The sequence below is a fragment of the Mycoplasma sp. 394 genome, from assembly GCF_054353895.1.
On sequence record NZ_JBTHHL010000001.1, the window covers coordinates 1 to 57,671 of the forward strand.

31 protein-coding genes (1 of these 31 running past the window's edge) are annotated in these 57,671 nt (G+C 27.5%); 8 read left to right on the plus strand and 23 right to left on the minus strand.

Translation table 4 applies throughout. The features are described from left to right. Window positions 1-95 precede the first annotated feature (95 nt). The 9 genes from ACXYRQ_RS00005 to ACXYRQ_RS00045 form a co-directional block, all read right to left on the minus strand. Window positions 96-2,729 carry a type I restriction-modification system subunit M gene (locus tag ACXYRQ_RS00005; RefSeq protein WP_458614305.1) on the minus strand — a complete coding sequence of 878 codons (2,634 nt, stop codon included), beginning with the start codon at window positions 2,727-2,729 and terminating at the stop codon, window positions 96-98. A gap of 220 nt (window positions 2,730-2,949) precedes the next feature. After that, a complete protein-coding gene (locus tag ACXYRQ_RS00010; RefSeq protein ID WP_435130333.1) occupies window positions 2,950-3,108 on the minus strand; it encodes a hypothetical protein in 159 nt (52 codons plus the stop codon). Window positions 3,109-3,251: 143 nt separating this feature from the next. Then, entirely contained in the window at window positions 3,252-3,941 is a 690-nt protein-coding gene (locus ACXYRQ_RS00015) for a hypothetical protein (protein ID WP_458614306.1), read from the minus strand. Window positions 3,942-4,031: 90 nt separating this feature from the next. Beyond that, entirely contained in the window at window positions 4,032-9,323 is a 5,292-nt protein-coding gene (locus tag ACXYRQ_RS00020; protein WP_458614408.1) for an MGA_1079 family surface serine endopeptidase, read from the minus strand. A 174-nt stretch (window positions 9,324-9,497) separates the two neighbouring features. After that, complete coding sequence (locus tag ACXYRQ_RS00025) at window positions 9,498-10,433, minus strand: MAG1430 family protein (protein ID WP_458614308.1); 936 nt, start codon at window positions 10,431-10,433, stop codon at window positions 9,498-9,500. Beyond that, window positions 10,433-11,008, minus strand: a complete 576-nt coding sequence (gene yihA, locus ACXYRQ_RS00030; RefSeq protein WP_458597283.1) for a ribosome biogenesis GTP-binding protein YihA/YsxC — start codon at window positions 11,006-11,008, stop codon at window positions 10,433-10,435. The genes ACXYRQ_RS00025 and yihA overlap by 1 nt, the downstream gene beginning before the upstream one ends. Continuing rightward, window positions 11,001-11,432, minus strand: a complete 432-nt coding sequence (gene coaD, locus ACXYRQ_RS00035) for a pantetheine-phosphate adenylyltransferase (RefSeq protein WP_458597284.1) — start codon at window positions 11,430-11,432, stop codon at window positions 11,001-11,003. The genes yihA and coaD overlap by 8 nt, the downstream gene beginning before the upstream one ends. Continuing rightward, a complete protein-coding gene (locus ACXYRQ_RS00040) occupies window positions 11,407-12,594 on the minus strand; it encodes an acetate/propionate family kinase (protein ID WP_458614309.1) in 1,188 nt (395 codons plus the stop codon). The genes coaD and ACXYRQ_RS00040 overlap by 26 nt, the downstream gene beginning before the upstream one ends. 61 nt (window positions 12,595-12,655) lie before the next feature. Continuing rightward, complete coding sequence (locus ACXYRQ_RS00045) at window positions 12,656-13,174, minus strand: dUTP diphosphatase (protein WP_435130350.1); 519 nt, start codon at window positions 13,172-13,174, stop codon at window positions 12,656-12,658. Window positions 13,175-13,331: 157 nt separating this feature from the next. Here ACXYRQ_RS00045 and ACXYRQ_RS00050 point away from each other — a divergent pair, with 157 nt between their 5' ends. Then, window positions 13,332-14,162 carry a hypothetical protein gene (locus ACXYRQ_RS00050; protein WP_458614310.1) on the plus strand — a complete coding sequence of 277 codons (831 nt, stop codon included), beginning with the start codon at window positions 13,332-13,334 and terminating at the stop codon, window positions 14,160-14,162. Window positions 14,163-14,224: 62 nt separating this feature from the next. Next, complete coding sequence (locus tag ACXYRQ_RS00055; RefSeq protein ID WP_458614409.1) at window positions 14,225-15,265, plus strand: hypothetical protein; 1,041 nt, start codon at window positions 14,225-14,227, stop codon at window positions 15,263-15,265. A gap of 52 nt (window positions 15,266-15,317) precedes the next feature. Here ACXYRQ_RS00055 and ACXYRQ_RS00060 read toward each other — a convergent pair whose 3' ends face one another. From ACXYRQ_RS00060 to ACXYRQ_RS00120, 13 genes are all read right to left on the minus strand, one after another. Beyond that, a complete protein-coding gene (locus ACXYRQ_RS00060) occupies window positions 15,318-19,739 on the minus strand; it encodes a DNA-directed RNA polymerase subunit beta' (protein ID WP_458597288.1) in 4,422 nt (1,473 codons plus the stop codon). Further along, on the minus strand, window positions 19,729-23,376 hold the full coding sequence (gene rpoB, locus ACXYRQ_RS00065) for a DNA-directed RNA polymerase subunit beta (RefSeq protein WP_458614410.1): 3,648 nt from the start codon (window positions 23,374-23,376) through the stop codon (window positions 19,729-19,731). The genes ACXYRQ_RS00060 and rpoB overlap by 11 nt, the downstream gene beginning before the upstream one ends. Before the next feature lie 289 nt (window positions 23,377-23,665). Further along, a complete protein-coding gene (locus ACXYRQ_RS00070; RefSeq protein WP_458614411.1) occupies window positions 23,666-25,351 on the minus strand; it encodes an ABC transporter permease family protein in 1,686 nt (561 codons plus the stop codon). Continuing rightward, window positions 25,344-26,057: an ATP-binding cassette domain-containing protein gene (locus tag ACXYRQ_RS00075; protein ID WP_458597291.1), complete on the minus strand. Its 714-nt coding sequence runs from the start codon at window positions 26,055-26,057 to the stop codon at window positions 25,344-25,346. The genes ACXYRQ_RS00070 and ACXYRQ_RS00075 overlap by 8 nt, the downstream gene beginning before the upstream one ends. 1 nt (window position 26,058) lies before the next feature. After that, window positions 26,059-27,261: an ABC transporter thiamine pyrophosphate-binding lipoprotein p37/Cypl gene (cypl, locus tag ACXYRQ_RS00080; RefSeq protein WP_458614316.1), complete on the minus strand. Its 1,203-nt coding sequence runs from the start codon at window positions 27,259-27,261 to the stop codon at window positions 26,059-26,061. Between the two features lie 142 nt (window positions 27,262-27,403). After that, the gene (locus ACXYRQ_RS00085) at window positions 27,404-29,809 is read right to left on the minus strand and encodes an MAG1360 family OppF-related protein (protein ID WP_458614412.1); all 2,406 of its coding nucleotides are present in this window, start codon (window positions 29,807-29,809) and stop codon (window positions 27,404-27,406) included. Between the two features lie 8 nt (window positions 29,810-29,817). Continuing rightward, a complete protein-coding gene (locus tag ACXYRQ_RS00090; RefSeq protein ID WP_458607290.1) occupies window positions 29,818-30,831 on the minus strand; it encodes an ECF transporter S component in 1,014 nt (337 codons plus the stop codon). Between the two features lie 145 nt (window positions 30,832-30,976). Next, on the minus strand, window positions 30,977-33,469 hold the full coding sequence (locus ACXYRQ_RS00095; protein ID WP_458614413.1) for an MSC_0775 family lipoprotein: 2,493 nt from the start codon (window positions 33,467-33,469) through the stop codon (window positions 30,977-30,979). 17 nt (window positions 33,470-33,486) lie between these two features. Continuing rightward, window positions 33,487-34,389, minus strand: a complete 903-nt coding sequence (locus tag ACXYRQ_RS00100) for an MAG4940 family membrane protein (RefSeq protein WP_458614414.1) — start codon at window positions 34,387-34,389, stop codon at window positions 33,487-33,489. Window positions 34,390-34,645: 256 nt separating this feature from the next. Further along, window positions 34,646-35,578 carry a hypothetical protein gene (locus tag ACXYRQ_RS00105; RefSeq protein WP_458614415.1) on the minus strand — a complete coding sequence of 311 codons (933 nt, stop codon included), beginning with the start codon at window positions 35,576-35,578 and terminating at the stop codon, window positions 34,646-34,648. A gap of 9 nt (window positions 35,579-35,587) precedes the next feature. Further along, window positions 35,588-40,255 (minus strand): hypothetical protein, encoded by a 4,668-nt coding sequence (locus ACXYRQ_RS00110; protein WP_458614416.1) that lies wholly within the window; start codon window positions 40,253-40,255, stop codon window positions 35,588-35,590. Between the two features lie 111 nt (window positions 40,256-40,366). Beyond that, window positions 40,367-44,788, minus strand: coding sequence for a PolC-type DNA polymerase III (locus ACXYRQ_RS00115; protein WP_458614417.1), 4,422 nt, complete (start codon window positions 44,786-44,788; stop codon window positions 40,367-40,369). A 1-nt stretch (window position 44,789) separates the two neighbouring features. After that, the gene (locus tag ACXYRQ_RS00120) at window positions 44,790-45,797 is read right to left on the minus strand and encodes a phosphatidate cytidylyltransferase (RefSeq protein ID WP_458614418.1); all 1,008 of its coding nucleotides are present in this window, start codon (window positions 45,795-45,797) and stop codon (window positions 44,790-44,792) included. Between the two features lie 70 nt (window positions 45,798-45,867). Between ACXYRQ_RS00120 and ACXYRQ_RS00125 the strand changes: the two genes are divergently transcribed. From ACXYRQ_RS00125 to ACXYRQ_RS00150, 6 genes are all read left to right on the plus strand, one after another. Next, a complete protein-coding gene (locus tag ACXYRQ_RS00125; RefSeq protein WP_458614182.1) occupies window positions 45,868-46,611 on the plus strand; it encodes a phosphotransferase in 744 nt (247 codons plus the stop codon). Between the two features lie 19 nt (window positions 46,612-46,630). After that, window positions 46,631-46,984, plus strand: a complete 354-nt coding sequence (locus tag ACXYRQ_RS00130) for a hypothetical protein (protein ID WP_435130384.1) — start codon at window positions 46,631-46,633, stop codon at window positions 46,982-46,984. A 61-nt stretch (window positions 46,985-47,045) separates the two neighbouring features. Then, window positions 47,046-47,600: a hypothetical protein gene (locus tag ACXYRQ_RS00135; RefSeq protein ID WP_458607297.1), complete on the plus strand. Its 555-nt coding sequence runs from the start codon at window positions 47,046-47,048 to the stop codon at window positions 47,598-47,600. A gap of 45 nt (window positions 47,601-47,645) precedes the next feature. Next, a complete protein-coding gene (locus ACXYRQ_RS00140) occupies window positions 47,646-50,342 on the plus strand; it encodes a cation-translocating P-type ATPase (protein WP_458614419.1) in 2,697 nt (898 codons plus the stop codon). Window positions 50,343-50,385: 43 nt separating this feature from the next. Then, on the plus strand, window positions 50,386-52,014 hold the full coding sequence (locus ACXYRQ_RS00145; protein ID WP_458614420.1) for a hypothetical protein: 1,629 nt from the start codon (window positions 50,386-50,388) through the stop codon (window positions 52,012-52,014). A gap of 20 nt (window positions 52,015-52,034) precedes the next feature. Then, the gene (locus ACXYRQ_RS00150) at window positions 52,035-57,365 is read left to right on the plus strand and encodes a hypothetical protein (RefSeq protein WP_458614421.1); all 5,331 of its coding nucleotides are present in this window, start codon (window positions 52,035-52,037) and stop codon (window positions 57,363-57,365) included. Window position 57,366: 1 nt separating this feature from the next. Here ACXYRQ_RS00150 and ACXYRQ_RS00155 read toward each other — a convergent pair whose 3' ends face one another. After that, window positions 57,367-57,671 carry the final stretch of a hypothetical protein gene (locus ACXYRQ_RS00155; RefSeq protein ID WP_458614422.1) on the minus strand. The gene runs 358 nt beyond the window's last position, so the window shows 305 of its 663 coding nt (coding positions 359-663); its start codon lies off the right edge, out of view; it ends in the stop codon at window positions 57,367-57,369.

Sequence of the window (57,671 nt, forward strand, 5' to 3'; positions counted from 1 at the left end):
TGAATATTTATACATCATATCTCCCAAAAGCTCTTGTTCTCAAGCGTGAGTAAATTCTTTGAATCGTAAAGAAGGAACAAGAATGTTCTTTGACATTATTTGTTCCCTAGAATTTTAATTAATTCTGAAATACCTTGCATATCTGATTCTTCACCTTTAAGATCAGAAAGAAGTTCAATAAGTTCATTTTCTTTTTGAGCAATTTGGTTATTAATATCACTTAAAGTATCAAAATATTTATCTGAAAGTGTTTCTAGTTTAGAAATTAAGTTATTGATAATTACATTATGTTTTTCAAAAATGATGTCTTCAAAATTATTATTTCATTGTATTTTAATAAGTTCTAAAAATTGTTCTTCACTAATATTTTGTAGGAAGTTAGCAACTGCAGAGAAAAGTTGTTGTTGTCGTTCTTTAAGTTGTTTATTTATTGAAACTTTTTGGTTATTTAAATCATCTGCTTTAAATAATTTATATTCAAATGATTCTTCATCTTGATTTTTATCTGCTTTTTTAAGGTATTTAGAAATTTCTGGGAATTTAAAATCACCAGTTTTACCAAATAATGAATCGTTTTTATCTTCTTCATCAATAGTTTCTAAAATTGAAGAAATTTGTGAATCTAAATTAGAAATTTCTTCATTTAGATCTTTTATTTTGTTATTTAAGTCGACAAAATAATTTTCACTAATAACATCGATATTAATCAAATGACTTTCTAATTTTGAAATCTTTTCATTCTTAGTTGTTTCAATCTCAGTAGTTTCTTCAATTAAGACTTTAAAATCAGCATCAACATATTCATTGATTATATCAATAGTAGGTTTGATATTTTTATGTACATAATCTAGTAAGATTTGGAATAATTCATATTTGTCTAATAATGGAATATCATTAAGTTTTTCAAATACATAATTTGAAATAGCATAATCTAAATCAATATCTTTGATTTTTTTGATGTTATCTACTGATGTAGCAAATGAATTTGTAAGATCTTTAAAATCAGTAACAATTTGCTTAAAGTGTGCTTGGTAATTTTTAACATCTAAATTATCTTTGGTGGCTTCAGAAATCTTTTCCTTAGGTATTAAGTTATAATATGCATCATTTACTTTGGTAGTTAATTGATTAAAGAGAGAATCAAAAGTATTTCAATAATCATTTAGTTGTTTTAATTCTGTTAATGGAATTCCACCAAACATTGAAGCATATAAATCGTAGGTATCTTCTTTTTCAAAGTTATCTATATATCTTGAGATATTTAAATTAAAGTCATTATCCTTGATTTCTTGTAAAGAAACAACCCTTGAAAAGTTAGCAATATCTGTTTTGGCTTTATATGCATCGGTAATCTTTTTAATATGTGAGCTTTCAAGTTTGTTATTTTTACCATCTTTGATAAATAATTTGGATGCATCGATGAATTGGATGTTTGAATCTGATTTGTTTTTCTTTAAAATCATTATGATGGTAGCAATACCGGTTCCAAAAAAGATGTTAGCAGGTAACCCTATAATAGTTTCAATTTTTTGATTTTCAATTAATTTTCTGCGGATTTCTTTTTCACTACCCCCTCTAAATAATACTCCATGAGGTAATACGATAGCCATAACCCCATTGGAAGCAAGGTGATAAAGTTCGTGTAATAAGAAGGCATAATCTGCTTTAGATTTAGGTGCTAAACCGTATTCATTATAACGAGGATCGTTTTCTTTTCCTTCTGGGCGCCAGTGTTGTGAGTAAGGCGGATTTGATACAACTGCATCTACAGAAATAATATTCCCACCATTTTCAATAATAGGTCAATCTTCTTCGAGTGTATCACCGTTACGAACATTAATATCAGCTGAATTAATGTTCTTCATTATTAAATTCATCCGAGTTAGGTTAAAAGTCGCTTTGGTAATTTCCTGAGCATAATATGTTACAGAATTTTCATCTTTACCATACTTTTTAAATGCTTCTCCGATGTTTAAAAGCAGCGAACCAGATCCAGATGTAGGATCATATATACTAATTCTGTCGCGATCTTTAAAGTTATATGAAATTATATCTGACATTAAAATTGAAACTTCATGTGGTGTATAAAACTCCCCCCCCTTCTTTCCGGCAGTTGAAGCGAATTTACCGATTAAAAACTCATATACATAACCTAAAACATCATAGTTTTGTTTTGTTACCGGGATTTCATTCATTTGTTCCATTAACTTTTTAGCATTTTTGGTTTGTTCTTGTTTGTTACTTCCAAGATTATTTAAATCCTCAGGTGTTGTAATGATAATATCTCTAAATAGATTTTGATATTTATAATCTTGATAAATATTTTTGTTAAATCTATTGAAAGCATCTTCCATATTATTGATGCTAAAGTCGATTTGTTGACCATATTTATTTGTGGTTCATACTTGATATAAGTCGTTATAAAAAATAAAGTAACCTAAATATCTTTTAATTTCATCAATTTGTGTTTCGATTTCATCAGTTTCCTTTTTAGGTAATCCTAATAAGTTATAATTTGACTGTAATTTTGAGATTTCTTCAATTGATAAACCCAAATCATTTAACATATAATCAATTTGTTTTTGTGAAAGGAAACTGTAAAATAAAAATGATAAGATAAAGTCCTTGTATTTATATGCTTCAAGGTTTTTTCTTAATTCATTTGCTGCATTTCATATTTTATTTGCTAGTTCTTGTTTGCTTAAAGTTTTAAAATATTTATTTGACATTTTGCTCCTTAATTTCTGATATTAATATAATTATATAGAATAATGACTAAAGACCTTATTATTTCTGGGTTTTTTTAATCATTTTATAGTTTATTTGACTTTGGGCAAATTATGCAGTTTAATCAGTTGATTTTTTTGCATGATTAGTTTTTGAATTAAAATGCTGTGAAACATTTTAGATTTTGTTTAAAAATAAACCTGTTCAATGCACAGAACAGGTTTACATTTTAGCGAGCATTTTCATTATTCTATCCACTTCTTCTCATTGTCCTATGTCTTTAAGTCATTGATCTGTTGGATAATCTCTTAAGTATTTTGCTCTTTTTTTAATATCTTCTATAGTAAGTTTACCTTTATTTATAATCATAAATCTCTCCATTTAAAATTTATATATATTTTACATTAATTTACATTAATTTTCAGAATTATTCTTAATTTTATTTATTTTGTAATAATCTCGGTATTATTTGAAATTACAATGTTCTTCTTTATTCAATTACGTATTTCTGTTTTTGTCCTTTCTTATCTTTCTTTTACTGGTAAATTTTCATATTTCAATCGTATTTCTTCAATGCACTTTTTCAAATAATCTGCATCAGTTAAATCTGTTATACTGTTATTTAGATTCTTATAATCATTTATAACATCTTTATAATTTCTGTTTTGAAGTTTATATACGAAGCAATAAACTACTCTTTCATTTTTTAATTTATAGATATTAATTTTCTTTGATGTGCTTAATTTGAAGTAAAAACCACAAAAACGGACTAAGTTTATCAAAAAGAAATATGCAATTCTTTTGTTACCGTTAATAAGTTTGTGACATTCTAATAATGAAATAAATAATTTAGAAAAAAAGTCAAATATATCATTTATACCATATTCACAATGACGTAGTAAGTAATAAATATGTGTATCATCTGCATTAATATATTTAAAATCTTCTACTTCTTCAGATCAATTATTTTGAAGAAGTTCGAAAGTATTGATAACCGTCTCGGTTATTAATTGATGAAGTAACTCAAAATCATTCGTATCAGAGAAGTCAATTTTATTATAAGATATTGAGCATTTATTTACTTTTGCTTTATATTTTTTTCTAAAATAATATTCATCATTTAATTTAAACACAGATGAACTTAGGTATTTATCTAAAAATTTATCAAAATTTTCTTCTTCTTTTTTAGTTATATAAATTTCTAATTCATTCATAACTTTATTATACATTTTTTAACTAACTGTTTTTTACTTATTTAGTTCTTTTTTTGGTATTCTTTGAGTTATAACAATTTATTATATCAATTATTTTATTTCCTTTAAAAATCAAGGTATTGCATACTTATCAGGATTAATAGAATTTAATCTAAATATCTGTGAAGCAAATGAATGTGTGTTAGGTAGAGCAAGTGGATTTTGCCTATTTCAGTTAATACCCATATAATTAAGATTATATGCATCCAAATATTGATGACGTGTAAAATCAAAACCACCTCCAGCATTTAACAATCCCATCATAATATCACCTGCTAAGTAGTTTCCAGCACCGGAGTGTCCTGATTCGGAAAGTAAAGGCAAGAAATTAGTTTGCATTGCTACATCGAATTGGTTAGTATCTGTTGAACGTGTGATGCGATGCATTAAATAACCAAATTCCTTTTGTCCAGGTCATCCCATCATCGCTGTATCAAATTGCATATCATATGGAGCAGTGGTATATTGTCATTTAAAATCAAATTTTGCACTCGGTATTTTGAATCATTTTTCAAAGAAAATCACTTTATCAATTTGTCCTAATCTGCGAGCTTGCTGAATAATAGGATTGATATCCAAAATCATAATTGATTCATCGAAGAAATCACCAGGTTTTTGTTTTCCATCATTTTGGATCTGATTTACACCTGATCAAATAAAATCTATTGGTTGACTACCTACTGAGTAATTTGGAGTATTTCTTGAGTATCGATACCCAACAGTAACATTTGAGTAGTTATCAAATTGTCCAGAACGGTATCCGTTTTGTCAACCTGGAACAGGTTGTCATATTGGAATAATCAAATATGGTGAGTTAATTCGTCTTGGTAAGTTTTCACCACTGAATTCAGCAAAATTATTTACTCTTTCAACATGTCAGTTGGTGGCAAAGTAAAATCTACCATCATTAGGATCATCGTTAACTTTTGCTAACATTGATGCACTTCCGATATGTTTAGCACCGTTTGCTGTATATAAAAATGATCTAAAAATTGTATTATTAATAAGAGGATCATTAATATATTTTTTGGTTCTAATGTAATCAAAATTCATTTTGTATCCATCGTGAAGCTTATATACTACATTGATGTTGGGATTGTATGTATCTGTATCAAATAGATATTGCGGTTTAGTATATATAACTAATGGGGTAGAGTATGAAGAAAGCTCGGTATTAGTATAATCAAATTCATTTGTTATTTGTCCAAAGTCTTCCGATGCTGAATCAGATGTATATTTGATTTTAACTCTTGCTCCATAGTTATTTATAATAAATGGTTGTTTCGGATTAAAATTACTGTTCTCATCAAATTTTATATCTCTGTTTTGATCGACTACAATATCTGTATTATTATCAGTTCAAATTTGATAAATAACACCTTGTTTTGCATCTCAATGCACTTGAACATTAATTTTTACTGTATATTCAGAATGATTAAAATCATATCTAAAATTTAATCGTTTTGCATCGATTAATTTATTTAAATCAAAATTTATATCAAAACCACTTATAGAAGTATTTTTGGCCAAAATACCACCATATATATGAGTTAAAACTTGATTATTTTTATTCTGAGGGTTCAATAAGGTTTTTTCTAGATATTTACGTTTTAAGATTCAGCCTGCAATTTTGGAGTTAGCATCATAGTTTCAAATCGCATCCTGTCAATATGGCTCAATTACTCTTGTTCTTTCTATTTGGTTTGGTTGATGATAAATTTCTTGTAATTTATCAGAACCAAAAGTTAATTTATCAAGCGATTCAACATCCGATGTATTTTTAAATCCTGTTATTTTATATCATACATTTGCTGTAACTAGTTGATTATCGATATTGGTATAACCTAGTTTTATATATGCAGTATCATTTTTATATCCTCCGATAGCAACAATTTTATATTGATTTTCTGGGAAAAGATAATTATTATATAAAAAGTTATGATCATCTATGTTTGATGTAACTTTTATATATTCATTTAGTTGATCAAGATGATTAGCAAAGTATTTTGCTGAATTTTTAGCTATTTCTTTCTGGTTTATTTGTAAGTTGCTATGTTGGATGTTGTTTAAAATAATATTTGGATAATGAACTTGTTTATAATCGTTAACAAGATTAATAAGATGATATTCTTTAAAATTAGAATATCTTTTATTTGAATCAAATTTATTGATGAATCCGAGCTTAAATTTCAAACCACGTTTTCCTTCTAATTTGAAATCGTAAAAGTAGATAAAGTAGTTTAATATTAATGTTTTTCGTTGCTCATTATCAAGTGGATTGACAGGATTATCAGTTGGATTTATATTAGTTTGATAAGGAACATAAAGTTGATCATCTAAGTTAGTTGCTTTGTTATCTACCCCATTTGAAATATTGATGAAATAATTAGCTTTTTTGAAAACATTTGCAGCAATAAAATCCTTAGCATCAAAAAGATTAAATTTCGGACCATTGGTATGTTTTCCATCATTTTTACGAATGCTAAAATTAGTTTCATTTAACTTATCAATTATTGCTTGATGGTTAGCATCAATTGAAGTGTATCCTGTAAAATCTGAATCTGTCATATTATTACCTGATTTGGGTAGAATATCTTCAAAATCAAGCAATTTGAAATAAGGAAATTCCCTTTCTCAATTTTTTAGTTGTTCGTTTGATACATTTGCTTCGACACCATCGATACTATAAGAAAATTGTAATAATGCTTCACCTTTTCGTAGGTTTTTAACCTTTGAACTTTTTACTATCATTTGGTATCTACCGAATTTTGGTAAATCATATGATTCGTCAAATGCTTTTTTAGCTTCTGATGCTAAATACTGAGAGTGTCCTCAATTTCTTCCGTCTTTTATTTTAAGCAAGTTATAAAAAGTTACATTTCCATCTTTTTTGTTTAATAAATCCAGCATAGCCTGTAAATTTATTGCATCAGAATTACTTGGATTTTGAGAAAAAAGAATTGTAGAATCAGTTGATAATTCTGAAGTTTTGATAATTTGTCTATCAAAAAGTACATCAAATTTAAAATATAACTTAGAATTTTCGTATTTTATAAATTGACTAATATCAAATTTAAAGAATTTGCCAACACCACTTGTTTTCGGTTTAAAATACTTTTTTTTATCTTGCAATGATAAGTTTTGTCATTGTTGAAGTGTAAGTTTTTTAAGATTGAAATAATCAACTTGGTAGAATTGATCTAAATTATTTAAAGTAATTTCATTAATAATCGGGTTCACATCTTTGCTAAATGTTATTTCTTTATCAATGGTTGTAAAGAAACTTGGATCATTTTTTAAGAATGCTTTTAAATGAATAATCAAAGTATTCTTGTCATTGTTTTTAAGTTCAAAACTTACTGGTTGATAATCTAAAAACTCTGTGTTAAAGTTATTCAAATAAAATTTTGCATTATTTTTATTTATGGATGCTGAATATAGGTAATTATTTAATTCATATCTTTTTGCATCATCAGAAAGTTCTATATGATCGTTTCCTTGTGCTTGTGTATTTAATTTAGAATCAAAGTCATTTTGATTAAAAACACCTGCTGTCCTTAAAGTTTGATCAATTAGTTGTTTAAATTTATTGAGGGTATTAATAGATTCTTGTATATTTGTATAGTCAAAATCCTGAAATTTATCTGTTATAAAATTATAAATTTTATTAGCATTTAAAGTAATATCTGAGTGTAAAAAATCCCATAAAGCATTGGTATCTATTTGTTTTTTATCTCGTTTATTCTTATATGCTTGATATGCATCTTTTGCACTATTAAATGATGTTATAAAATTTCATAAATTATTTTTATAATTATCATAAGAAGTTGCATCTGATAAAAAATATATTTTAGTAGCATTATAGTTATAAAAACTCTGTGGTGCTTGAATTTTTGATATTTGTGTTAGTAATGCCTTTTTATCATCTTCTATGTTTTTATCATTTTGTTTTATTTTATTCCGTACTTTTGTGAATTGATTCAGTGTTATCACTTGTGATAACTCATTTAATAATTCATCTCTTTGAAAATCATCAATATACTTATCATTTGTAATTTTTTCTTTTAATTCTTTTATTCTGTCTTTTAATTCACTTGGAATCAAATCTTTATCTGTTATATATTTTTTTAATTTATCAGTTTGAGCATCTAAATCATTGTCTAATTTTTCAAATTCATTGTATCCAGGTATAGACATTATGAACAAATCGATGTCATCGTTGATTTTTTGTAACAAAGTGTTTTGTGAATTTTTAAAATATTGATCTTGCATGGTTTTTATAAAATTAATTTTATCATTAAGGGTTTTTGCTTCAGTTAAAAATTCATTATTTGGATCATATCTAAATTTTATGTAGAATGTGTATCTATTGTTATAAAAGAATTCAAAAACACTAGAATTAATTACTTCATCTGAATCATTCAATGCATTAACCTTATGAAGGTAGGATTTATATGAATTTTCTTGTAAACTGAAAAACTCCACTTTTCCTGTTTGTAATTTACGGATACTTTTGATTTTTTCCAATAAATTATCAGTTGTTTTTAGATCAAAAAAGTTATCAAATTCACCTTGATTTAAATAATTATTTAGAGATGTTATTTCACTTTCAAGTTCGTTATCAAAAGGATATATAGCATTTGCAGCATTTTCATATGTTTGTGTAATTATTTGATTGTATAATTGAGTTATATATCGTAGATTATCATAAAAATTATGGTTTATTGAATTTAAATGTGGTACATAATTATTTTTGTTTAACAAAAATAATTTAAGTTTATCGAAAATTGGATTAACTTGATTCAACATTGATGAATTATTTTCAAAAATATCCTTAATATTACTTCTATATTCAGGACCTTTATCATCTAAAACTATATTTTGGATGTTATTAATTTTTTGTTTTAACTGATTCAAAAATAAATCAATATCACTAAAACCATTATTTAAAAATGATTTGGTTTCTGTCAATAGCGATGCTCATTCTTCGTAATTTTGTTTATTAGAATCGAATTCATTTAATTGTAAGACAAGGTTATTTAGTAATTTAGATTTTGACACAACTTCTTCATCACTAAGATCTTGATTGATTAGTCAATTCCTAACATTTGACATTAATTTATTATATGAATTGCTTTTAATGTTATTAAGATTTATGTTGATAAAATTTTGTATTTGTAAATCTTTGTTAGGTTGTTCAGGGGTTGTATCATCTGTTGTATTCGGGTCCTCAGGATCATTTGGGGTGTTAGTTTTTAAACTTTCTTTAAATTGTCCACAAGAAACAGTGGTTAATGTTACAGTTGAAAGTAACATGGTAGTGAATCATTTTTTGAATTTCATATACTCCTTTTTTAAATTTTCAAATGTGTGTATTAATATTTTATAAAATTTAATCTAAAATCTATGTAAAAAGTAGATTTTTTTAAGATTTTCATGATTACATAAGCATCAATATAATGTCTTGATATGAAAAATGAAAAAGTTTTTATAATGAAAAATAAACCTCATAAAGGTTTATTTTTCAAGGGAAATTTGAACATCAATTTCTTTAGAAATTTGATCATAAACTTGTGAATCATCTAATTTATTAACTTTTGCTCAATTGATAATAGGATGTGTTATAAATTTAATATTTAACTTATCCTTGTCAAAATCTAGAGTTGTCTTTTGATAATCAATTTCAAGTTTATTTTTATTTATATTAAGCAGCGAATTAATGAAATTAGTTTTCTTGGTTAAATCATCTTTGTCTGCTTCGTATTTTTGCTTTATATCTTCTGAAGTTTTAGCGTTTTTATAGATATCAGAATCTTTGTTAAGGGATGGAGTTAAATACATCAGTTGATCAATATCAGTAAGTTGTATTTGTTTAAAACCTTTAATTTGATAAAGTGTTCTATATGTTTTTGGATCTTTATTTTTAGCATTTGGGATAAAGGTAATTTGTAAATATAAAATTCCATCCTTGTCATTTGCAAAGGAATAAAAATTTAAGTTATAACCTTCACTTTCACTGTTTGATTCTCTTTTGCCATCACTGGTATTTTTGATGTCTAAAAAAACATTTAATGGAACATTTGAATGGTTTAATGCATAAAAATCTAATGTATTAAGTTGTTTTTGATCTAAAGTTGTTTTAGGTAGTAATTGATCTGATCAGTAATTGTTATCTATCACAGTTGTTCCTGTGCGATACAAAGGATTTGTAGCATATTTGCTTGCTAATTCAGATGACATTTTCTTTTCTAGTTCTTTACCTGGTTTAAATCCAAAATCTCAACTTGCATAATTTTTATATTTAACATTATTGCTAATTGTTGCATCTTTAATAACATCAGATGATGATGTATCCTTATTTTTATTTAAACTTGCAACTGTAATACCTGCTACAAAAGCAGTGGTTGAAGCAACACCTAAACAAGTAAGAAGTAGAATCATAACTTTTTTCATTAAACCTCCAATGTTTCATTAATACTTAATAATAAATTATCAATCCCATAATTATTTTCTGAAGAAACAATGTAATATTTATTAAAATTATATTGCTGCATTTCACTTTTGATGTTCTTTAATAACTTACTTTTTCCCTTTTGATTCAGCTTATCTGCTTTGGTATATACAGGTATAAAAGGTAAGTTAATTGAATATAAAAATTCTACCACATTTTTATCATTTTGTGTCATAGAGTGACGACTGTCGATTAATAAATATACACATCTTAAATTTTTACGATTAATTAAATAATCTTCAATCATTTGCATCATTTGCATTTGTTGAGTTTTTGAAACTTTTGCATAACCATAACCAGGTAAATCTACAAATACTGCACCTTTATTATTTTCAAAGAAGTTAAGTAGTTGTGTTCGACCTGGTGTTTTAGAAACCCTTGCTAATTTTTTATTATTAACTAGTGCATTAATTAAACTACTTTTACCAACATTAGAGCGTCCTCAGAATGCGATTTCATAATTTGAATGCTCATATCAGTTGCTTTTATTAGTAGCCGATTTGATAAATTTAAACATTTTTTGCTCTTTCTAATGCAGATGAGTATTGTAGGTAGTCTTCATCAGGGATAATTAATATGGTTTCTAATTGAGAATTAAGCAGTTTGTTTCCAGAAGCTAAATCAATTTCGTATGCATAATCAGTTTGATTACGTGCTGAGCGAACCAAGTATTTAACATTAAGTTTTTTTGCAAATTCAGCAGTAAGCATATTTTGATTTTCTAAAACCTTGACATTATCAAGAAATTTAGTTTTTTCTTTCAAAATAGCAGTATTAGTTTTAAAATCGTTACTAGGTTTATCTGGGTTTTGACTTACTACAACATAAATATGGTCAAATAGATCTGCTGCTTTACGAATTATATCCAAATGTCCCTTGTGTATAGGGTTAAAAGATCCAGCATACAATGCTGAATTAATTTTTATAGATTGCTTTGGCATTACGTGCAATCACCAATTCTTCGTTTGTTCTAATTACATAAACTTTAACTTCTGAATCAGGTGTAGAAATTAATTGATAATCACTGATTGGACCTTCATTTAATGTTTTATCTAACTTAATCTTCTTAAAGAAAAGTCTATCAACTATATCTTGTCGAGTTGCTGCTGAGTTTTCACCAACTCCTGCTGTAAATACTAGTGCATCAAGGTGATAACCAATCTTATTTGCATAAATAGCAGTGTAATCCGCAATTTTTTGAGCATATAAATCAAGAGCAAATCTTGCTTGTGGATTTGAATCTGCTGCATTACGAACATCGCGCATATCAGATGAAACACCTGATACACCTAATAAACCACTTTTTTTGTTCAATAAATCAGTGAATGCATTAATATCCATTTGAGTTTGCTTAAGGACAAATTGGTGAATAGATGGATCGATATCACCACTACGAGTTCCCATCATAATTCCTGCTAATGGAGTAAGTCCCATTGAAGTATCAATTGATTTCGAATCTTTAACTGCAGCTAAACTTGCTCCATTTCCAAGGTGTAAATTAACAAAAGAAACAGTGTTTTGTCCTAGAATTTCAGCAAGTTTTTCAGTAATAAATTGATGGGAAATACCATGCATACCATATTTTTTGATATTAAATTTGCTTGCTAAATCATGCGGTATAGCATATGTATAATTAACTTTTTCAATACTTTGGTGAAATGCTGTATCAAAATCTGCACTTAATTTAGCATCTGGAAAAACTTTCTTAAAACCTTGCATCGCTTGCACAGCACCTGGATTATGTAATGGTGCATAAATTGCACATTCTGAAATTAAATCAATTTCTTTTTGTGTAATTTTGGTTGTAGAAGCAAAATAATCTCCACCATGTACTACTCTAAATCCGATAAATTCAATTTCTGCTTTATCTTCAATTAATTTGATTTGTTGCATTAATTTATATACTTCTTCAACTGCAACTTCATGATTTGGCATCACAACATCTATTTCGTGTTTTTGTCCATTAAATTTGATGGTTATATTACCTTTAGGTAAGGTGATTCGTTCAGCAAGCCCACTCGCGATTAACTTTAAAGTATCCTTATCAAAAAGGCTTAGTTTAATTGAACTACTACCTGCATTAATAACTAAAATCTTTTTCATTATATCTCCTAATTATTTTATATTTTACCAAAAATATTGGTAATAATCATTATTATTTAAATTAATAATTGCTATATAAGCGTTTAAAATTCTTCTGATTTTTATAAAAATATGCCTGAATCATTTGTCCATATGTAAAACCAAGCATTACAAAACTCCCTAATGCAATTTCAAAAACCTTTGTGATTTGAGTCTTCAAACTCTGTATATCAGCATTATTGGCCATTTGCATAATTTTACCAATGCCTATAAAAAGTTGTTGAAACTGTTGATTGATATCATCTGAAATTTGTCTCGGTTTTATAAATGGATTTACATCATAAGCATAAGCAAGGTTGATTAAAAAGTGTAATAAGTCCGCAAATTCTTCAGTAACATTTCTTAAATTAACATTTTTGTTAATTTTCCAATATTTGAAACTTTGTACTTCGTTTACAAATTCACCTGCTTCAATCATTAAAGCTAAGGTTTTTTGGGTTAAAACATCTGATTTAGTGAGTTCAGGATGGTTAAGTTGCTGCTTTTGCTCTATTTTTTGATCCAGTTTCTTTTGTAATTGAAATAATAATGATAAATCCATGAATATATTTTAATACAATTTTTATTTTTGTTTATTAATCATTTTTTTGTTTCTCATATTATTTTCATAATTAAAATGATTTAATATTTGTTTTAAATTTATTTTCAAAATATTAAAAGATTTTTTATATAATAAATATATATAAAAAGGAGAGAAAATGATTGTTTATCCATTACAAGAAAAAATTAATAATGCAAAGATGCTAACATCTGATGAAGAAAATATTAAATTACGAATTACTGAAGCAATATTAAAAAATAAAGAAAAAGATTTTGCAAAGCAATATAATGATTCAGATGTAGAAGACATCTTAGAAGGTCTTTTTAAGATAGCTAAACAAAAACAGACAAACCCGTTAAAAACTGTACGTGAAATTATAGAATCTAAAAGATATACAAATAATGAAAGATCAATTGATTGAGTAAATTTACAAGGGTTTTATAATAGAACTTATAATATTTCGAATGAATATAAAAATAAATTTATTATTAATAGTTATATAAGCGAATATCAATGAAAGAGTCTATATTCATCATTTCGTTCATATGTTTATAATGTTATTTCATATAGAAATTTTATGCAAAATATTATAAGCAAGGTTGCTACATTTATTTCAGAAAATTTAAATAGAGCTTCCGATTCATTTGATGCATTTATAGAAGCTTCCGATAGTTTGCCATCGCAATTAGCTGCACCAGTAAAATTCGCTTATGCATTGTCACAGGTGATAAAAGAAATTTCACAAATAAAAATACCTAGCGAAAGTGTAAAAGCATATGCAGAAGTCATTGATCAAATGTTTCAAAAAAGAGTATCAATGAATTTAATTTCTGATGTATTAATGAAATTGTATAATAAATCATCTGAGGTTCACTGAATTTATAAAATTTCAATTTCTTATTGAATATATCATAATGAAGCATATAGATTATCTGTGTTAGCAAATAGATATTGAAGTGAAGCAGAAACTAAATGAATAAATTCATAGCATCCTCTAATAAAAATACAATACTTTATAAATTTAAGATAAGGTATGATGTACACTCTTATATGTTTTATTATATAATTTTGATAATCTTATCGCTTTTATATATAGCATCATTAGTTAATGTTGGATTATTTATATATTTAGATATTTTTTATGGTGCTGGCTGAGTTATGTTAGGAATTTCGATAATTTTTCTATATTTATTAGCAAGATTTTTATCTAAATTTTTATTTATTTATATGTATAGACATAATCTAAGGCTGTATGCTTCTTATGCATTGCAAGTGTATATGATTCTTAGATTAAAATTTGGGACTTTTAAAAAATTATTAATTGATGAAAAACAAAAAATAATTTTAAAAGTTGCAAGAATACTAAATAAATATGGTTTGGTTTCTGATGAAGTTTCGGGATTACAAATATTAAATATACAAATAAATAAAAATAATTTAATTTTTTATAAAACAGATTCAAAAGTCAATGATATTAACATAAATGATGTATTAAAACCAAAAATAATTTATCAACTAAATCAAAATGAAATTAAAATAACTATAAATAAAGAGATATTATTTAAAAACTATATTCAGAAGAAAAATGTTTATAGAATATCATGTGAATTTTATTTAATGGATAGCATCTTTAATATGATAAAAAATATTAATAATAAAGATTTTAATTATTATCTTAATATAATGCAACAGATTGATAAAACTTGATTTATAACAACTAATGCAAAGTTAGTTTCTATTTACTTAGATGTAATACTAAAAAATTTAATAGAAGGCAATTTTGAGCATATTACATATGATTATAAGCAATTGAATTTCTATAAAGAAGCATTCAAAGAAGTAAAAATAAATTTATCTGATGAAGAAGTTGTTACATGGGATTTATGAAGTATTCTTTATTATTTGCATAATGATATAAATGTAAAGGCTATGTTAAAGATTGTAAGAGAAAATAGTTATTCGGATATAAAGGATACACAAGAAATAAACCTAAATAATTTTTTCTTACAGATCAAAGATGAAGAAATATTAAAGAAGATAAAACAAATACAATTTAGTCGTAAAAAATATCTAACTAAAATAGACACATAACTTATTTATCAATAAAAAAGACACTATAACAAACATGTTATAGTGTTGAATTTTATTCAAATGTTTCGTATTCAAATTCTCCAAAATCATTGTCATGCACTGATTCGAATTGATCTTCATAAGATGATTCGGTTAATTCATCGAAGTCTACATGAATGTTATCTAAAGTATCGTTATCAATAGGAGCATTCGGATCATATTTTGATTTAAAATAGGTTCTAGGATTTCGGATATCATATTTTCCTTTTAGTTCAAAATTACTGTTTGTTCCAGCAGGAATTTTATGTCCTAAAATGATGTTTTCCTTTAAACCTTCAAGTTTATCAACACGGTTTCCAACAGCAGAGTTAACTAATATCTTAGCAGTTTCTTGGTAAGAAGCAGCTGACAACCACGAATCTGAAAGTAATGGTACTTGTTTTGCTCCACGGATTTTCACTTCACCATAAGCAGGTTTTAACCCTGCAGCAAGTAGTTTTCCGTTTTCTTTTTGATATACAAATGTATCAATTAATGCACCATTAAAGAATTTTGAATCCCCAGGATCAGTAATCATAATTTTTGATAATAATTGACGGATGATAATTTCAATATATTTATCAGCAATTGTAATTCCTTGAAGACGATAAAGTCTTTGAGTTTCTTTAAGTAAGTAGTTTTGCACCGCACGAGGTCCAGCAACTTCTAAAAGATCTTTTAAGATAATAGGGCCTTCGAAAATCTTTTGTCCAGGAACAACATTATCACCTTTTTTAACACGCAATTTTTGAGAAAGTTTTCCGTTATATTGTGTTTCAATAATTTCACCATTATGTGCAGTTGAACGAACTGTTACAATATAAATATCTGTTTTTTGTCCTGTATCACGGTTTTTAGCTTGTTCGATTTTAACAACCTTACCAAAAACTTTTGAAATAATAGCAGGTTTTCCTCACGGAAAATCATAAGCATCGATAAGCTCGATGAGACGACCAAATCCTCCGGTAATATCTTCAACCCCAGCAACCCCACCAGTATGGAATGTACGCATTGTAAGTTGTGTCCCGGGTTCCCCGATTGATTGAGCTGCAACAACCCCGACCGCTTCACCAGTACTTACGACACGATTGGTTGCTAAGTCTTTTCCATAACAGTGTTTACATACTCCATTACGTGTATGACATGATAATACAGAACGGATATCTACTTTCTCTAATTTTAATTCCTTGGTAATTTTATCTGCGATATCAGGAGTTATTAAGATGTTTGCCTCAACTGCAATATTTCCGTTTTTATCAAGAATCGCAGAGTTGGTATATCTACCTTCAATCCGATCCCATAATGATTCAATAACTGTATCAGTTTTGGTATCTTTAATAGCCTTAACCTCAAAACCAAAATCAGATCCACAATCTTCTTCACGAACAACTATTCCTTGCCCGACATCTACTAATCTACGTGTTAAATATCCAGACTTAGCAGTATTTAAAGCAGTATCGGTAAGTCCTTTACGCGCCCCGTGAGTTGATGAGTAAAATTCATATGCGCTAAGTCCATCAAGGAAAGAAGATTTAACAGGGATTTCAATTGTAGAACGAACCACACGATCATTTTCAGCATCAGCCTTTAAAATTTTGGTGTTGTTGCTCATTAAACCACGCATACCAGCAAGCTGAGTAAAGTTTGATGCATTACCACGGGCTCCTGATGTCATCATCATAAATAATGGGTTTTCAATATCTGATTGTGTAACTTTTTTAAGTTCTTTTTCAATTTCTTCTTTAACCTTTGATCAATGCTGAATTGTTAAATTGTAGCGTTCATCATCAGTTAAGTATCCATCTTCGTAGAATTGACGCAGTTTTGCAGTATGTTCATCTCCTTCTACTATTTTTTCCTTGGTTGATTCTAATGTCTTAACATCGTTCATCGAAATAGTTGTTCCAGAAATGGTAGAATATTGAAAACCTAAGTCCTTAATTTTATCTAAAATTGTAGCGACATAATTTGTATATTTGAATCAAACATTTTCTAAAACTTTTGTATATTCATCGATTGTTCAACTTACTAATGAGTTATCAATTCCTTTTAGATGATTGTTATAATTAATTTTTTCAAACTCTTCAACTAAAAATGTGTTAATTAATTTAGCATGTTCTAATGGAATATAATCACCATTATAATCACGCAATGCTTCACAATCATTTAATCTAAAAGTGTAGTTTGAATAAGTTGTAGCATCAATTATGTTAGCGACATCTTCTTTGGTTACTACATACACATATTTTTCGTAAATTTTACGAATTATCTTTGCAATATCTTTTTTAGCTAATCCACGGGTAACTTCAAGATGTTTAATTACATCCCGAAAGTTTTCACCATAATTTAGTGTATAACGATCTAAAGCATTTTCAGAAGTATGAATTACTTCTTTTTCGATTACAATTTCTTTACCATCAGAATCTTGTTTATATGTTTTTTCGCTGTATTTACCAAAAACAAATTCAAATTCATCTGGGAAAGCTTGATTTAAAATAAATTTACCAACTGATGAAATAATATAAGGTTTATTGGTCTGTTCTGATATGAATTTTTTATTTAATGCAGCAATAGGTAAAACAATTCGAGCATGTAAATCTAGATAATCTCTTTCATAAGCTAGCATCATTTCATCGAATGAACCATAATAATTTCCTTCACCTTTAACACCTGCTTTTTCAATAGTTAAATAGTAAAGTCCTAAAATCATATCTTGTGACGGGTTAATAATTGGTTCACCATCTTTAGGACCTAAAATATTTTTTGAAGCAAGCATTAATTCTTTTGCTTCAAGAACGGCTTGATCACTAACTGGGATGTGTACTGCCATTTGATCCCCGTCGAAGTCGGCATTAAATGCTGTTGTTACTAACGGATGCAATTTGATTGCTTTTCCACGAATTAATACAGGATAAAATGCTTGGATTGAAAGACGGTGTAAGGTAGGAGCACGGTTTAATAGTACCGGTCTATCTTCAATTGCGCGTTCTACATATGGTCAAATTCTTGGATCAAGACCTTCGATGAGTTTTTTAGCTGTTTTAACACTTGTAACCCCATCTTCATTAGAAATAAGTTCGCGAACAATTCAAGGTTCAAATAATTTAGCCGCCATATCACGAGGAATACCGACTTCATACATTTTAAGTTTAGGACCACCGACAATAACACTACGTCCTGAATAATCAACACGTTTTCCGAGTAAGTTTTGACGGAAGCGCCCTTTCTTACCTGTTAAAGCATCTGAAATAGATTTAAGTGGTTGTCCATCTTTTGAAGAAACCGGAGCTGGTTTTTTTCTACCATTGTCAATTAAAGCATCAACTGCTTCTTGAATCATCCGATATTCATTTTGCTTGATTAACATTGGAGCATCTTGTTCGATTCATTTCTTTAAACGGGTGTTACGAATAATGATGCGACGATAGAGTTCGTTAATATCACTTGTTGAGTGTCTTCCACCATCTAATTGTACCAATGGTCTAAGATCAGCAGGAATAACTGGTAAGTTATAAATTAACATATCGGTAGGTTTTTGTCCAGAGCGAATAAATGAAGTTATAATAGTAAGACGTTTGTATAATTTGGTTCGTTCTTGGATTTTTGAAGCAGAATTATTTACTCCGTTTTCTTCAATTTCTAAGTTTATTGCATCAATATCAGCTTGAACTGCTGCTCTTTCTGCTTCTAAATCAATATGTTTAAGTAGGTATTCAATAGCATTTGAACCTGTTCCAATTTTAGCATCGGTAAATTCTTCAATAACTTCATTGTAAGAATAAAAGTCAATTCCAAATGATTTTCCATCTTCAGATTGTGCATATTCAAGCAGTTCATCTAATGTTTGTTGAATTTCTTCGATAGCATCTGGATCATCGTATTCTAATGTTAACATTTCACGAAGAACTTCAAGATAAAATTCAGGTGCTTCGTTAATATTTACAATAGTATTCTTTTTAAGTGATTTTAAATTACCTGTTTCTAAAACAATATGAGATTTATAATAAATAAGTTTTTCTAAATCAGCCTTTGTTACCGGTTTATTACTATCGTGAACTCTAAGACCTAAAAGTTTTGAAATAATAGAGTGATCAATTTTGAAAAATCAAAAGTGTACAACAGGGTTTTCAAGTTTGATATGTCCCATTCTACTACGACGTGAAATTTTGGGTAAAATCACTGGTTTATATTTTTCACATTGTGGATTTTTAGTACAGATTTGATTTTCATCAGTTTTTTTGTATTTAGTACCACACACAGGACATTTATAATCAGTTACTGGACCAAAGATTAATTCATCAAAAAGTCCATCTTTTTCTGGTTTATATGTTTTATAGTTAATGGTTTCAGGTTTAGTTACCTCGCCATAAGATCATTTTTCAACATCTGCTTTTGTAGCAAGTGAAAGGGTAATTCTGTTGATGGGTGATTTTTTATCAAAAGTATTATTCATCATCACCTCCTGTTTCAAATTGAATCATATCAAATTCGGTTATTTGGTCGCTTTCATCGATTGTGTCAGAAAGTTCTAATTTCATTCCTAAACCTTTAAGTTCGTGACTTAAAACATTAAATGATTCAGGTGTTCCTGGAGTTGGTAGTTGTTTTCCGGAAACTAATGCAGAATAAAGGGCATTACGTCCTAAAATATCATCGGATTTATAAGTTAATATCTCTTGTAAAACATTGGTTGCACCATATGATTCAAGTGCTCATGTTTCCATTTCACCAAATCTTTGACCACCATTTTGTGATTTTCCTCCAAGAGGTTGTTGAGTAATTAGTGAATATGGACCGACAGAACGAGCATGCATTTTATCATCCACCATATGGTTAAGTTTAAGCATATACATTACACCCACAGAAATAGGTTTATCGAACCTACGTCCTGTAATGGGATCAATTACAATTTGTTTACCTGTTTTATCTAATCCTGCTTCTTCTAATGCGGCCTCAATATCTTGTTTTTTTACTCCATCAAAAGACGGGGAAACAAATTTGGTGTTCAATTTACGAGCAGCCATTCCAAGATGAAGTTCTAAGATTTGTCCAATGTTCATCCGTGATGGTACCCCTTGTGGATTAAGCATAATATCAAGTGGTGTTCCATCTTCTAAATATGGCATATCTTCTTCTGGTAAAACAATTGAAATAACACCTTTGTTTCCATGGCGACCTGCCATTTTATCACCAACTTTAATCTTACGTTTTTGTGCAATTGAAACTTTAACAATTTTCTCTACACCTTCTTCTAAAACATCATTATTTTCTTTTGAAAGAACTTCAACATGGATAACAGTTCCTCCATGACCATTTTTTACTTTCAAGGATGTATCTTTAATTCCGGTTGAACGACTTCCTAAAATAGCTTGAAGTAACTTTTCTTCTTGTGAAGGGTTTTCTTCACCTTTTGGAGATGTGCGACCCACTAAAACATCACCGGGTAACACTTCGGAACCTACTTTTACAATACCTGTTTCATCAAGATGACGAATCGAATGCTTAGAAACTTGTGGGATATTAGCTGTTAATATATCGTTTCCAGCACGAGAACTACGGAATTGGATAATTTGTTCTTCAACATGAATAGATGTATAAACATCATCTTTAACCAGTCTTTCGTTAATAATAACAGCATCTTCAAAGTTGTATCCGTTTCAAGTGGTAAAACCAACTAAAACATTCTTACCTAGTGCTAATTCACCGTCCTTAAAAGAAGAACCATCAGTTAATAAATCTCCAGCTTTAACTTGTTGTCCTTTACGAACTAGTGGTTTTTGCTGAATAACTGTTCCTTGGTTACTTCTTTCAAAATTACGCAGTGAATATTTATCAGTTACACCACTTTCGCTACGCTTTACAAAGATTTTTGAACTATCAACATATGTAACAGTTCCTGAGTTTTTTGCAATAAGGTTATAAGAAGAGTATTTAGCAATATCTGCTTCAATTCCAGTTGCAATTAAAGGTGCTTCAGCTTCTATTAATGGAACTGCTTGACGTTGCATATTCGATCCCATCAGTGCACGGTTAGCATCATCATTTTCTAAGAATGGTATACCTGCAGCAGCAACGGAAACCATTTGTTTTGATGACACTTCCAAAAAATCAACATCTTTTGGGGTTCCAACAATATAGTTGTAATCACGTCTTATAGTTAGTGTAGGAGTAATAATTTTGTTGTTATCATCAATTTGTACTGATGATTGGGCAAATGAATATCCGATTTCTTGGGCAGCTGTTAAATAACGAACATCGTTATAATCAACAACGCCATTATTAACTTTATAATAAGGGGTTTTTAAGAATCCAAGTTCATCAACTTGTGCAAATGTTGCATAGTTTAAAATCAAACCGATATTAAGTCCTTCAGGTGTTTCGATCGGACAAATTCTTCCATAGTGAGTTGAATGAACATCCCGAACTTCAAATTGAGCTGTATCACGACTAAGACCACCAGGACCTAATGATGTAACACGGCGTTTGTTAGAAACTTCTGCTAATGGGTTAATTTGATCCATAAATTGTGAAAGTTTTGAAGAGTTAAAAAAGGTTTTCATCTGATTGGTTATGAGTTTATTATTAGTTACGTTTTTTGCAGTAACTTTTTCGGCTTCCTTTGAACCAATACGTTCGCGAGTAGTTTTTTCAAGTTTTGCTAAAGCAATCATCAATTGTGCTTCCAATAATTCACCAACAGAAACAATTCTTTTGTTAATCAATGAATCCGGGTCATCATCTTGACCTACTCCAACAGTAAGATTGAAATAGTAACTAATAGCAGCAACAATATCGGAAATTAATAAGTGTGTTTCGATTGATTTAGGATCATTACCAATTATAATAATAGGTTGCTCCGGCTTAGTTTCCATTCATTTTTTAGACGGATATACTTTGACTTTAATAATTTTAGTTCGTTTTCTTAATTCTGGATTATTGTATCCGTGATGGTTTTCGTAATGATGTGAATTTGTTTCACTAGCAGGACGATAAACTTTATGATAAACATGTTCTGGAACGATGTCTTCTAACTTCTCTGATGGTAGAACACGTGTATTAAATCATCCTTGGATTTCTCGTGCTTTTTTATAATCAATAAATGAACCTTTGCTTAATAAGATTTCACCGTTTTTTGTTTTTAAATCTTCAGCAAGGTATGTTTTAGTAATACGGTCTACTAAAGAAAGTTTTTTATTAAGCATGTAACGACCCGTTACAGAAAGGTTGTATCTTTTTTTATCAAACAACATACTTGGAAGCAATGATTTTTTTGCTTCTGCTGTTTCGCGATCTCCTTTACGAATGGTTTTGAAGATTTCCTCTTGTGAAAAATCAATAATTTCTTGTTGATTATATTCTTCATTACCAAGAATTTTATCCTTTTTCAAGGTTTCAACTAGCAATTCATTCTTACCAAAAAGTTTATACAGCATTTTTGGAGTAAATCCAAAAGAACCAAGCAAGGTACCTAATGCAATACTTTTATTCTTATCGACTTTAACTTTTACAACATCCAGATTCGATGAAGTAACCTTGTGCGAAACTTCAAATCATGAACCGATTCTTGGCAAAATTTCAAGTTTGTTAAACAAGTCATCTGATTGCTTGTTACGTACACCTAATCCGAAATAAGCACCAGGTGATCGGATAAGTTGGCTCACAATAACTTTTTCAGAACCGTTAATAATAAAACTACCACCAGAAGTTATATATGGAATTTCTCCTAATAAGACTCTTTCTTGTTTTACAACTCCGGTTTTTACATTTTCTACATTTAAATTAACATAAACTTTTGCACTAAAGTTCATACCTTTAGCTTTACATTTGTTGATTTCATCACCTTCACTAGTGATTTTTTTATATGGTAATTCAACATCAAAACTAGATTTTAAGCACTCAAGTCTAATTTGTCCAGTTGTAATAGGATAAATTTCCATTAATGCATTTTGAATACCATTCTTCATAAATTCTGCAAAAGATTCTTTGCTTGTTTGAAGAATATCAAAAAGAGGTAGAGATTGTTTGGTGATAGAATAATCTCTACGTTCAGTTTTTGGACCAAATTTACGAATTCGATATTTTTTTTGTTCCATTTTAACCCTTTCGAAAATTGCAATTTTCTTTTTTATGAATTTCATTTTTGTGGTATTATCATAAAAACATAAAAAGTAAAATAAATTATACCATAAAATAAAGTAAAGAGTATGCAAATATTTTAGAAAAAAATCTCCAAAAAGTCTTAAAATAGTTGGACTTTTTAGAGAAAAAGTTGTTGATTTTTATTTTTTAGATGCTTTGTAATTATCTTAAAGTAGTTAATTTTTTATTTATTTTAAAAGTAAAATCTTAATTTTAAAATAAATTGTCTTTTGATTTAGTTTATTAATAAGTTTGAACTTGCTTTTTAAATCTTTTACACAACTTTTTATAGATGTTTATAACAAGTTCGCATAATCATTTTCATAATTTGTGCAGTAAAAATGTTTTATAAAGTAAAAATAATAATTCAAGTAGTACATAAATAAAGAAAGCCGGTAAAAAAGCAGGGATAATTTTTCCAAATTCTTGTTTTTCTTCATAACGACTTATATATGTGTAAATTATAATGTTAGAAAACACCCCATATGTTATGAAATTTCGATAAGTTCCTTCGCTCTCAAAGAGCAGTAAGGAAATAATAGCCTTTTTATACATAGGAAGCAAGATGTTTTTATAAATAAATCATCTGCTATAACCTAGTTTTCTTCAATGTTTAACTTTACTTTCATCGATTCGATTAATAACTTCTGAAAACTGCTTGCTCATAGCTCTAAATGCGATGATGATAACGGCTAAAATAATTGCAGTTTCAAAGTAAAAGATTGAATTAAATAATATAAAAAAGATTAAAACAGAGATTGATTTTAATAGCACTATAAATAATTTAAAAAAGTATGTTTGAATCGGTTTAAATAATTTTTCACTCATCAAGATTGCATATAAAATAGCTAGCAAGAATGCTAAATAAATCGCTATATAGGTCTGTTTGAAGATACTTCAGTAAGAATTATATATATTTGGATCTATAGCAACTTCTGAAAAATCAAAAATAAATAAGTTGTTAAATCATAATTTTAAAAACTCTATATTAACTTTTGTTTGTGATAAATCTACAAAACTTGTTATTATAATAGCGAAAAAAACAGCAAAAATAAGATATTTAAGGATTTTTTTATAATTATATGCTAATGAATATGGGGTTTTTTTTGATGGATTTTTAATTTTAGGTGACACAAATAAAAATTTATTAAATAAAATTAAAATCCCCTCAAAAAAACCAACTAAAATAACAACAAAAAGGATACTTATTCCTAAATATTCAATTTTTTCCTTGAAAAAATTGAATACAAATCCGATTCCATAAATCCCTACTGAACCTAAAATAGAATTTCAACGGATATTAGATTCGATTGCTAATAAGGAGTTCATTATAAATTTGTTTTTGTTTGATAAAACAATATTGATATAAAAACTTTTATAACGTGGCATTCCTAAATTAATATCTTGTCAGAACTTTTTGGTATTACTTGATTCAAAGATATCACAAAAATATCGATGCAATCATAATCATGTTGTGTATCAAAAAATCATAAACGCAATCATATCTTTTTGATAAGATGATCCGAATATCATTATTGGCACCAAAATCGGCATTGAACGTAGTAAGATAATAGCAATTCGCACAATTCATGTTCATCAGTTTTTTCTTCATAAATTTAATGAACTAAAATAAGCAGTTATAAAAGCAAGAAAAAGTCCGACAAAGGTTCCACTAAAAACAGATTTAATGGTAATTCACATATATTTAATATTTAAAATTCATAAATTTTCATTAATAAAATCAGGTGAATTAGAACGGAATTCAAAGAGATTTTTTAAATTAACCCAAAAAAGCTTTAAACCAATTTTTGATGGTTTGATGTTAAGTTGATATATAAATATAAATAAAATAATTAAGGAGGTTATTAATAGGGTTCATTTAGTTAAAGTTTTTTGTCAAACTTTAACTAAAAATTTCTTTTTAGTCAAAATATTTCCTTAGCTCATCAGGATCATATTCACCTTTATAATATATTTTTTGAATTTCTTGATTTTTAATTGCAATGATTTTGTCAATATATTTAACTGCATCAGAAAGGTTATGCAGTGCAATAATAATATATTTATTTTTTTTAATACTTTGCAGGTAGTCAAAAACTAGTTTGGCATTAGTGATGTCTAAATTACTAGTTAACTCATCACATAGGAGGATTTTAGTGTCGTTAAGGAGATTTAAGATGATAGCAAAACGTTGTTTTTGCCCAGCAGAAAGCTGTTCTATTGGTTTAAAAATAAATTCTGACATTCCAAAATGATTGCAAAGTTGAAAAATTTCTTCTTTTTGCTGCTTGGTGAAAATTCTAAGTCATTTAAATAAAGGATTTTTGTATTTTTTGTAAAAATGTTGTAAATTTTTATAAAAATCTAAAGAAGTTATTAAATTATCATCAGGAGCAATATAGATTATGTCGTTTTTATACTTTTTTAACTTGTTTTTAGGTATTTTAGCGCCATTGTATAAATAATAACCTGAAGTAATTAATTCAAAATCAAAAAAGGATTTTAAAATTGTACTCTTACCAGTTCCGCTTTTTCCGATTAAACCAACAATGCAATTGGTCGTGATGTCTAAATTGACATTTTTTAAGATAATTTTATCGGTATATTTTAAATCAACATTTTTAAAACGAATCATTTTAACCTAAGATGTTATCAACAATTGGTCAAAACTCAACATCAGGATTATCAATTTTACGATATCCATTGAATCCAACGGTTGGGCCAAAAATATCTTTATCATTTTTGTATAAGTTTACAAATGCAGCTGTAACTTGATTAATTGCATCTGAACTTACATAAGGTCCAAAAACTCCTACATTATATGGTAAAACCTCTGTGACAATAAATTCTTCAAGTTTTTCATTCGGTCTAGTGCTTTGATTAATTTCATATGCATCATGTGGTTTATATTTGGTTCATGCTCACGATGTTTCATCATCAAAAAAGATGTGTTTTTTTGCTTCGTTAGGGTTGTTCATTTCTTTGATTTTACCCCCAATTAAGATGTTGTCTGGTGTTTCGGATGCAACTGTTGCTAGTGGTTTAAAACTTGCTCCAAAGTGTTTTTTAAGTAGTGCTTGTTGTAATAAGTATTTACCACCAGATGTGTTTTTACCGGTGACAATACCATATTTGATAAATTCATTTCAGTTTTTGCTATTTCAAGCTTGCTTGATTTTAGAACGAATATCATCAGTTCCTATCAATACTATTGAACCTCTTTGGTAAGGGACTAAATCTGTTTTAGCATTATATAATGATTGATAAATTTGTCCATCTCAATTGTAACCATTATTTTTGTCATCTCATTGAGATCTTGGTTTAGCATGAAAAAGTGTATCTTCATTTTTTGCAATTTTTCTTAAATCATCATCATCGAGTCCATCGGTATAATGTCCGTGTGCCTTGGTAGTGAAATCATATGTAATATCACCATTAAATTGACGAGTTAGTGTCTGGATGCCTAGTTTAAAACCAAGTTCTCCGACTTTTGCTTTATTCGATTGTAGATAACCAGCTGAAATAAAAGCAAAATCAGATGTACCTTTGGTTAAATCATCGAAAGTAGCTTTGTAATCTTCTTGTCCTCGGAAGATTACTTCAACTTTAACATTTGATTTTAAAGCTTTGAGTTCATCGTTTAATGAATTTTCTAATTTACTTTTGTATTGGTCAAGTGTTAAATTTCCAAGTGCATATTGTTCAGGGGTTCCTAAACTTAATTTTACACTTTGGTTTTCTTGTTTATCTGCTTTAGTAGAAGTTCCACAAGAAACTGCAACTGATATTGATGCAGTTGATGTAAGAATTCCTAAACTAAATAATTTTTTGAATTTCATTTTTCTCCTATCTTAATATAGGACAGAAAAATTTTTAAGAAAGACTCACCACGCTAGCATTACCTAGATCGGCTCTTAAGAGTGTTTCTCAACCTACAAAAACTTGCAAGTACCTCTGTCCTTGCAAATATTATACAAAATTTTAAAAATTATCTAAATCATTACTTGAAATAATATATATCTGATTATTTCATTCATCGTAATCTAAAAAAGCATTTTCTTTATCATTATTCTCGCTATTGCTTGATAAATCAAATTCTATTTCATTAAAAACAGAAGTTAAGGTATATTGCTCAGAATTTTGGGTTTTATCAATAATTATGGTATCAAAATTTTGATTTATCTCTTCTTTTCCATGTTGTTTGTATGTTTTTAAATTAGTATAGACTTGATGATTAATATTTGTATGTAAGTTTATTATATATTCATTGGTAAAAAATGCATCAGTAGGCCCCTCGTCCATTATTTTGTGTTCATTAATAAGTTCGTTAGCAAATTTTGTAAAGGGCTTTGAAATAACTTGATTAAAATCCCCTGATTCAACAAGTTTGCGATCATTGAAAAGAAAAATTTCATCAAATTCGTTTTTCAAGATATTAAAATCATCGGTTGTATAAATATATGGAATCTTATATTTTTGTGAAAAGACATTTAAAACACGAATGAACTCATTTTTATGATCATATGAAATATCATTTTTTAAATCTTTAATGATTAATAATTTACTGTCATCAACTCAATATTTGATAAGTTTAATTTTAATTTTATCAATGTTTTTTAAGTATTTAAAAGGGATTAAAAAGTTCTTTTGCGAAATTGATATATTTTCAAGTAATGAAACAAATTTTAACATCGCAATAATTTCGTTTAACAATGTTTTTGATAAAGGTTTTTTGTTACTGCAATACTCACTAATATGTTCTAAAAGATTAATCATCCATGGTTTTTTAATAAGTGAATTATAAAAGGAGCTAAGGTTTTCAAAAATATTAGTTGAATTTTCATCTTTATCTGTAATTGAATTAAATAAATAAGAAACCTTTTTAAATGATGTGTTAAATGACTTAATTACGTTTTTTAAATTTATTAAAAACTGATTAATTTTGTTATTTTTGTGAGTTAATAAGTTATCGAAAATCTTATTTTCAACATAATTACTTCAATCTAATTCAGCCGATGCTAACCGTAACTGTTGATTTAGGTTTTTCATTTCAACTAAAAATTTGTGATTGTGAATTTGTTTATAATTGGTATTATCAAATTTACGAATTTTTGACTTGACATCGTTGATTTTATTAATAATCTTTTGATAATGCTGTTTTGAAAGTAAAGTGTAATGATCAACATTGATTTCTAATTCATATTCAATATAATTTTTTAGTTGTTCTTTTATTAATGAATGATTTTTTTCTTTGGTTTTATATCTATTATGAATAAAAAAATCTATTTTATTTGTTACATCGTTATAAAGAAGTTTTAATTCTTCATTATTTAAATAATATAGATTTTTCTTATTTTTTTTTCAAATAAATAATGACTTTCTTTTTGCACAGTAATCTTTATATAATTCAACAAAATCTGAGTGTTGTATATTTGCATATTTAAATTTATATTTTAAAAGTGATATTTCCTTATTTAAATTATAAATTTGCTGATTGATAAACGTTTTAGAAGTGGTTTTTGTTGTTTTTAAAAACTTATAATAATAATTTATTTCAGTTTTTAAATCTCGTTTTTTAATTTCACCTGAAACTTTTGTAATTGATGTATTATTTATTTTTTGTAAATATTCGTATCTTTTTTTTAGTTCACTAATTTTTTCTTTTTGTAAGATAAAATTAGAATTTTCAAAGGTTGAAAAAACACTTTCGATATCGGATTTTAGTTCTTTCAAAAAGTCCACAAAGAATTTAAAAAGCATATTTTGATACTCATACAGGTTGTAGCGATATTTATAAATTATTTCTTCCAATTCTTTATTTAAAAGCAATTTACTACTTTGTAAAGCACTAATTTTTTTATCTAAAGTATCTTTCTCTCTCTTGTATTCTTGGTTAATGTTAATGATTAAAGGGATAAATTCTGTAATTCTTTTAAAGAAGAGATTTTTTAAAATAAAAGTATTTTGATTAGTGATGTTTGTGATTTTTTGTAAATATCAATCATATTTATATTCAGAATCTATGCAGACTTTTCAAATCTCGTTGAATGGGATGCTTAAGTCCTTGTTATTACTTATTTTTGATACATCAAAAAAAGATATTTTGTTTAATATTTTCTTTTTATTTGTGATTAAATTAAAATTTTGTTGATTTTGATCATGAAAACCTAAAACAACTGACTTGTTTGTTTTAATAACATCTCATAGGGTCTCAAATGTTAAATTAGTATTAACAGCAGGAATAAAAAAAAGAGATGTATAGGAGCTAATTAAAAGTTTTGGAATGCTGATACTGAGTTTGTTATTTTTTTTAGATGTAAAAAAACCTTTTTGAAAGTCTTCAAATAAATTTTTAAGCACGAACAAAAACTTTGCATCATTGCTCATATATTCTCCTAACGATATGATAAATTACTGTTTTTATTAATTAATTTTGAAATAATCCCATATGTATAATAAATAACTAAGGTATTAAATCATATTTTTACAGGCCCTGTAAGAATGTGTTGAGTGATTCAAAAGAAAATATCTTTTTGTTCCCCATTACCTAATGAAATCAAGTCTGCATACGCTAAAACAGGAACATTTACAAGCTCCAGAAATGCACAAAAAACTACAATAGGAACCAAAGATAAAAATGTTTCAGTTTTAAAGAAAAATCTTCCGAATAACACAAAGAAAATCATTAATGATGTTCCTGTACTCATTAATCCTAATAAAACTCAACGGTTTTTAATTATACCTTTTTCAATTGCCTCAGGTGAAGCGGCTGAAATAAACCAAGCAACCGAAGCGATTACTACTAAAAGCAGGACAATTGCAGTGATTAAATAGATATTTTTTAGATAATTATCTGAAGCAAGTTGATCAATATATTTCTTTTTATTGTTCAATTTTATCATTTTCATTGCTGATTTTTCGGCTTTTTTTATTTCACCATTTGCTTTAAATTGTAAATACTCCATCGCAAGAATACTTAATTTTTGTCCTATTCTTTGTAGTCTAAACTCCTTGCTAAATGCAGTTTTAAGAATTTGATTAAAATATATCCCAAGTAGTCCGGAAACAAAACCATTTAATGCAGTAGCAACTGTATACATTGGATTATAACCAGCAGGTGGAATAAATAATAAAGATAACAAATCGCTTATGATTCCAACAAAGACCCCTACAACTGGTCCAAAGATAAAACCTGCTATTTTTACAGGTAATCCGATAAATGAAAATTTATATGTAGGTAAATTGACAACGGGTAAAATTTGAGCCACAACGATGGTAAAACTAACAGAAATTGCAATTAAAATAGCAACCATCACCATATTTTTAATGGTTCATTTTTTAAACAAACTAATTTCTTTTCAATTTTTACCTTTGACTGTATTTTTCACCGTATCAAAAAAGCGTTTCATATATTTATTTTATATTATTTTTATTGATGTTAAAATTATAAAAGTTTTTTACATCATATTTTTAATCATTTGATAATAAAACTGGATAATTATTCAAAAAAGTTTATTATTAAAATCTCCATTTGAAAAAGGAGATTTTATAAAATTATTTATTATCACTAATTCTAAAGAAGTCTTCGATATCAAATCTATAACTTTGTGGTCCTCTGATTTTAAATAGGATGTTTGGATTAAAAACTGATCTACGAATTTCAAAACCTTGGATTGGATTTGACACTCATCTTAATAATTCGCTTGGAACAGTATCTTTTGTTGGTGTCCCTGTGATAGGATCAACTTTAAAAATTGGTTTTTTACCCGCTTCTATGTCAGTGTTTCTTGCAATATATATCCCATCAACACGAGCAGTAAATGGATTAACTTTAGGATCTTGTGGGTTATATTTTTCAACACGTTCACCATAAAGGTTTGCGGATGTTAATGCTTTTTGAAAGTCGTTGTCGTTTGTCAATAATGTATTATTTGCATAAGTAGTTACATGCACATGTGGCATTCAACCTCCGTTAGTTGCTGATGTTCCTAAATAAGCAAGTGTATCCCCTTTTTTAAAAGGTTGTGGGTGTGCCGGAGAAACATTATCTAAAATATCATATACACTAGTCGACTTGTCTTTTCCAATTGTGATTGTTTTAGGTGATCAATTAAAGGTTTTATTGTTCATTGTCAAGTTAGCATCTAAGTGTATAAATCCGATGTATACTCAACGATCATCGTTTGTATCATAAGTTCCGAAGTATTCTTGTAGAATTTTAGGTGAAAGGTTAAGTTTTGTTAATTTAACTCTTGTGAGCATTACAGTTCCTACACCTTGTCCTGTTTTGATTTGTGCATTTGAAAGGTGTGCATTATATACTGCGACAACTTCACCATCATAAGGAGCGATAACTGGGGTGTGTTCTTTGGCTAAATAGTCTTCACCAACATGGATAGCGATCGGGGTTTTAACATCATCTAAATAAAATGAACGAGTTGAATCATAACCTCCTGAAAATAAGTTGCTTCCATAATCGTTATAAATTGACTGATTAACTCTTGATAAATCAGAATATGTAAGATGTCCAGCATGGAAGTTATATGCATGTGGATTTGCTTGCATAAAGTTGCTATCAAAGATTTCAGCAAATTTACCTACTCCAATATGTTTTTGTAGTTTTACGATTTTACCATCATATATAGCAGTAAAAGTTAAATATCCATTGCGATAATCAGTTGATTTAAATGAGTCTTTAAGGTATTTAAAATCATAGTTTATTGGTAAAATGGTAATATCTGAAACATTGTCTTTGAATCCTTGTTCTTCAAAGTTTTGGTTATAAATATTTCAGTTTGCAGGTTTTGCTAATAAGTTTGCCCGAATTTTTTCATCACGTAATACTGTGTTGTCTTTATCAAATGTAAGGTTAACTATTTTGTTAAATCCTACATTTGCAAAAGGAAATTTTTCATATCCTTTTTGGGTATTATCATAACCATTTGCAATTCTGATTTTAACAGTTAACTGATCGATTTTTGGTGAGTGAGTAAAATTAACATCATCAATAAAAATTTTAATAATTTGTTTATTTTTATATGGACTAAGTAAATTAGAAAAATCTGGATATGTTAAATTAAACATCGATGCAAGTTGTTTACGATTTAAATCATCAAAACTATAAATAGCATTTGATTTATCATCGATTAATGCTTGAATTTTAGCAAAAGCAGGATCAGATTTATCTTTAATAGATATTTTAATTGCATCACCTTGTGTTAAATTTTGCAACTTTTTAGATAAATCATTTACATCTTTGTAATTTTTTTCATCACTTGTTGATAATTTTATTCCTTTAAGAACAAAATTAACTTTGGTTTCAGCCTTTAAATTTAAATTCTTTCCTGTTGCTTCAACAGGGATAAGAATTTTCATCGGAATTATGATGTCATTATTATTATTGATATCTTGGCGAATGTTGTGATAGTCATATTCATATGATAACTTAGCAGCTTGTTCATCAGTTACTAATTTTTTGTCTTTCAAGATTTGTGTAAATGCAGCATCGTTAAAATCAAGGTAATCAGTTATATAGTTGTTATTACTTAGGTTTTTAAAAGTTATATTTGATGCATTAGTATTAGCTTTAAATTGTAATACTTGTGAAGATACATCGTTATATTTAAAATAATCACTAATTCTTCTTAAAAATAATGTTTCATTAGTCAGTTTTGTTTTATTATCTGCATTCCCTTTGGCACGAAGTGCTTTAAGTTCAACTTGCTGTGGGTCTAGTGGTGTACCTGGTTTTGGTTCAGGATTGGTTTCTTGTTGTGTATTTGCTGCTTTTTGAATTGCTGTATTAATATCAGAAAAAATTGCACTAAGATCTTCAAGGGTGTTTGCTTGTCCGATTCTGTTTTGGAAATCCTGTTTTTGTTCAGGTGTAAGTTTATCAGAAGCAAGTGCTTTTGTAATTTCATCTCTTTTTTGTTGTTTTGGATCAACTTCCTTTTTAACGGTCGCTTGGTGTGAACAAGCGATTGCAACTGGAGCAATTACAATAGGGGATAAAGACAAAAATAATTTTTTAAATTTTTTAAACATAGAGCCTTTCTTATAGATTAGAAATTAAGTTTCATTGGAACACTTTTGCCTATTTCAACTGCAACAATTCCGTAAATGAGTGGGATAATAACAGTAAATAAAAGTGTTGTGGTGATTTTTATAGTCTCTAATAACATTAATTGTTTTATTTGTTTTGTTTTTTGATCATTTGATTTGATACTTTTTAGATGATATAAAATTTCAATAACTATTAATAAATAAGCAATCACATTAAAAACTATATCAAAGGCAAAGAAACCAAAAAAACTTGAAATAAATAAAAAGATTCAAACAACTATTAATGTTATAAAAAGTTTGAAGTAAGGGTTTGTTCCATAATTTGTGTCGTTGATATAACCTACCATTGGAACGATAATAACAAAAGTTGTAATAAAAATAAATTCTTTGATAATATATTTTCATCAACTTTCATTATATGGATGTCTTACTTTTAATAAATCTCAAATTTGTAAAGTTTGAAAAATTTCTTTATATTCCTTACTTTTAGATAATGAATTTTTTACTAAGAAAAATATTCCAGCAAAAATAATTAATCCACCAAAAGCACCTGAAAATTGCCCGCCTATTAAATAGTAAACACCTTTATCTAATGTCCCTGCCTCACCTGTAGAAATGCTAAATCCTTGCAATCTAGTTTGTAAAATCACACTTAATGGATTTAGCTGTGGAAATGCAGGAACATTTGCGGTGAAGTATGATAAAGCTCATGGTATGATAAATGCTAAAAAAGTAGCTAATGTGAATCCGATGGTATTAAAAAGCTTTTCGTTTTTGGGTTTATGCATATATTTTATTAAAAGTCATAACAAAATAAAAAATACAAGTGTAAAAGAAGCGAAAAACTCAAATAGAAAAGCACTTTTGTTTCAATAAGTTGATAATAACTGTTTTGCTGTCATAATTTCCTTAGTTATATGTTTTATTGGTAAAGCATATACTTTGTATAAAAAGTAAGTTATGAAAATAATAGCACAAAATTATACAAGTAAACTAAAAAGATTAAAAAAATAGCAATAATTAAGGTAAAAATTGCTATTTTTTTCATTTTTTAATTTTCACAAAAATAAATTTTATTAACATTATTTTGTGTAATATTTATAAAATATTTATAAATACGACTTTTTTATCTATATATAGTATTTAAACAAATTTAAATTATTTTTTAATTTTACTTTTTATGGTTAATGGTTTCATGATTCTTGATGAGAAAAAAATATTATCACCATCAGAAATTGATTCATCAGGTTTTTCCTCTATTTCATCTTTTGATCTCAAGGATTTCATAATTCAACTCATCTCAGAAGGCTCTAAATTAGGGTCTAAATATTCCTTTACATTTAATCCATCAGATAAGCCTTCATAAATAAGATGTAATTGATTAAGACTATATGCATAGGGTTCAAAGTTATTTTCTTCTACAAACTTCTTAAACCTTCTTGTTATTTCGTATGATAATTCTTTATGTTCTTCAATATCACTAATTTCTCATGAAATATCTTTATGGATTATATTAATCTTTCTATTGATTGCTTCTCATTCTTTTATTGCTGCATTATTGTTTGGATCATCAGATGATTTGGATATCTCTGCGATTTCATCATTATATTCTGATTCCATTTCAGTTATATTAGTTATGATGTAAAAGTAAAATTTTATTTCATTACCTAAATAAAGGATATTAAAGTTTGTTGAATTATTTTCTGATGTTATTTCAATTAAACCTCTATATTCGGTGTCATATTTTGTAAAATCTAATACCGAACTTAATAAATGTTCATGTGCAAAAACATCAATGGTGTTTTTATCTAAGATAATTTTTTTATTTTTAACAAACGATGTTTGAAAGAGTTTTTTATCAATTCTATATAATGTGGATACATTCATATAAACAGGAATAAAATCTAGTGAATTATTTAAGAAAATATCATATTCATTTTCAAAATCCCTAATACTTCTTCTAGTTTTATTACGTTCATAAGCTAGTAAAAAATATGTCATTCCTTTAAAATCAAATAATTTACAAAGAATTGCACCTTTTAATTTTGATAAAACAACTTTGTTTTCAAGTTCTTTTAGAGTTTTTTGCATTATACCTTCCTAGTTAGTCTTTTGATTATTTTTGATTGTTATGTCATCATCTCAATAAATATCAGTATATTTTTTAGGATATAAGAAACTATTGTGTTTGATATATTCATAAAATGAATCTTGATTAATTTTATTGTCTTTTGAACCGAAAACATTGCGTACTTGTCCGGCGAATAAGTGTGCCGAAATAGCTCCATCAAATGAATTTCATCCTTCGGTTATCAGACCTACTACATTACCTTTTTCATCGTATACACCACTACCTGATGCACCACCGGCTAAATCAATCCCTACACGGTTGAATGATATCTTGGTTGATTTATATCTTGTTTGTTCATAATCTAAATCATTCATAAAGTATGGCATATACATTAATATGTATTCTCGATAACGGATTGATTTAACTGTTTCAGGACCAATCGTTCTTTCACCAGGGAATGAAGCAACATATCAATTTAATGCATCGAAATCTTGTAAGTATTTAACTTCATTACTGAGTTTTGTAGGTGCTAAGTTTTTTCAGTTTAAAATATATTTAATCGATTCTTTTGTTTGTGCATCCATTTGAATTTTTGATAAATCTACTCCTTGATATTGCTCAAAAATAGATCTTAAATCAATTGTTGCAATTACTAAGTCTTGATTTGCTGCAATATTATTTTCTTGATATCTTCCTTCATTATCAATGAAACTTCCGATATTATAGTAATCTTTAATAAGTTGATAGTTATATTTATAATTTTCAAACGCATAAATTTTAGTCAATTTTCCATCTTGTACACTAGGACCAGTTTGGTATGTTCCTGCAGCAGGACGATCTAATAAAGTTGGAATGTAAAAACTTGTAGGAGTATTCGGAACTGGAACATGCACAGCAACATGGTGGTTAGTCATTACATAGAAGCGATAATCATTATCATCATCTGGTTTAACCTTACCAATTAAGTTTCAAGTTCCTACACTGATTCTAAATGCACGTTGTCGCATTAAGTCAGCAGCACCTGATTTATCTTCTTTAAATAAACGTTTTGATTGTCAAGTTTTTATATCATCAACTGACATACCTGGAGAAAAGCTAAAATCATAGTTTTTATTTATATTTTCATTTAGGTATGATATTTTTGGATTAAAGTTTGATAATGCATCAACTTTATCTGAGTTGTATTCGATTTTAACATTTTCATTTGTATGAATTACAGCGATTCTAGCAGGTCCGATGAAAACATTTTTTTCTAAACCTATATTATGTGTGGCTATATCTTGGGTAAAATTATAATCTTTATCCTTAGAAATTACTTTTAAGGTAATAGTATTGTTAGAACTATCATAATATAAATTAAAACTAAATTTTGCATTTATTTTATTATAGTTGTGTTCTTGAACAGCTTGTGAAGTAAAAATTTGATAAAAATAAAAGTTTAAGTTCTCTAATTTACCAGTTTGCTTGAGTTTGGTTAAATTAAAAGGTAAACGAACTGTTGAATTTATTGTGTAAGCATAGTATAAGTCATAATTTGTGCGATCATGTAATTCAAATTCAAAATCAAACATCATTAATGATTCATTTTCAGGAATTTGATCAAGGTTTTTAAAATTAGATAATTTCTTAGTTAATGAAGCGGTTTTGTTTGAATTATCAATGTTAAATAATTTTGCTTTAACTTGTTCTCTTGGACCAAAAAGTTGAATTTTTTTGGTTTCTGAATTTTTGTTAAATTTATATACGATCGGGTTTGGATATGCTTGATTTAAAAATTCACGATCCTTGATGAATGTATAATCGGATAAATATTCTGAAACAGATCATAGATTATATAAACTAAAATCAACAGTATCGTTTGCGTAATTTGCTAGTCATTTTTTTCTTAAATCATAGCGACTAAAATCATTTGTGGTTCTGCGTTCAATTCCGTTTGCAGAGAAATTATTTTGATCAACACTTGCATAATTAAAATGATATGCCAGTGTTTTTTGTAGGTTTGCAGCAACATCAATAGTAGCTAATTGTTTATAGGTAACAGGTTTTACGATTCGGACTTTTTTTAGTGTATATTTAATATATTCATTAAAATTAGGTAGTTCAAATTTTCATAAATCATCAAATCTTACCATTATGTGCTTTGTGGGTTCAAATCCTAATACTAATTGATTATCATAGTTTTGTGTTTCTTTTTCAAACATAAAATCAAAGTACATATTTTTTAGGTATTTTAAGTTATGTGAATTAAAATTAAAGAAAGCAGAGGCATAAACTTTTTTAGTATTTTGATCCATATAATAATTAAAATAACTTAAATTATTATTTTCAATTGTTGTTATATTAAATTGGTATTTTTTATCTTCACTTAAATCAATAAATCCATCATTTAATAAAATATTAGTTATAACATATGAAATATTTGCATTTGAAAGTTGATTTATATCAAAACTTGCAATATTATTATTAATTGTTGGGGTTATAGTTCGAATAAATGGAATATTGTGATCAATTCCTTTAACTATAAAACTTAGATTATTAGCATTTGTAACATTAGAATTTAATGTAACATTCACTTTTTGAGCATTTTGATCAACTGTTATTGAATTAATATCATATGTATTTTTACTTGAATCAAAATTAATTTCAGTTAATGGTAAATCATGTATTTGTGTGGTGGTGCTAGTATTATAAACAAATGATACAATTTGATCACCAGCTAAAATGGTTGCATGATAATCATCAATTCTTCTAGTAGCAGTTACTTCAACGATGTTATTATTGCGTCATACCTTTAATTTTGTATTATTTAGATATGCTAAACGATCTGGATAAGTCTTCTTCCGAACTTTAACAAATACATCGATGTTATTACCTGTTTTAGGTTGTATTGAAATGCTTCTGATGTTTGCATCAACAGTAGTATCAAAATTAAATGTATATGGATGGATTCCAAAACTACTATTGAATGTTTTAATACTTTGATTGTTGTCATCTATCAATCCAATTAAGTCAATTGTCGCAGAGTGATCATATGGTATTTCATATAGATAATGATCATATTTCATTGAGGTTGCTGATATACTTTCTTCGACATTATTCTTACGAATTTTTAGTGTGTATGCTTTTGCAAAAGAGTTAGGAACTAAAAAATTTAATCTGTATTTTTGATGTGTAGAATCATATATATAACTTTTTAATTGAGCAAATGTACTATTATTTTGCTTGTTTTCGCTTGTTTCTTTTTGAGTAAAATAATCACTATGATTTGTGTTGTTTGATTTAATACTATCCAAAGTTAATTGATCACTTGTTTTGCTAGTTGCTGTATTTTGTAAATCATAAACAACAGGAATGTTATTTTGTTTAATTGCACTATATTTAGGTTCTAACAAAGCATTTGATTGTATTTTCTGATTTGGTGTTGTAAAAGTTTTATTATTTTGGAAAGTCATGTTTACATTTAATGGATTTGAACTACCTGCATCAGAATAAAGACTTACACCTTTAATAATATATGTTGTATTCGGATCTAGGTTTAAAAAACTGATTTGTTTATGTTTCAAACTCGATCTAAGTGATCTATATTCTTGATTTTGATCGCTTGATTTTACCACTTTTAACTCTATATAACCATTAAAATCAGAATTTGTATTAAAACCTAACACATAACTATCTTGATTTTGACTTAGATTATCATTAAAAGTTACATTTATATTTAATGAAGGTGTATTAAATTCTGGATAATTATTAATCGAAATGTTATCAAGCTTAGAAAGTTGATTTTCGCTTCCTTGTTCAAAGAAATCTATTGATTTAATGCGATATTTACTATTAAAATCAAGATTATTAAAACTAAATGAAGGATTTTTATCATTTATAGTAACAATATTTGATGTAATATCTTGGTTAATAACTTGATTATTACTGTCTATTGGATTTACTGTAATTTGTGCAAATTTATTTGCTAAATCTTGATCTGAATCAAGTTTTAGCAAAACATTGAATTGATTTTGGTAGCTAACACTGCTAACAGTTGCATTAATATCAATTTTTTGGTGATTATTTGGATTTTGATTTTCAGAACCTGGATTTTGTTCTTTGCTTTCTTCGTGTTCTTTATCAGGCATATTGCCAGAATGTGGATTTTGTGGATTTTCTGATCCTTTTTTATCATCTCCATCACCATTTTTTCCTTGTTGGTTGTTACCATTTTTATCTTCGCTACCATTTGATTCTTGATTTAATGTTGTAAATGATAAAGAGCGATTATCAACTGTATTTAAAAAACCAATCTTATTATTATTTTGCAACAAATTATCTATTTTATAAGTTGTATTAGGACTTAATCCATCGATACTTACTCTTACATGATTACTATTTATATTCACATTTTGCACTATATTTCTTATTTTAGATGTTTTTAAATCCTTAAGAGCAATTTTTAATTGATCATTTTTATGCAATGTCGCACTAAAATAAAGTTCTATAGCAGCAGAATTATCAGTTACATTATCAACCGTGATAGTATTTACTTTTAAAGCGTTTTTATTTTCATCGTTTTTAGGATTATTTATTGGTTTTTTTGAACCATAATTGCCATTATCATTTGATGTACAAGCTGATGCAATTGTAGGAAGTAAAATAGCAGAAGAAATAAATAATTTGGAAATGATGCGTTTATATTTTTTATTTTTCATAATAACCTCTTTACATGTTATTTTAAGTATACAAAAATATTAGCAAATTCTACAGATTTTATTATTCATTTTACAAAAACCAGCATAAACAAAAATACATGTTTTGTAAGATTAAAATAAAGTCATTTGATCATTTTCCTGCAAGTGATCTAGTATTTTAAGTTCTAATAACCTTTTATACAAAGTTTGATTGATTCCACTTCGTGTTTTAAAGTCTTCACGTGATTTAAATTTCATTTCAGAACGAGCAGCAACAAGTTTTTCGGCAGCAGCAATACCTAAACTCTTAATAGTTGTAAATGGAGGTATTAGACAGTTATTTTCATAATCAATAACTCATTCCTTAACTTTTGAAATTTCTAAATTTATATTACTAATGCTAAATCCACGAGCATAGCATTCACGTGCTATTTCTAAGGTAGTTAGAAGTTGTTTGTCATTCACTTTAGGATTTACCAATGCATTTAATTCACGAATTTTTTCATTTATTTTATGCATCCCAATATCTTCTACTAAGGTATCCAAGTCAAATTCTTCAACACGGGTACTAAAATAAGTTGCATAATACTCTAATGGTTTATATAATTTAAATCATGCAACACGTCATGCCATTAAAACATAAGCAGTAGCATGGGCTTTTGGAAACATATATTTAATTAATTTCATACTTTTTATTGCTCATTCAGGTACATTATGTGTTCGTAATTCATTTTCTTCTTCAGGTGTTAATCCTTTCCCTTTACGTACTTTCTCCATAATGTTAAATGAATAAAGTGGATCAACACCAAGAGAGATAAGAAAATTCATAATATCATCGCGACAGGAGATAACTTCGTTCAATGACATACCGTGTTCTTTAACTAAATCCTGTGCATTACCTTTTCATACATCGGTTCCGTGTGAAAGGCCAGAAAGCGAAATTAAATCAGCAAATGATTTAGGTTGTGCTTCAGCAAGCATTTTACGAACAAATTGTGTACCAAATTCTGGTAATCCTAATGCTCCAGTTGTTTCATTACCGATGTCATCTGGTTTGATGTTCATAGCTTTTGTTGAATAAAAAAGTGACATTACTTTTGCATCTTTTTTAGGAATGTCAGTTTTAACATTTAAACCTGTTAATGTCTCTAACATTTTAATTGCTGTTGGATCAACATGTCCTAAAATATCAAACTTAATAATATTATCGTGAATTGCACGATAATCCAAATGTGTAGTTTTTCAATCTAATTTAATATCATCAGCAGGGAAATTAATCGGGGTAAAGTCTTCGACACTAAATTGATTTGGTATGATAATGATTCCACCCGGATGCTGTCCAGTTGTGCGCTTGACACCTTCTAATTTAGTTGATAAAAAGTCAATAAAATCGTTTGAATATGGAATATTAAATTCTTCAGCCATATTTTTTATATAACCGAAACCTGTACGTCCTTGTATTGTTGAGATTGTCCCAGCACGAAAAGTTTTATCTTCACCAAAGATATGTTTGATTTCATCATGAATATTTTTTTGATAATCACCTGAGAAGTTTAAATCAATATCAGGAACTTTATCGGCATTAAAACCTAAAAAAGTTTCAAACGGAATTGAATTACCATCTTTATCCATAATAGTTGCACATATAGGACAATTTTTATCATCTAAATCAAAGCCGGATGTGGTAGGTGGATTTTCAACTAATTCAAAATGCTTGCATTTATCGCAAATATAATGTGGTGGAAGAGGATTTACTTCGGTAATACCCGCTAAAGTTGCAACTAAAGAAGAACCGACACTACCACGACTTCCTACTAAATACCCGTTATCAAGTGATTTTTTAACCAAAAGATGTGAAATTCAGTAGATCACATCAAAGTCATATTTTAAAATGGGATCTAATTCACTTTTGATGCGTTCTGAAATAATTTGTGGTAAATTTTCTCCATATTTATCTTTTGCAGTCTGATAAACTAAATTCTTAAGTTTTTCTTTTGAATTTTCAACTGTAGGAGTATACAATTTATCTTTAATAACAACGATGTCATCATCAATCATCTGTGAAATTTTATGGCTGTTATCAATTACAATTTGCTTAGCTAATTCAGGATTTAAATAACTAAAGCCATCAAGCATTTGTTTGGTATTTAAATAATATAAATCAGGGATAACAGTAAAATCAATTCGTTTTATTGTGTCTTTTTGATTATCATCTTCATTATCTTTGCTACGTTCTTCTTTGCTATTTTTGGTTTTAAGTAAAAAATGACGACTTCCACCTAGGCCTTTTGCATAAACAAGACTCTTATAAAAAATTTGATCATTAGGATTTTCATAACGACAATCCCCGATCGCTACAACAATTTTGTTTTTTGAAAGTGCTAATTTGATAACTTGTTTCAAAAGATTTTCAATCTGTTCTTTTGTATATTCAGTGTTTATATATAAATGTTTTAATGCATCAATATGCGGAATTTCGATATAGTCACAGCGATCTATAACTTCATTTATTTTCAAATCTGATGAATATATTAGTGCATTAATTAATTCACCTTTTAGTCCACCAGAACCTATTAGAATATTCTTTTTACCCTGTAAATCATTATAAAAAAGTTTTGGTTGTCCTCAAAATCTTTGTGTTAGAGTCATTGAAACCAGCTGAAAAAGTTCTTTTAATCCCAACTGATTCTTAGCCAAGATGCTGTATTGATAATTTGAACGAACTTTTTTATAAAATGCTTCAGGATTAGGTAAATAATGATATAAATCACCTAGTGTCAATACTTGTTGTTGTTGAAAACTAAAAAGCGATTGAATAAAAGCAAGAGAAAGTATTTCTGCATCATAGTCAGCACGGTGTGCTACAGATGAGTTGTATTCAACATTGAAATAACTGCAAAAATCTCCTAATGAGTGCTTGTTTTTATCAGAAAATAAAAGTCTAGAAATCATCAATGAATCGATAAAAACTGTATTAGGAAGTTTCATATTATTATCGATAAATTTTTGTAAGATAAAATGCATATCGAAATTAGCATTGTGTGCTACAGCGATTTTGTTATTTAATAAATTATAGATTTTTTGTAATCCTTCTTTCAAATCTAATCCATAATCATCCAGCATCGATTGAGTTATATTGGTAAGTTTTTGAGTAAATTCAGAGAGCTTACTGTTGCATTTGATAAAAAATTGTTCACTACCTATTTTTTTACCATTTTGAACTACAGTAGCACCAAATTCAATTATTTCACCTAGTTTGGGAGAAAGTGAAGTTGTTTCAATATCGAAAATCACATATTCACTTTCAACTAATTTGATATTTGCATCAAAGTCTTTTGTTAATATTATTTGATTATTTTCATTTATTAAATCTAAACTTGCTCCATAAATAGGTTTGATTCCTGCTTTTTTTGCTTCAGCAACAAATTTGGGGAAAGATTGCACACTATTTGAATCTAAAATAGCCACTGCTTTATGTCCCATTTGTTTAGCAATTTTAACTATATCAGCTGCATCAAAGACACTGTCCATTGCATTCATCTTGGATTTTGTATTTAATTCGATTCTTTTTTCTTCATTATCATCAACTCTTAATGAAACAGGATTATTAATTTTTGTAATTGAATAAATTCTTAATGTTCGACGGTATTCAGCACCAACTTGTTTGAAAATTAATACCCCGTTGATTTTGACAAAATCATTTATTTTAAAGGTTTCAACTTGTTCTGCATCATTATTTAGATATTGAATACATTGCAACGCATCTGAAAAATCTGTTATAAAGTACTTATTAATTTTGTAATTTGCATTATCAGATATATCGGTTTTATAAATCATTCCTTCAACACTAATATAATGCTGTTCTTTATTGTGGTCTAAATTATCAATATCCTTGATTGATGTTTTATAATACTCTTTTGATTTTCTTTTGATTAACGGTTTATTGCTATTTTGTGCAGGGATTTCAACTCTAACTTGTTCTTCTTTGAGTTTTTGATATACTAAATTTAAATCAACATTAGGGATCTCTTCTTCAATAACTTTTTCATAAAATTGAGATCCGATTTGAAATTTCAATAAACCAAATTCGTGCATTTTTTTAGTTAAAAATTCAATTGCTTCAACTACCTCGTACTTAATACTTGCATCATCGTATAAAATAAATCACTTTTGATTTTCGTGATTTACATAAAGATTTTTAGGTGTTTGATTTAGCATGTTATCCAAATTTACAAACATTTTACTTTTTGTTTTTGACTTAATAATAGTGGTAATATAATCACGAAACATCGGAGCATCGATAACATAGTCATTAATGCTATAAATAACACGGTATTTGCTTCCTCGTTCGCTTTTTAATGCTTTTAGAAGTTTTACTAAATCAGTTATTTTTGGTGCATATGGTAGCTTTAAATCTACTTCAATAATTCTTTTTGAATTTCGTGTTTGCAGTTCTGAAATTGTAGTAATGTATGCTTCAGAAAATGCTTCAATATTTCCTAAACCAATTTCTGAAGCAAAGTTTGCAAAGGTGCGATCTTTGTAAAAACTCATTTTATCCCCTAAATAATGCTAAAAATGTTCAAATAAAGAAGATTAGTGAAATACTATCGATTCGATCAACAATTCCACCGTGACCTGCTAAAATTCTCGAAAAATCTTTTATTGCTAATTTACGTTTTATAAAAGAAAAATATAAATCACCTGTAATTGCAGCAATTGGCGCTAATGTAAGTAAAATAACTATTGCAGCAGTGGTATTTTTAGATGAATTTAGAACAGATGCAACATCGGTATTAATATCATACCCCTTTGCAACTCCAAAATAAGCATAAATAAACACAAAACTAATTATTAGTGCAGCAACATACCCTACAAAAGCACCTTCTCAAGTCTTTTTAGACGAAATTAATGGTGCCATTTTATTTTTAAACATCTTATGTCCTAGGTATTTTCCGCCAAAATATCCACCTATATCCGAACTAACAGCGATTAAAATAAATAAGAGGATATATTCTAAGCCAGATGAAACAGTGTTTAAAAATAAAAATGTTTTTATGAAAAAACTTAATATTAAACTAGTTAGTAAAAACAACAATGCCTTTAAAAATAATTCTGTAAAATAAACATTTTTGATAATGATAATTCTAAAGATAATAAAAATAAGAACATTAACCAATAACATCAAGTGTGCTTGTCAATCAGTTCATAATCTTAATTCAAAAGCATCCAAACTGCTTATATTACTTGATGTGATAACTAAGTTTAAAAAATTAGTTCCTAAAAACATTAATGAATTTAGCAACAGTGCTTGAATAGCAGCATAAATTTTATGCTGTAAAAAGGCTAAGGAAACTTCAAAAAAGATTCAATATGCAAAAATGAAAACAAAAATCAATGCTATTGCTCGCACTGCTCAAAAACCACCTAATGAGCTTTGATATAATGGATATGATCAATAAAAACTATATCGTGTTAGCACCAATAAAGCAACTAATGCAATTAACATTATTAATGCAGGGATTAATCTAGATTTTAAAAAACTCTCTTTATTTATAGACATAATTAATATTATACATTTTATGCTTTGAATTTTTATTTAAATATATAATATTTCAAAATAAAGGAGTAAAATGGAAAAAATTAATATCGGTTATACAAATGAATCATATCACGATGGTGATTACTTTTTGCAATATAAAAAGTTTGATAAATTTAATCATAAACTTGATTATAGCATCCTTTCAGTGTTTGATTTTGTACCAAAATTACTTGAAAATGATCAAAATCATTCAAAATGGGAGTTTATTAAAAATTTAAAGGTAGATTTTAGCACATCTGATTTACATCAAATTGCTGATAACTTTCGTAAATTACATGATTCAGGTTTAAAATTTCCAAAAACTAATCATGCGGCACGTGTTAAAGAATACCGTCGCATTATAAGAGACAAAGGCTTGAAAGTACCTGTTATCGATGAATATTATAAACGCATCAATAACATCCTTTCTCATAGCGAAAATAATCGTCCATTGCATAATGACTTATGATCTGGCAATATAGTTAAAGATGAACAAGGAAAAATTTATTTTGTAGATTGAGAATATGCATCTATGGGTGATAAGCATTTTGATTTAGCATACTTTATTTGTGGTTCATTTTTAAATCCAGAGCAAGAACAAATTTTCTTAGATCGTTATGAAAATTATTGAGAAGAATATTTAATTCAACAAAAAATCTTTGTTTATTACCTTGTAATTTTGTGAATTAATGAAAAAGATAATAAACCTTATGATGATAGTGCATCAGTTGCGAAACTTAAAGAGATGGTGCAATTATACGAGTACAAAAAAGCTAATAATTTATTCAAAAAATAAATTTTGCTAAAATAAAAATATGATATTTAATTTGAATGATTTGTTTATGTATTTTGATGTAGACATTCCAGGTAGAGCAGCAGAAAAAATACCTAAAAACACCTTAATTCCCTTGGGAGTATTATTTGTTGTTTTAGCATTAATTTGTTTTGTAATTTATGCTAAATATTCCATAGCAAAAATTCGTAATTATAAGCAGTTACAAATGGATGAATATAATCGTGATAACCCTAGAAACAAAAAAACTACTTATGAAGCAACCGGAATGTATTTACCTGCTTGGCAGCGAGCAAAGTATAATATTCCATTATTTTTAGGTGTAGTTTTTATCGCATCTGCATTTATTATGTTTATGTTGTTGTTAAAAAGTTAATAATATCCTTAATATAAAATAAAAAATAGTTATAATTTTTATATATAAGGATAAACAAATTATGGATAAAAAACAAAAAAGAATATATTTTTTGACTTGAGGTTTTTTTGGGTTATTTATTTTACAACAATTAATTGCAACTGTTTATATAATTATTTTATTTGTAGGAATAATAAAGAGTATAAGTGATGATGAAAAATTAAATGAAACAGAAACAGGATATAAAATTTTGAATTTTTTAGCTGATTCTTCATCCCCTGTAGCAATTGTTTCTTATGTTATTTTTGCAATTATGTTTATTATTGGTATAGTTACCTTGGTTTTCCTCTATCACGATGATTTTCAAAGTATTCAAATGCAGAAAATTAAGAAATTATGACCTTTTATGTATGCTTTGCTTGCACTTAGCATTGCATCTCATAATATTCCATACCTTAATTATGTCAGCACATTAGGATTATTAGGTATTTTTGCATTAGGTGGAATAATAATACATAACTTTAGAATGATAAATAAAATTAAAATAGTTAATGATTTAAATATAAATAGTTCTTATCCTAATATTAATTTAGATATAGAAGACATTGATATAGAAACAAAAGATAAAATAGAATAATAAAAACACATTAATTTGTGTTTTTATATCTAAGAAAGGAGAGTTTTGAATCAAGATATTATTTATAGTGGTTTAACATCACAACAAGCAAAACAAAAACAACAAGAAAATGGATTTAATAAAATTACTAGTGAAAAAAAATTAAATATTTTTAAAGTTTTTATATCACAATTTAAAGACTTTATGATTATTTTGCTTTTAATTGCTGCAGCTTTTTCATTTGCAGTTGCAATATATGAAACAGTAAGTAAAAATTCTAAAAGTCAAACGGATATTATTGTTGGATTTATTGAACCTTTAATTATTTTAATAGTGATAGTTTTAAATTCGATTTTAGGTACATATCAAGAAATAAAAAGTGATCAAGCAGTTAAAGCATTAGAAAAAAACAATCAATTGATTTCTAAAGTGTATCGTGATGGACAACTGATGCATTTACCGGCTGAAGAATTGGTTGTAGGTGATATTATTGTTTTAGATGCAGGAGATTATGCCGGAGCCGATGCAAAAATATTGCAAGCTTACTGTGTTAATGTTGTTGAAGCGGCCTTGACTGGTGAATCATTACCTGTTGAAAAAAACGCATTAGAAGATAATCAACATCAAAATATTATTGAAAATACCAATCGCGTTTTTGCGGGAACTTATTTAACTAACGGACACTGTGTTGCAGAAGTAGTCGCAATTGGAAAAGACACTCAAATAGGTAATATTAATAAACTGATTCAAGAACAAAAACCGCAATTTACTCCTTTACAAATTAAACTTAATAAATTAAGTAAACTTTTTGGAATATCAGGTGTTGTTTTATTAGTTATAACAACAGTTATTCAATTTATTATTTCAAATGTTTTCACAAACATTTGAAATAACCCAGAAGTTTATTCTAATGCTGTAATAATAGGGATTTCACTGGCTGTTGCTGCTATTCCAGAAGGATTGATTACTTTTACAACTGTGTTATTGGCTATTGGTGTAGCAACAATGACTAAAAAACATGTCATTATTAAAGCATTTCCTGCGGTTGAGACTTTAGGAGCTACTAGTGTAATCTGTTCAGATAAAACCGGAACACTTACTGAAAATAAAATGACTGTAATGCATTTATATGATGCAATTGATCCAGATGTTCCATATGAAAAATCTTCGGCATTAGGTGCTTTTGTTGCTTGTTGTGATGCTAGTGTGCAAATAGGAGAAAATGGAGAATACATTGAAGTAGGGGACCCAACCGAAACTGGAATACTTAGGTTTGGACTAGATAACCAAAACTCTGCTCAGATGTTTTATCAAGCTTTTCAAAAATTAGATTCACTTCCTTTTGATTCAGATCGAAAAACAATGTCAGTTTTGGTAAAGAATCCGAAAGGAGAAAAAATTCTAATAACTAAAGGTGCCCCTGATGTAATTTTTGCTAAGAGCAAGGATGCTAGTGAATATCAATACCAATTAAATGAAAGTTGGGCACAAAAATCTTACCGTGTAATCGCAGTTGGTTATAAAAAAATGGATGCAAGTGCTGAAAAAATTACATTTGATGATGAAAATAATTTAGTCTTTTTAGGACTTATCGCAATGCAAGATCCACCTCGGGCAGGAGTTAAAGAAAGTATTGAAATAGCAAAACAAGCTGGTATCCACCCTGTTATGATTACCGGTGACCATCTTACTACTGCTACAGCAATAGCTACTGATTTAGGAATTTATAAATATGGTGATAAAGCTATCACAGGAGCTCAATTAGCAACGATGACTGATGATGAGTTATATAAAAATGTTCGTAATATTAGTGTCTATGCTCGTGTGTCACCGACTGATAAATTAAGAATAGTGAAAGCTTGACAAGGTTATCATGAAGTAGTAGCAATGACTGGTGATGGAGTAAATGATGCTCCTGCTTTAAAAGCATCCGATGTTGGTGTTGCAATGGGGATTACAGGGACTGATGTATCAAAACAAGCAGCAGATGTGATTTTGACTGATGATAACTTCACTACAATTGTTAAAGGAATTAAAAGTGGTCGCGAAACATATAATCGCATCAAAACTGTTATTTTAAACCTTTTAGTTTCTTCATTAAGTGAAATTATTGTAATGATTATCGGATTGTTTGTTTTATCAATTATCTTTAAAAAACACATCGCGGATGCTGAAGTAATAGTGCTATCGGCTTCACAACTTTTATGAATTAACTTATTAACTCATGGACTACCAGCGATTGCACTAGGTATGACACCAAGCAATTTAGATGTGATGCAGCAAAAACCTATTAATAAGAACCAGAGTATTTTTGCAAATGGTTTATGAAAGCAATTACTTATTCAAAGTGTAATTATCTCAATTGGTGCTCTATTAGCATATTTGACAGCTGCTTTAGTGGCCATTTCTAATAACATCAAAGGCGATGATTTTATCAAACTGACATCTACTGCAACATTCATTGCCTTAGGAGTTGGTGCAAGTATTAATTCAATTAATTTGATGTCTGTAAAATCTATCTTTAGATGTAATATTAAAGAATATAAATTAGTTTATGCAGCATCACTATTTTCATTGATTTGTGTAATCTTTGTAGCATTTGTACCTGGAATAAGAGTAGCATTTAAAATGGCTGATATCTCTAAGATAGCTAATTATAATGTTGCATATTCGTTAGCACCGATATTATTTGGATTATTGCTTACTATATATTTTGAAGCAAGCAAACTAATAAAATGATACAAAAAACCTAAAACTGCATAGTTTTCTATGTAGTTTTTTAATCTCATAGTGATATAATTTTACTATGAAATTAGTTGTAAATTTAGATAATGACGCAGATAAAAATCTTCATGTTTATATAGCAAAACAAGAAAATTATGATGGTATGGATAAAATGACTAATGTTGTGGATTTAGGATTATATACTAAATTAAGCAAAAAATATCCATGACATATACCATTGATTGAATCTGCTATTAGTGATTATGATTTAAAAAATATAGTTAATGAAGATTACACAGATTTAAAAGCATATATTGAAAAAGCTTTATCGGAAGCAAAAATAACTTATCCAACTAAAAATCCTAATGAATTATGATTAACAAAACTAATTAATAACATCGGTTTGTTTGATCATTTTAAATATGATAAAGATGATTTAAAAAACACTGTGACTATGACATTACTTAATTTGTTTTTAACAGATGTAAGGGGAGCATCGGATAAATTAATTGAACTTGATAAAATATATAAAAAATCAGACTACAAAGATAATATATACATAAAAGCACTTAATAATATTTGAAAGAATCATAAAATATTATATAAAAATGTTCAAAGAATTAGCGAGCAAATGACAGATAGCAAAATTTTATATGTTGCAGTTAAACCTATGACATATGCAGAATTCGATAATTCTAAAAAAGCAGGAACAAAATACTCCTATAATGATTTTTGACGAACCCAAAAGAATGTTGTTGCGGCTTTTAACAAGTTAGGTGCTCCTGTGTTTGTGCAAACTTATAATGTAACTTTTGGTGATGAATCCCAGTATCTTACCGACTTTTTAGATGCTTATTTAAAAATGTTTCCTAATTCAAATCCAACATTTTCAATAGAAAAAGAAATGATAACTGAAGAAAATATTCATTATATGCTTGAAAACAATATAAATTTCATTACATCAATTTCTGCATTTTATGGTGATCGTTCAGATTTTGATTACATTCTGGATCAAGGTGATTATAAACATTTTAAAGATGGAAGTAAAGAAAAACAAAGAGACAAAAAACTACAAATTGATTCAAAAACGTATGATATTAAACAGGTTATAATTTGAAATAAAAAACTTGAACATGAAGATCAGATGTTAAGGAATGAATTTTTAGAAGATTATGAAAATACTGCTGAAGATGAGAGAACTTTGGGTAATTTATCAGGATATGATTTAGGACGCTTTTTAGATGAAGACCCAATAATGGATCTCGATTTAGAATCAATTGAGAAATCAAAGGAACTCGATGGTTATTTGGTTTATAAAACTAATTTAATAGATATTACTGCATCGATGATTAAAAAGGTTGATTCAGATGCAAAACAAGTTCTAAAAAATGTTGACTTATTTGAAGATGATATTCGAAATGAATTTTGGTATATATATCAAAAAAACCACTATGATGCATATAATTTATTGATTTGTTTAGCAAGTTTTTTAAAAGAATATATTATGTATCTGCTTGATAAAAATTATCCGAATAAGAAATCAAAATATACAAGAGCAAAACTTCAAGTGATGCTAAAGGCACTGCAAGCAAAATCTGTATTTAATCAGACTACAAATAAAGTTATATCTTACCAACTACCAAAAGAAAATGATACAAAGCCTGAATGAGAACTTTATAATGATATTTTCAACATTATAAATAAGGATTAAACAACTGAATAAGGACTGTTATGAAAAAGAAATTATGAACTATAAGTCCACTTGTTTTAGCAACACCAATTATAACTATTGCGTGTGCAAATAATTCGGATAAACAACCACATTTAAAAGATATTGTAGTTGTTTCAACAAGTTCAAATAATGCACTTATATCAATACAAATCGATAATTTATTACCAAATAAAACTTATAATCTAGAAGTAAAATTAAGTAATGGAATTTCTAAGCATATTAGTGTTAATTCTAATAAAGCTATTAAAGTTACAATTGATAATTTAACAGCTAATACAACATATCATATCAATTCAATTTTGCTTGATTCGCAAAATATTATTAACAATAATAATCAAAAAATTACTTTTACAACTAAAAAATCTGATGATCAAAGTATGTTTGATTTTAATGATGCAACATTTAATGTTTTAAAAACTGATGCAAATTCTGCATCGGTTGTTTTGGATTTTATAGCAAAGAATTTTCGAAATAATAATGTGCAATTTAAAGTAGTTTTAAATAATGACAAAAACTATGATGCAACTTATGTTTTAGATGGCAATAAGATTCGTTTAAGCATTAATGCCAGTGGTTTGAGTGCTAACACAAGTTATTATGTTAAATCTATTTTATTAGTTAATCAAGAACAAAGCAAAGAAATTTATAAAAATAGCGATGCTAATAAGTTTGCTTTTCAAACAACATCTATTGATACAATAAATCCTGCCTTAAAATCTGTAAATATATCAGATATAACAAAAAATAGTGCAAATTTAAATGTTGCTTTTAACAATTTGCAAACAAATACACAATATAATCTTAAAATTAAATTCACCAATGGAATGCAAAATGATTTCTTGTTAACATCTCAAAATGCTACATTCTTGATTGATAATCTTCAAACCAATACAACATATCAAATTGCTCAAATTCTACTTAATAACCAAGAAGTTATTACATCAGATAATCAAAAAATATCTTTTAAAACATTAGATGATATGCAAACTAACCAGCCACAACAAAAAGAGTATAAATTTAATTTTGATAATGCAGTTTTTAAAACAAGTGAAATAACAACAAATTCAGCTAATGCATCGATAACTTTTAATAGTGAAAATTTTAATAATTCAGATGTAAATTCAACATTTAAAGTGATATTAAATAATGATCAAATCTATAATGCTAGTTATAATGTTATCGATTTAAATCAAATTAAATTAACTGTAAATGCAACTAATTTGAAAGCTAATACAAATTATTTTGTCAAAAGCATTTTATTTTCTAATGGTAGTAGTAAAGTTATATATACCAATAACTATTCTAATAAATTTAGCTTCAAAACTAAAGCGAATCCTATTTTAAGAAGTATTAAAACAACTGATATAAAATCACATAGTGTAAATTTATCGTTAGATTTACAAAATTTGGAACCTAACAAAGAATATAATCTTAAAATTCGATTCAAAAGTGGATTTGATAAGGATTTTGTTGTAAATAACAACACATCTTCTTACCAAATTAGTGACCTTGCTGCTAGTTCTACATATCATATTTCACAAATTTTATTAAATAACATCGATATAATCACTTCGGATTCCCAAAAAATCTCTTTTACAACTTTAACAGATAACTCTAACAATTCTGAGTCAAAACCAAATGAATATCATTTTGACTTTAATAATGCACAATTTTCGTCATCTGAAATAACTACAAATTCTGCTAATTTATCTTTGAATATCCAAACAAAAAATTTTAATACTATTAAGCCGAATTTAACTTTCAAACTTATATTGAGTAATGATTACCGATACAATGCTACTTACCAAATTCTAAGTCCTAATCAGCTAAAACTAAATATTAATGCAGATAACTTAAGTGAAAATACAAGTTATTTTATTAAATCTATTTCATATAATGAAGATAATCAAGATCATTTAATTTATAGCGATTCAAATAACAAATTTAATTTTAAAACCTTGTCATTACCAGATCAAGTAACTAATGTTAATATTTATCATAGTTCGCTATTGGTAGAACCAAATTCAAATGCTAACAACCAAGTTGATGTAACTATAAATAACATAAAAGATATTTATCAAAATAAATCTGCAAGAATAGTATTAACAAAAAATGGGAGTGATATTTATAGCAGTGAAATAACATTAAATAATGCAACAAATTATACTTTTACAATAAACAATCTTTCGAATGGAACATATACATTTAAAAACTTTCAAGTAAATATAAATGGAAATTGAAAAACATTTGAAAATAGTTTCTCAGGCACATATTCATTTACTGTCACAGAAAAAAAACCACAAAAAGAAAATACTGCACCAGTTTCAAATAATGATATCAAAAACTATGGTAACATTTTTACCTTGCAAAATGCTAATCTTATTTCAGGCAATGATTTAAATATTAATACATCTAATGATTTTCATGAATTGAATAAAGATACATTAAAAACAAAAGATTCTTATTATCCTATATATTTTAATTATTTAGATGCTCCTACTACTAAAACAAGTTCAAATGACACTGAAAACAAATATACTCAAACATCTAATGTAGATGTTTCTAGCATAAATGTTACAAATGATACAATAACTATAAATATTACTAACACATCGGAAGGCATAACATCTGCAAAAGCATTGGTAAAAAGTTTTGACCAATATAATCCTTGAGTAAAATACATTGATTTAAGTGTTAATAGTAATCAACTTTCATTTAATGCAAACAATCTAAGTAACTATCAAAATGACTATATTATTACCCAACTTGTTATTAATAATAATAAAGTAGCAACCTTTAATTTGCAGTCAAAATATAAGTTTTCTAAGAAAAATAATTCATTTGATAATTTAATGTTGCAAAACTTTGATATTTATAAAAATCAGAACACAAAAGAGATTTTTGCAACAACTTCATTTAATTGAACAACTGAACAAGTTAAAATTTTATCAGATAAAGTTTTTGTTTTCTACTTTGAAGTAGAGAAAAAAGTTTATAAAGAAGAAAAGAAAACAGATTTTCCATTTGGTCCTACTATTATTGTAAACAAAGATCAAGCCTTTGATGTTGAAAATGCTGTGCCAGCAAGTAAGAAAATTTATATCCCTTTTAAAGATTTATCTAAATTTTCACTCGCAGCCTTTCAAGAACAAATTAAGTATAAACTTAAATATATTGATGTAGTAAATAATAAAAGTTATCTAAATTTTATTCCAAGAAAAGAAGTTTCTAATAAGAACATTGAGTTTTCATATAATTTTGACTGAACATCAGAAAATAAACTTAAAAACCAACTTGACGATGGTTCATCTGTAAGTAAGGTAAAAAAGTATGATTTATTATCTACAACACATCAAAGCAACATTACTTTTTCACCTGAAAATTTCAATGCAGTTTTAGATTATAATTTTGATTATTTTAACTGAAAAACCAGATATAAAAATTCAAAAGAAAACCATCCAGACCGTAATTACACAATTACAAAAAATAATATAGCTCAAAAAATTCATTGATTTAAAACTCGAGAATATCTTAATGATTCAATTTTTAAATTAAGCGAAAATAATGCTACTGCATCTATTTCTGAAGATTTAAATTCAATTATTATCCCAAGTGATTTTGATAAAGAGAACATAATTTTCTGATTTGTTTTTGAACTTGATTTAAATCCAAGAGAGTTTAAGGATGCAAATGAATTTGATAATATTCATTCGCGTGTTAGAGTTCCTGTTTCTTTGAAAACCTTGCAAGAAAACCAATATATTGATGATGTTGATTTTATGTATGATTATGTTTCTGAAACACCTGCATTTCAACAAAGTCTGTATTCAAAAATTAAGAGCAATATTAAATTTAGTTTATCATTAACAAATAATCAACTTACATTAAAACTACATACAAGAAATAATAATATCCATTTTAATAACATCCTTGCTACACATAATCATTCAACTAGTCGCTCAGCATTTATTTCGAGAAATGAATTTTTTGTAAATTGAATTCAAAATGAAACTGATACAGATGAAAAAATTAAATTTAAACAAGCTAAGAAACTTGATAAAAACTCAATTCAGGGTTCATCAATTGGTTATAAAAATACATATGAATTAAAAACACATAATCAAACAGTTCAAAATATAGAAGCGAGAAATAATATTTTAGATGATGCACCTGCCAAGGATGACCGTTCAAAACGTTTATATAAAGAAGATTCAGTTAAACCAATCGAAGAGGGTAGATCCAGAGTGTTTAGTTTAAATGCTGATGCTGATGGAACTTGAAATATCTTTTCCAAAGTTAATGATAATCCTAATGATTTTCGTTATTATGCCTTTGTTAATTTTCATGTTTGAAACACCAATCGTCATTCAGGGATTGGAACTTGAACGCAACATCATAACGGATATGAAAGAATTGTAGTTCAACATCCTAAATTGATTTCTTCGACTAATATTAACAGACCAACCCAAGATCAACAAAACAATAAATATTTACCAATTTATACTGATAAACAAGCAAATAATGCTTCGGATGATACAAATGATAAAAAATTTACATATCCAAAACTAACACCTGATGGTGATATGTTTGATTTTGAAATACCAAGCAGTGAACAAGGAATAACTTTTGATTTATTTTTAGATTTTAGCGGACAAGTTCAAAATTCATATGGAAATTTTAAAAATACTGATGGAGAAATTATCAGCAGAAGCACAAATAATAACCTCGATGCAATTGTTGCTATTGTAGATTTCAAACCAATTTTTACAACCTTTGATGGTAAAGATTTGGATACATATAAATACAAAGAAAGATTGTTAACTCAGCATGAAAAAAATGCAATAAAGCACTTTCTTAATTTCAAAAACCTTAAACCATTAAACATTTCGGATTTATCTTTATATCTTAGTTCCTTTAATAATTTAAACTTCTATATAGCAACTCTACCTAAGGTTGTTACCTTAGGTAATCAAGAAAGTTATCCCGGATTACGCTATCGTGAATATTTAATCGGTAATAACCCGATTAAATATTATGGTAATGATAAAAGTACCATTGATGCTGTACGCCCTGCACTATGAGGAGAGGTTCCAGATTTTGACTGAGGAAGTGGTTCATCAGGTAGTGGGGTTTATGATAGCGATGGTAATGTAGTTGGTTTAGATAAGCAAGCCGGAAACTGAGGATCAAATAATTTTTTAGTTTTTGATACACAAAAATATGCATATTTAAAAAATCGTGGATTACCTTATAATCCAACTACTTTTGAGCAGGTTGTAAAGAAAATGGCATATTTATACCCTGATCAATTTAAGGATATCTTCAAATAGTTTATTTTACTTTTTGATAAGTCTTAAATTCAAAGAAATCATAGATTTGTGATGAATTTAAGACAAATGTCTTTTCAGAATTAATACATTCTTTAATCTTATTAATTTGATCAACATAGTAATTTCCATCCAAGATGACTAAGAATTTCACTTTGTCATCTTGATTTTTATTAGCATTTTCGATAAATGACATCACATCGTTTCTTTGATTATCTTGAGCACCACCTTTTTCATTGGTATATTTGAAAGTGCAATAAAAAATTATATCGTCTTTGATGAATTCAAAGTCGATACTTTTGTTTGTGA